The organism is Actinomadura kijaniata (assembly GCF_014138665.1).
Classification (GTDB): Bacteria; Actinomycetota; Actinomycetes; order Streptosporangiales; family Streptosporangiaceae; genus Spirillospora; species Spirillospora kijaniata.
Genome location: NZ_JACJIA010000010.1, coordinates 280,448 through 332,650, shown reverse-complemented (window position 1 = coordinate 332,650; position 52,203 = coordinate 280,448). Strand labels below are relative to the sequence as shown.

At 73.4% G+C, this 52,203-nt stretch carries 62 protein-coding genes and 2 pseudogenes (2 of these 64 only partly in view); 25 read left to right on the top strand and 39 right to left on the bottom strand.

Annotation, left to right across the window (positions count from 1 at the left end; all coding sequences use genetic code 11):
* Positions 1–26: the 3' end of an ABC transporter ATP-binding protein gene (locus HNR61_RS33050; RefSeq protein ID WP_182847061.1), read on the top strand. It extends 1,741 nt beyond the left edge of the window; the window shows 26 of its 1,767 coding nt (coding positions 1,742–1,767); the start codon falls outside the window, past its left edge; its stop codon occupies positions 24–26.
* Here the strand turns inward: HNR61_RS33050 and fahA are convergent.
* Genes fahA through HNR61_RS33025 form a run of 5 tightly spaced genes read right to left on the bottom strand, consistent with a single transcriptional unit; the run spans position 23 to position 5,828 of the window.
* A complete protein-coding gene (gene fahA / locus HNR61_RS33045; RefSeq protein ID WP_182847060.1) occupies positions 23–1,222 on the bottom strand; it encodes a fumarylacetoacetase in 1,200 nt (399 codons plus the stop codon). The two genes, HNR61_RS33050 and fahA, sit on opposite strands and share 4 nt — an antisense overlap.
* Positions 1,219–2,043, bottom strand: coding sequence for a hypothetical protein (locus HNR61_RS33040; protein ID WP_312898215.1), 825 nt, complete (start codon positions 2,041–2,043; stop codon positions 1,219–1,221). Before HNR61_RS33040 ends, fahA begins: the two co-directional genes overlap by 4 nt.
* Positions 2,040–3,236: a homogentisate 1,2-dioxygenase gene (locus tag HNR61_RS33035; RefSeq protein WP_182847059.1), complete on the bottom strand. Its 1,197-nt coding sequence runs from the start codon at positions 3,234–3,236 to the stop codon at positions 2,040–2,042. The genes HNR61_RS33040 and HNR61_RS33035 overlap by 4 nt, the downstream gene beginning before the upstream one ends.
* A complete protein-coding gene (locus tag HNR61_RS33030; RefSeq protein ID WP_182847058.1) occupies positions 3,211–4,854 on the bottom strand; it encodes an FAD-dependent monooxygenase in 1,644 nt (547 codons plus the stop codon). Before HNR61_RS33030 ends, HNR61_RS33035 begins: the two co-directional genes overlap by 26 nt.
* 14 nt (positions 4,855–4,868) lie before the next feature.
* Positions 4,869–5,828 (bottom strand): MBL fold metallo-hydrolase, encoded by a 960-nt coding sequence (locus HNR61_RS33025; RefSeq protein WP_182847057.1) that lies wholly within the window; start codon positions 5,826–5,828, stop codon positions 4,869–4,871.
* Between the two features lie 92 nt (positions 5,829–5,920).
* Here HNR61_RS33025 and HNR61_RS33020 point away from each other — a divergent pair, with 92 nt between their 5' ends.
* Positions 5,921–6,451 carry a MarR family winged helix-turn-helix transcriptional regulator gene (locus tag HNR61_RS33020; protein WP_067811940.1) on the top strand — a complete coding sequence of 177 codons (531 nt, stop codon included), beginning with the start codon at positions 5,921–5,923 and terminating at the stop codon, positions 6,449–6,451.
* A gap of 30 nt (positions 6,452–6,481) precedes the next feature.
* Here HNR61_RS33020 and HNR61_RS33015 read toward each other — a convergent pair whose 3' ends face one another.
* From HNR61_RS33015 to HNR61_RS33005, 3 genes are all read right to left on the bottom strand, one after another.
* Positions 6,482–8,302, bottom strand: a complete 1,821-nt coding sequence (locus HNR61_RS33015; RefSeq protein ID WP_182847056.1) for a hypothetical protein — start codon at positions 8,300–8,302, stop codon at positions 6,482–6,484.
* A 181-nt stretch (positions 8,303–8,483) separates the two neighbouring features.
* Entirely contained in the window at positions 8,484–8,966 is a 483-nt protein-coding gene (locus HNR61_RS33010; protein ID WP_182847055.1) for a hypothetical protein, read from the bottom strand.
* 176 nt (positions 8,967–9,142) lie between these two features.
* Positions 9,143–9,649, bottom strand: coding sequence for a MarR family winged helix-turn-helix transcriptional regulator (locus HNR61_RS33005; protein ID WP_182847054.1), 507 nt, complete (start codon positions 9,647–9,649; stop codon positions 9,143–9,145).
* Positions 9,650–9,712: 63 nt separating this feature from the next.
* Here HNR61_RS33005 and HNR61_RS33000 point away from each other — a divergent pair, with 63 nt between their 5' ends.
* On the top strand, positions 9,713–10,093 hold the full coding sequence (locus HNR61_RS33000) for a tautomerase family protein (RefSeq protein WP_182847053.1): 381 nt from the start codon (positions 9,713–9,715) through the stop codon (positions 10,091–10,093).
* A 17-nt stretch (positions 10,094–10,110) separates the two neighbouring features.
* Here HNR61_RS33000 and HNR61_RS32995 read toward each other — a convergent pair whose 3' ends face one another.
* The 4 genes from HNR61_RS32995 to HNR61_RS32980 are packed head-to-tail and all read right to left on the bottom strand — an operon-like array spanning position 10,111 to position 12,105.
* The gene (locus HNR61_RS32995) at positions 10,111–10,668 is read right to left on the bottom strand and encodes a helix-turn-helix domain-containing protein (protein WP_182847149.1); all 558 of its coding nucleotides are present in this window, start codon (positions 10,666–10,668) and stop codon (positions 10,111–10,113) included.
* Positions 10,665–11,378, bottom strand: coding sequence for an alanyl-tRNA editing protein (locus HNR61_RS50165; protein WP_220510062.1), 714 nt, complete (start codon positions 11,376–11,378; stop codon positions 10,665–10,667). The genes HNR61_RS32995 and HNR61_RS50165 overlap by 4 nt, the downstream gene beginning before the upstream one ends.
* A 24-nt stretch (positions 11,379–11,402) precedes the next feature.
* Positions 11,403–11,744, bottom strand: coding sequence for a hypothetical protein (locus HNR61_RS32985; protein ID WP_182847052.1), 342 nt, complete (start codon positions 11,742–11,744; stop codon positions 11,403–11,405).
* A gap of 10 nt (positions 11,745–11,754) precedes the next feature.
* A complete protein-coding gene (locus HNR61_RS32980) occupies positions 11,755–12,105 on the bottom strand; it encodes a hypothetical protein (RefSeq protein WP_182847051.1) in 351 nt (116 codons plus the stop codon).
* Between the two features lie 123 nt (positions 12,106–12,228).
* On the opposite strand from HNR61_RS32980, the gene HNR61_RS32975 reads away from it, so the two are divergent.
* The 3 genes from HNR61_RS32975 to HNR61_RS32965 all read left to right on the top strand — a co-directional run bounded on the left by HNR61_RS32975 (position 12,229) and on the right by HNR61_RS32965 (position 13,989).
* Positions 12,229–13,050: a helix-turn-helix domain-containing protein gene (locus tag HNR61_RS32975; RefSeq protein ID WP_182847050.1), complete on the top strand. Its 822-nt coding sequence runs from the start codon at positions 12,229–12,231 to the stop codon at positions 13,048–13,050.
* Positions 13,047–13,238: a DUF397 domain-containing protein gene (locus HNR61_RS32970; RefSeq protein WP_182847049.1), complete on the top strand. Its 192-nt coding sequence runs from the start codon at positions 13,047–13,049 to the stop codon at positions 13,236–13,238. The genes HNR61_RS32975 and HNR61_RS32970 overlap by 4 nt, the downstream gene beginning before the upstream one ends.
* 145 nt (positions 13,239–13,383) lie before the next feature.
* Positions 13,384–13,989: a DUF4097 family beta strand repeat-containing protein gene (locus HNR61_RS32965; RefSeq protein ID WP_182847048.1), complete on the top strand. Its 606-nt coding sequence runs from the start codon at positions 13,384–13,386 to the stop codon at positions 13,987–13,989.
* Between the two features lie 137 nt (positions 13,990–14,126).
* Here the strand turns inward: HNR61_RS32965 and HNR61_RS32960 are convergent, their stop codons facing one another.
* Positions 14,127–14,603, bottom strand: a complete 477-nt coding sequence (locus HNR61_RS32960; protein ID WP_182847047.1) for a MarR family winged helix-turn-helix transcriptional regulator — start codon at positions 14,601–14,603, stop codon at positions 14,127–14,129.
* Positions 14,604–14,746: 143 nt separating this feature from the next.
* Between HNR61_RS32960 and HNR61_RS32955 the strand changes: the two genes are divergently transcribed.
* Together HNR61_RS32955 and HNR61_RS32950 are read left to right on the top strand one after the other, a co-directional pair.
* Positions 14,747–15,091, top strand: coding sequence for a hypothetical protein (locus HNR61_RS32955; RefSeq protein ID WP_182847046.1), 345 nt, complete (start codon positions 14,747–14,749; stop codon positions 15,089–15,091).
* A gap of 83 nt (positions 15,092–15,174) precedes the next feature.
* On the top strand, positions 15,175–15,657 hold the full coding sequence (locus HNR61_RS32950) for a septum formation family protein (RefSeq protein WP_182847045.1): 483 nt from the start codon (positions 15,175–15,177) through the stop codon (positions 15,655–15,657).
* A 265-nt stretch (positions 15,658–15,922) separates the two neighbouring features.
* On the opposite strand, the gene HNR61_RS32945 is transcribed toward HNR61_RS32950, so the two are convergent.
* Positions 15,923–16,576, bottom strand: a complete 654-nt coding sequence (locus HNR61_RS32945; protein WP_246444289.1) for a Type 1 glutamine amidotransferase-like domain-containing protein — start codon at positions 16,574–16,576, stop codon at positions 15,923–15,925.
* Between the two features lie 259 nt (positions 16,577–16,835).
* Positions 16,836–17,447, bottom strand: coding sequence for a TetR/AcrR family transcriptional regulator (locus HNR61_RS32940; RefSeq protein ID WP_182847043.1), 612 nt, complete (start codon positions 17,445–17,447; stop codon positions 16,836–16,838).
* A gap of 634 nt (positions 17,448–18,081) precedes the next feature.
* Here HNR61_RS32940 and HNR61_RS32935 point away from each other — a divergent pair.
* Positions 18,082–19,167: a glycosyltransferase gene (locus HNR61_RS32935; protein ID WP_182847042.1), complete on the top strand. Its 1,086-nt coding sequence runs from the start codon at positions 18,082–18,084 to the stop codon at positions 19,165–19,167.
* A gap of 6 nt (positions 19,168–19,173) precedes the next feature.
* Here the strand turns inward: HNR61_RS32935 and HNR61_RS32930 are convergent.
* A pseudogene (locus tag HNR61_RS32930) lies at positions 19,174–19,824 on the bottom strand (elongation factor 1-alpha C-terminal domain-related protein); the annotation flags it as partial.
* Positions 19,825–20,181: 357 nt separating this feature from the next.
* Here HNR61_RS32930 and HNR61_RS32925 point away from each other — a divergent pair.
* From HNR61_RS32925 to HNR61_RS32915, 3 genes are all read left to right on the top strand, one after another.
* Positions 20,182–20,457, top strand: coding sequence for a hypothetical protein (locus tag HNR61_RS32925; RefSeq protein ID WP_182847041.1), 276 nt, complete (start codon positions 20,182–20,184; stop codon positions 20,455–20,457).
* A gap of 72 nt (positions 20,458–20,529) precedes the next feature.
* Positions 20,530–20,703 (top strand): hypothetical protein, encoded by a 174-nt coding sequence (locus HNR61_RS32920; RefSeq protein ID WP_182847040.1) that lies wholly within the window; start codon positions 20,530–20,532, stop codon positions 20,701–20,703.
* A 30-nt stretch (positions 20,704–20,733) separates the two neighbouring features.
* Entirely contained in the window at positions 20,734–21,276 is a 543-nt protein-coding gene (locus tag HNR61_RS32915) for an SMI1/KNR4 family protein (RefSeq protein WP_312898214.1), read from the top strand.
* 61 nt (positions 21,277–21,337) lie between these two features.
* Here HNR61_RS32915 and HNR61_RS32910 read toward each other — a convergent pair whose 3' ends face one another.
* The 4 genes from HNR61_RS32910 to HNR61_RS32895 all read right to left on the bottom strand — a co-directional run bounded on the left by HNR61_RS32910 (position 21,338) and on the right by HNR61_RS32895 (position 25,229).
* Entirely contained in the window at positions 21,338–22,858 is a 1,521-nt protein-coding gene (locus HNR61_RS32910; protein ID WP_182847039.1) for a serine hydrolase domain-containing protein, read from the bottom strand.
* Positions 22,859–22,992: 134 nt separating this feature from the next.
* Positions 22,993–23,301 carry a GNAT family N-acetyltransferase gene (locus HNR61_RS32905; RefSeq protein WP_376770287.1) on the bottom strand — a complete coding sequence of 103 codons (309 nt, stop codon included), beginning with the start codon at positions 23,299–23,301 and terminating at the stop codon, positions 22,993–22,995.
* Between the two features lie 109 nt (positions 23,302–23,410).
* Positions 23,411–24,046: a hypothetical protein gene (locus HNR61_RS32900; protein WP_182847038.1), complete on the bottom strand. Its 636-nt coding sequence runs from the start codon at positions 24,044–24,046 to the stop codon at positions 23,411–23,413.
* A 151-nt stretch (positions 24,047–24,197) separates the two neighbouring features.
* Positions 24,198–25,229 carry a hypothetical protein gene (locus HNR61_RS32895; RefSeq protein WP_182847037.1) on the bottom strand — a complete coding sequence of 344 codons (1,032 nt, stop codon included), beginning with the start codon at positions 25,227–25,229 and terminating at the stop codon, positions 24,198–24,200.
* Positions 25,230–25,533: 304 nt separating this feature from the next.
* Between HNR61_RS32895 and HNR61_RS32890 the strand changes: the two genes are divergently transcribed.
* Positions 25,534–26,130 (top strand): hypothetical protein, encoded by a 597-nt coding sequence (locus HNR61_RS32890; RefSeq protein ID WP_182847036.1) that lies wholly within the window; start codon positions 25,534–25,536, stop codon positions 26,128–26,130.
* Positions 26,131–26,208: 78 nt separating this feature from the next.
* Positions 26,209–26,895 (top strand): maleylpyruvate isomerase family mycothiol-dependent enzyme, encoded by a 687-nt coding sequence (locus tag HNR61_RS32885; RefSeq protein ID WP_182847035.1) that lies wholly within the window; start codon positions 26,209–26,211, stop codon positions 26,893–26,895.
* A gap of 194 nt (positions 26,896–27,089) precedes the next feature.
* On the opposite strand, the gene HNR61_RS32880 is transcribed toward HNR61_RS32885, so the two are convergent.
* Positions 27,090–27,674, bottom strand: a complete 585-nt coding sequence (locus HNR61_RS32880; RefSeq protein ID WP_182847034.1) for a TetR/AcrR family transcriptional regulator — start codon at positions 27,672–27,674, stop codon at positions 27,090–27,092.
* Positions 27,675–27,771: 97 nt separating this feature from the next.
* On the opposite strand from HNR61_RS32880, the gene HNR61_RS32875 reads away from it, so the two are divergent.
* Positions 27,772–28,974 (top strand): MFS transporter, encoded by a 1,203-nt coding sequence (locus HNR61_RS32875; protein WP_312898213.1) that lies wholly within the window; start codon positions 27,772–27,774, stop codon positions 28,972–28,974.
* Positions 28,975–28,977: 3 nt separating this feature from the next.
* Here HNR61_RS32875 and HNR61_RS32870 read toward each other — a convergent pair whose 3' ends face one another.
* On the bottom strand, positions 28,978–29,973 hold the full coding sequence (locus HNR61_RS32870) for an AraC family transcriptional regulator (RefSeq protein ID WP_182847032.1): 996 nt from the start codon (positions 29,971–29,973) through the stop codon (positions 28,978–28,980).
* A gap of 109 nt (positions 29,974–30,082) precedes the next feature.
* Between HNR61_RS32870 and HNR61_RS32865 the strand changes: the two genes are divergently transcribed.
* Entirely contained in the window at positions 30,083–30,925 is an 843-nt protein-coding gene (locus HNR61_RS32865) for an NmrA family NAD(P)-binding protein (protein WP_182847031.1), read from the top strand.
* Here HNR61_RS32865 and HNR61_RS32860 read toward each other — a convergent pair.
* Positions 30,922–31,650, bottom strand: coding sequence for a GntR family transcriptional regulator (locus HNR61_RS32860; protein ID WP_182847030.1), 729 nt, complete (start codon positions 31,648–31,650; stop codon positions 30,922–30,924). The genes HNR61_RS32865 and HNR61_RS32860 overlap by 4 nt on opposite strands.
* A 133-nt stretch (positions 31,651–31,783) precedes the next feature.
* Between HNR61_RS32860 and deoC the strand changes: the two genes are divergently transcribed.
* Complete coding sequence (gene deoC, locus HNR61_RS32855) at positions 31,784–32,545, top strand: deoxyribose-phosphate aldolase (RefSeq protein WP_182847029.1); 762 nt, start codon at positions 31,784–31,786, stop codon at positions 32,543–32,545.
* Positions 32,546–32,597: 52 nt separating this feature from the next.
* On the top strand, positions 32,598–33,212 hold the full coding sequence (locus tag HNR61_RS32850) for a class I SAM-dependent methyltransferase (protein WP_182847028.1): 615 nt from the start codon (positions 32,598–32,600) through the stop codon (positions 33,210–33,212).
* Positions 33,213–33,216: 4 nt separating this feature from the next.
* Here HNR61_RS32850 and HNR61_RS32845 read toward each other — a convergent pair whose 3' ends face one another.
* The 3 genes from HNR61_RS32845 to HNR61_RS32835 all read right to left on the bottom strand — a co-directional run bounded on the left by HNR61_RS32845 (position 33,217) and on the right by HNR61_RS32835 (position 35,476).
* Complete coding sequence (locus HNR61_RS32845) at positions 33,217–33,771, bottom strand: GNAT family N-acetyltransferase (protein ID WP_182847027.1); 555 nt, start codon at positions 33,769–33,771, stop codon at positions 33,217–33,219.
* A gap of 52 nt (positions 33,772–33,823) precedes the next feature.
* Entirely contained in the window at positions 33,824–34,498 is a 675-nt protein-coding gene (locus HNR61_RS32840) for a cellulose binding domain-containing protein (protein ID WP_182847026.1), read from the bottom strand.
* A 90-nt stretch (positions 34,499–34,588) separates the two neighbouring features.
* Entirely contained in the window at positions 34,589–35,476 is an 888-nt protein-coding gene (locus HNR61_RS32835; protein WP_182847025.1) for a hypothetical protein, read from the bottom strand.
* 502 nt (positions 35,477–35,978) lie between these two features.
* On the opposite strand from HNR61_RS32835, the gene HNR61_RS32825 reads away from it, so the two are divergent.
* From HNR61_RS32825 to HNR61_RS32810, 4 genes are all read left to right on the top strand, one after another.
* Positions 35,979–36,443: a guanyl-specific ribonuclease gene (locus HNR61_RS32825; RefSeq protein WP_182847024.1), complete on the top strand. Its 465-nt coding sequence runs from the start codon at positions 35,979–35,981 to the stop codon at positions 36,441–36,443.
* A gap of 93 nt (positions 36,444–36,536) precedes the next feature.
* Positions 36,537–37,055, top strand: a complete 519-nt coding sequence (locus tag HNR61_RS32820) for a DinB family protein (protein WP_182847023.1) — start codon at positions 36,537–36,539, stop codon at positions 37,053–37,055.
* 58 nt (positions 37,056–37,113) lie between these two features.
* Positions 37,114–37,722, top strand: coding sequence for a maleylpyruvate isomerase family mycothiol-dependent enzyme (locus HNR61_RS32815; RefSeq protein WP_182847022.1), 609 nt, complete (start codon positions 37,114–37,116; stop codon positions 37,720–37,722).
* Positions 37,723–38,470: 748 nt separating this feature from the next.
* Positions 38,471–38,713 carry a hypothetical protein gene (locus tag HNR61_RS32810; protein ID WP_182847021.1) on the top strand — a complete coding sequence of 81 codons (243 nt, stop codon included), beginning with the start codon at positions 38,471–38,473 and terminating at the stop codon, positions 38,711–38,713.
* A 33-nt stretch (positions 38,714–38,746) separates the two neighbouring features.
* On the opposite strand, the gene HNR61_RS32805 is transcribed toward HNR61_RS32810, so the two are convergent.
* The 10 genes and pseudogenes from HNR61_RS32805 to HNR61_RS32765 all read right to left on the bottom strand — a co-directional run bounded on the left by HNR61_RS32805 (position 38,747) and on the right by HNR61_RS32765 (position 47,239).
* A complete protein-coding gene (locus HNR61_RS32805; RefSeq protein WP_182847020.1) occupies positions 38,747–39,205 on the bottom strand; it encodes a HEAT repeat domain-containing protein in 459 nt (152 codons plus the stop codon).
* 9 nt (positions 39,206–39,214) lie between these two features.
* Positions 39,215–40,078 (bottom strand): hemopexin repeat-containing protein, encoded by an 864-nt coding sequence (locus HNR61_RS32800; RefSeq protein WP_312898212.1) that lies wholly within the window; start codon positions 40,076–40,078, stop codon positions 39,215–39,217.
* A 27-nt stretch (positions 40,079–40,105) separates the two neighbouring features.
* Positions 40,106–40,393: pseudogene (locus HNR61_RS50550) on the bottom strand (hemopexin repeat-containing protein); the annotation flags it as partial.
* Positions 40,394–40,504: 111 nt separating this feature from the next.
* Entirely contained in the window at positions 40,505–41,287 is a 783-nt protein-coding gene (locus HNR61_RS32795; RefSeq protein WP_182847018.1) for an SDR family NAD(P)-dependent oxidoreductase, read from the bottom strand.
* Positions 41,284–42,210: a fumarylacetoacetate hydrolase family protein gene (locus HNR61_RS32790; protein WP_182847017.1), complete on the bottom strand. Its 927-nt coding sequence runs from the start codon at positions 42,208–42,210 to the stop codon at positions 41,284–41,286. The genes HNR61_RS32795 and HNR61_RS32790 overlap by 4 nt, the downstream gene beginning before the upstream one ends.
* A 6-nt stretch (positions 42,211–42,216) precedes the next feature.
* Positions 42,217–43,152, bottom strand: coding sequence for a VOC family protein (locus tag HNR61_RS32785; protein ID WP_182847016.1), 936 nt, complete (start codon positions 43,150–43,152; stop codon positions 42,217–42,219).
* A 5-nt stretch (positions 43,153–43,157) separates the two neighbouring features.
* Positions 43,158–44,150 (bottom strand): amidohydrolase family protein, encoded by a 993-nt coding sequence (locus tag HNR61_RS32780; protein ID WP_182847015.1) that lies wholly within the window; start codon positions 44,148–44,150, stop codon positions 43,158–43,160.
* The gene (locus HNR61_RS32775; protein WP_182847014.1) at positions 44,147–45,274 is read right to left on the bottom strand and encodes an FAD-dependent oxidoreductase; all 1,128 of its coding nucleotides are present in this window, start codon (positions 45,272–45,274) and stop codon (positions 44,147–44,149) included. Before HNR61_RS32775 ends, HNR61_RS32780 begins: the two co-directional genes overlap by 4 nt.
* Before the next feature lie 7 nt (positions 45,275–45,281).
* On the bottom strand, positions 45,282–46,256 hold the full coding sequence (locus HNR61_RS32770) for a cyclase family protein (RefSeq protein ID WP_182847013.1): 975 nt from the start codon (positions 46,254–46,256) through the stop codon (positions 45,282–45,284).
* Complete coding sequence (locus HNR61_RS32765; RefSeq protein WP_312898211.1) at positions 46,253–47,239, bottom strand: fumarylacetoacetate hydrolase family protein; 987 nt, start codon at positions 47,237–47,239, stop codon at positions 46,253–46,255. The genes HNR61_RS32770 and HNR61_RS32765 overlap by 4 nt, the downstream gene beginning before the upstream one ends.
* Positions 47,240–47,354: 115 nt before the next feature.
* On the opposite strand from HNR61_RS32765, the gene HNR61_RS32760 reads away from it, so the two are divergent.
* Entirely contained in the window at positions 47,355–48,272 is a 918-nt protein-coding gene (locus HNR61_RS32760; RefSeq protein WP_182847011.1) for a LysR family transcriptional regulator, read from the top strand.
* Between the two features lie 12 nt (positions 48,273–48,284).
* Here the strand turns inward: HNR61_RS32760 and HNR61_RS32755 are convergent, their stop codons facing one another.
* Together HNR61_RS32755 and HNR61_RS32750 are read right to left on the bottom strand one after the other, a co-directional pair.
* Entirely contained in the window at positions 48,285–48,902 is a 618-nt protein-coding gene (locus tag HNR61_RS32755) for an FMN reductase (RefSeq protein ID WP_182847010.1), read from the bottom strand.
* The gene (locus HNR61_RS32750; RefSeq protein ID WP_182847009.1) at positions 48,899–49,999 is read right to left on the bottom strand and encodes an LLM class flavin-dependent oxidoreductase; all 1,101 of its coding nucleotides are present in this window, start codon (positions 49,997–49,999) and stop codon (positions 48,899–48,901) included. Before HNR61_RS32750 ends, HNR61_RS32755 begins: the two co-directional genes overlap by 4 nt.
* 122 nt (positions 50,000–50,121) lie before the next feature.
* Between HNR61_RS32750 and HNR61_RS32745 the strand changes: the two genes are divergently transcribed.
* Positions 50,122–50,895, top strand: a complete 774-nt coding sequence (locus tag HNR61_RS32745; protein ID WP_182847008.1) for a DUF4184 family protein — start codon at positions 50,122–50,124, stop codon at positions 50,893–50,895.
* Here HNR61_RS32745 and HNR61_RS32740 read toward each other — a convergent pair.
* Positions 50,852–51,415 carry a hemerythrin domain-containing protein gene (locus HNR61_RS32740; protein WP_182847007.1) on the bottom strand — a complete coding sequence of 188 codons (564 nt, stop codon included), beginning with the start codon at positions 51,413–51,415 and terminating at the stop codon, positions 50,852–50,854. The two genes, HNR61_RS32745 and HNR61_RS32740, sit on opposite strands and share 44 nt — an antisense overlap.
* A gap of 205 nt (positions 51,416–51,620) precedes the next feature.
* Here HNR61_RS32740 and HNR61_RS32735 point away from each other — a divergent pair, with 205 nt between their 5' ends.
* Positions 51,621–52,203: the start of a hypothetical protein gene (locus tag HNR61_RS32735; protein WP_182847006.1), read on the top strand. It continues 632 nt past the right edge of the window; the window shows 583 of its 1,215 coding nt (coding positions 1–583); it begins with the start codon at positions 51,621–51,623; the stop codon falls past the right edge of the window.

Sequence of the window (52,203 nt, the reverse complement as noted above, 5' to 3'; positions counted from 1 at the left end):
TCCAGGCCACCGGCTACCGCGACTAGCGGGCGGGCAGGACCGTGCCGGTGACCTCGCCGAAGCCGAGGCGGGTGCCGTTCGCGCCCGGCGCCACGGCGGTGATGGTCACCTCGTCGCCGTCCTCCAGGAACGTCCGGACCGAGCCGTCGTCCAGCTTCAGCGGCTCCCTGCCGCCCCAGCTCAGCTCCATCAGGCAGCCGCGCTGGTCCCTCTCGGGGCCGGAGACCGTGCCGGAGGCGTACAGGTCGCCGGTGCGGACCGACGCGCCGTTCACCGTCATGTGGGCGAGCATCTGCGCCGGGGTCCAGTACATGGTCGAGAACGGCGGGCGGGAGACGACCTGGTCGTTCACGCGGACCTCCAGGGACAGGTCCAGCGCCCAGTTGTCGGTGTCGGACAGGTAGGGCAGCAGGGTGTGGTCGCGCGGCGGCGGGGCGATGCGGGCCGCCTCCAGGGCCTCCAGCGGCACGATCCACGGGGAGACCGAGGTGGCGAACGACTTGCCGAGGAACGGCCCCAGCGGCACGTACTCCCAGGCCTGGAGGTCGCGCGAGGACCAGTCGTTGACCAGGCAGACGCCGAAGACGTGGTCGGGGAAGGCGTCGATGGAGACCGGCTCGCCCAGCGCGGAGGGCGTGCCGACGACGAAGCCGACCTCGGCCTCGATGTCGAGGCGGCGGGACGGGCCGAACGTCGGGAACGTCTCGTCGGGGGCCTTGCGCTGGCCCCGCGGCCGGACGATCGGGGTGCCGGACGGGACGACGGTGCCGGAGCGGCCGTGGTAGCCGATCGGCAGGTGCTTCCAGTTGGGGGTGAGGGGGTCGGTGTTCGGGCGGAACATCCGGCCGATGTTGGAGGCGTGGTGCTCGCTGGCGTAGAAGTCCACGTAGTCGCCGACCTCGAACGGCAGGTGCGGCCGCACCTCGGCGAGGGGGCGCAGGTGCGGTTCGACGGCGGCGCGGTGGGCCTCGTCGGTGAGCAGCTCCACCAGGCGGGCGCGGACGGCGCTCCAGCGGTCGCGGCCCTGCGCCATGAACGCGTTGAGGGTCGGCGCGGCGAACGCCTCCGCGGCCGGGTCGGGGGCCAGGGCGGCGGCGAGGTCGAGCACGTGGTCGCCGATCCGCACGCCGCAGCGCGGGGCCTCCGAGCCGTGGGAGTACACGCCGTACGGCAGGTTGGTGATGCCGAACAGGGTGTCGGCGGGCAGGTCGAGCCAGGTCATCGGGTTCCGTTTCTCGTGATCAGGCCGAGGGCCAGCAGGTCGTCCACCGGGTCGGCGACGCTGCACGTGCCGAACGAGGCGAACGCGCCGCGCGCGGCGGCCAGGCGTTCGCCGGTCAGGTCGAACGCCGGGGAGCGGTCGGCGAGGATCGCGGCCAGGGCGGCGGGGGACGCGCCGTCCAGGGCGGCGCCGGTGGCCAGCAGCACGTTGAGGAAGCCGTGCTGCTCCAGGGATCCGTCGGTGCGCCGGACGGCGTGGTGGAGCCCGGCGGTGCACTTGAACGGCACGCCCCGCGCGACGGCGGCGTGGATGCTCCCGGCCAGCTCCTGTTCGGAGGGGTGGGCGTCGGGCACCAGGCCGCCGGTGCGGAACTTGGCGCGGTGGCGGGTGCCCGCCAGGGCGTCCAGGACGGTTTCGCGGCGGTCGTCGCGCGGCACCTCGACGTAGCCGAGGACCTGGTCGGTGAGGTGCTCGTCCAGGACGGCGAGCAGGTCCGCCAGCTCGGTGCCGGGCGGCACGGTGATCTCCACGGCGGCCAGCGACGCGTGCGGCAGGTCCGCGACGGCCTTCAGCGCCGGGGCGAGCGCGGCCGGTCCCTGCGGGACGGTGACGCTCAGCGCGATCGGGCGGCCGTCAAGGACGTCCGGCAGCTCGTGCAGGCGCGGCGCGGGGAACACCAGCGGGCCGACCAGCTCGGCGTACCAGGCGGCGTGGTGCCGGTGGTGCGCGGGCACGGCGTCGGGCAGCGGCATGTCGCCGGGCGGGAACAGCGCGGCGTCGTCCAGCAGCCCGGCCAGGGCCGGCAGGGGCAGCGGGCTCACCGGGGTCCCCGTCCCGCCCAGGTCCAGGCGTAGCGGTCGTCCTCGGCGGCCTGGCCGCCCTCGCCGATCTCCAGCGGCCGGAACGTGTCGACCATGACGGCCAGCTCGTCGAAGAAGTCGACGCCGATGCTGCGCTCGTAGGCGCCCGGCTGCGGGCCGTGGGCGTGGCCGCCCGGGTGCAGGGAGATGGAGCCCTGGCCGATGCCCGACCCCTTGCGGGCCTCGTAGTTCCCGCCGCAGTAGAACATGACCTCGTCGGAGTCCACGTTCGAGTGGTAGTAGGGCACCGGGATCGACAGCGGGTGGTAGTCCACCTTGCGCGGCACGAAGTTGCAGACGACGAAGTTGTGGCCCTCGAACACCTGGTGGACGGGCGGCGGCTGGTGGACCCGGCCGGTGATCGGCTCGAAGTTCGCGATGTTGAAGGTGTAGGGGTACAGGCAGCCGTCCCAGCCGACCACGTCGAACGGATGGTGCGGGTACACGTACCGGGTGCCGACGATGCCGCCGCGGCCGCGGTGCTTGACGAGGACCTCGACGTCCTCGCCGTCGGCCAGCAGCGGCTCGGCGGGGCCGGTCAGGTCGCGTTCGCAGTAGGGCGCGTGCTCCAGGAACTGCCCGTACTTGGACAGGTAGCGCTTGGGCGGCGCGATGTGCGACTCGGCCTCGATGATGTAGACGCGCAGCGGCCGGTCGCCCTGCGGCACCCAGCGGTGGGTGGTGGCGCGCGGCAGGATCACGTAGTCGCCCTGCCCGACCCGCAGCTCGCCGAACACGGTCTCCACGACGCCCTCGCCGGACTCCACGTAGGCGCACTCGTCGCCGATGCCGTTGCGGTACAGCGGGGAGGCCTCCCCGGCGGCGACGTAGGAGATGCGCACGTCGGAGTTGCCGAGCAGCAGGCGGCGGCCGGTGACCGCGTCGCCGGCCTTCCACTCCTGCTCGGCGAACAGGTCGTGGGTCTTCAGGTGCCGGGGCTTCAGCGGGTGGTTGGGCACGGTGGCCAGGTCCGGCAGCTCCCACGGGGTCGCGTCCACGATCGCCGAGGGGATGTGCCGGTGGTACAGCAGCGAGGAGTCGCTGGAGAAGCCCTCCTCCCCCATCAGCTCCTCGAAGTACAGGCCGCCCTCGGGGGTGCGGTGCTGGGTGTGGCGCTTGGGCGGGACGTCACCGACGCGCTGGTAGAACGCCATCGTCGTCTCCCTTCCTGGCGGGTTCGGTCGGTTCGGGGTCACCGAGTGCGCGGCGCAGGGCCCGCACCAGTCGCGTGCGGTCCGGGTTCGGCAGGACCGCGGCGATGTGGGCGTCCGGACGGACCATCCAGATCTCCCCGGATCGTACGGCGAGGGTCGCGGCGAGCTCCCCGGTGGCGTCGATCTCGGAGATCCGGTGGGTCCGGACGGGAACGCCGCCGCTGTCGGCGGCCGTGACCGGGACGGGATCGCCGTCCCCGGCCACGAGCAGGAGGAACCCGTCGCGGGCGAGCTCGCGGAGCCGGGTCGCGCCGCCCGCCCGCACCGGGACGTCGGGCAGCAGGACGCCGGGGCCGGGCGGGGGCGTCGCGCCGCGCGGCGGGCGGCCCGCGAACGGGCGGTCCGGGTCGGGGGTGGTCAGCGGCGAGTCGGCGTACCAGAACGGCTCGTACAGCCGTCCCGAGTCGACCAGCGCGCGGGCGTCCGGGTCGTCGGCGGCGCGGGCGAGCACGTCGCGGCGGTGCCGCCGCTGCTCGTCGGTGTGCGGCACCAGGAAGTCCATGGTGGCGGTGGTGACGGCGAGGTTCTCCAGGGCGGCGGCGTGGCGTTCGGCGTGGTAGGACTCCAGCAGCCCCTCCCCCGCCCGGCCGTCGAGGACGAACGCGAGCTTCCAGGCGGCGTTCTCGGCGTCGGCGACGCCGGAGTTGAGGCCGCGCGCCCCGAAGGGGGCCATCAGGTGCGCGCAGTCGCCCGCCAGCAGCACCCGCCCGACGCGCATCCGGGACGCCACCCGCGACTGGAACCGGTACACCGACCGCCACACCACCTCGTGGGGGCGGTCGCCGACGATGGCGCGGACGCGGGCGTCGAGCGCGCCGCTCGCCTCCTCGGCGGCCAGGTCGAAGTCGGCGGGGACCTGCCAGTCGACGCGGTAGGTGCCGTCCGGGCAGGGATGGATGAGGACCTGGCGGCCGGGGTTCCAGGCGGGGTCGAAGTAGAAGCGGCGCTCGGTGGCCCAGCCCGGCAGGTCGGCGCGGATGTCGCAGATGAGGAAGCGGTCGTCGAAGGAGTGCCCGGTGAACTCCACGCCGAGCGCCTCCCGCAGCGGCCCGCCGTGCGCCCCGGCGCAGAGGACGGCGTAGGGGGCGCGCAGGGAGCGGCCGCCGTCGCAGGTGACGGTGACGCCGTCGGCGTCCTGGTCGAGGCCGGTGACCCGGTGGTCCCAGCGGACGTCGATCAGGGGCGAGGCGGCGACGCGCTCGTCGAGGATCTGCTCGGTGCGCGCCTGCGACAGGTTCACGAACGGCGGGAACGCCGAGCGGCCCCGCCCGCCGAGGGTGAGGGCGAACAGCTCGCGGTCGCGGTGGAAGGTGCGGGCGGTCGTCCAGGTGACGCCCTCGGCGGCGATCCGGCGGCCCGCGCCGACGCTGTCCCACACGTCCAGCACGTCGCGCTGCTGGCAGATGGACCGGGAGCCGGTCAGGTCGCGGGCGGGGCGGGCGTCCAGCAGCGCGACCGGGACGCCCCGGCGGGCGAGCAGCAGCGCGGTGGTCTGCCCGACCGGCCCGTTGCCGATCACCACGACGCCGACGCCGCCGGCGGCCCCGTCCACGGGCATGGCCTGCGCTCCCCTCACCCCTGCAGCCGCTCCCAGACCTCGCGGTCGCGCGCGGCGGTCCAGATGACCGGGCGTTCGCTCCCCGACAGCTCGTCCCACAGGCGCGCCACGTCGAACGGCAGGCAGTGCTCGAAGATCGGCCACCGGCCGTAGCGGTCGGCGAGGGCGGCGTGGGCGCGGTCGAACGCCTCCTTGAGCGTCCCCCCGGCGGTGTGGACGGCGCCGACCTCGCGCAGCAGCGTGTCCAGGAAGTGGCGGGTCTGGGCGATGGCGGCGTCCACCGCGTCCCGGCCGCGCGCGACCGCGCCGCGCCCGCCGACCAGGGTCTCGGCCCCGAGGGCCGCGACCGCGTCCAGCGTGGTGGTCGCCCACCGCCGGTGGTGGGCGTCGCCGGTGTAGAGCGCGGCCTGCGACTCCACCAGGTCCCCGGCGAACATGATCCGGTGCCGGGGCAGCCAGGCCACGATGTCGCCCTCGGTGTGCCCGGGGCCGCAGTACTTCAGCACCAGGTCGCCCCGGTCGCCGCCGAGGGGGATGGTGGCGGTGTCGCCGAACGTCAGCGTCGGCCAGGTGAGCCCGGGGATGGAGTCCGGGTCCTTGAACAGGCGCGGCATCCGCCCGTACTCGCTCTCCCAGTCCTGCCTCCCGCGCTCGGCGATCAGGGCGCGGGTGTTGTCGTGCGCGATGATCACCTGGGCGTCGAAGGCGCTCGCGCCCAGCACCCGCACCGCGTGGTAGTGCGACAGGACCAGGTAGCGGACGGGCTTGTCGGTGTGCTCGCGCAGCCGCTCCAGCCAGGCGCGGGCGGCGGTCGGCGTGGCCATGGCCTCGAAGCAGACGAGGAAGTCCTCGCCCTCGATCGCGCCGACGTTGGGGTCGCCCTCGGCGGTGAGCGCGTAGACGCCGTCGGCGAGCACCTCCAGGGTCTGCCGCTTGTCGGCGAGATCCGCCGACGAGGCGAACGCCTTCCCCATGGACTCCCCCTCGCCGTTTGATAAAAGCTTTGATTATCTGGTGGGATCACTGTAACCCAGGCCACAGCAGAACGGAAGGGTAGGGTGCGGTCATGCCCGACGATCCCGGCGAACTGGACTTCCTGTCGTTCGTCGACTTCGCGGTCGCCCGGACGACCGCCGAACTGCCCTCCGTGGACGCCGACGCGATGCGGCTCAGCCTGACGCTCAGCCGCCTGGCCAGCGCGCTGGTCTACGACTGGGAGTCCACGGTGCACCGGCCGCGCGGGCTGAGCTGGAGCGGGTTCCGGGTGCTGTTCGTGCTGTGGCTGGCCGGGCCGCTGGAGGCCAAGCGGGCGGCGGTGCTGACGGGCATGAGCCGGGCGGCGGTGTCGGCGCTGGTCAACACCCTGGAACGGGCCGGCCTGGTGACGCGGCGGCCCGCCGACCACGACGGGCGCGCGGTGACGCTGGAGCTCACCGACGCCGGGCACGACGCGATCACCGGCGCGTTCCAGGAGCACAACCGGCGCGAACGGGTCCTGGCCGACTCCCTCAGCAAGCAGGAGCGGACCCAGTTGATCGGATTGCTGGAGAAGCTGATGACGAGCCCGGCCGCCGCCGAGATGAAGCGGCGTTCCTGAGGCCCGCCACCGCCCCTCCCCTCCTCCTCCCTACTTGCGCCGGCCCTTGACCTGCCAGTTGTCGATCGTCTGGGCCATGGCCTGCCACAGCCGTTCCCGGTCGGTCTTGGACAGCCCCTCCTCGGGCCCGTCGTAGTCGCGGCCCATCCGCAGCTTGACCTCGGCCTTGCCGATGGACTGCGCGGCGCGGAGCCCGGCGAAGGCGGCGTACCGGAAGTCGTTCCACGACCCGCCCAGCGCCTTCCTCAGGTCCGCGGCCTTGAGCAGGGACCCGACCTCCCGGCACAGGTCGGTGAAGCACTGCGCGACCTCGGGCGGCTCGAACCGGTGGTCGGCCGGGACGACGCCGCGGCAGGCGATCTTCTGCACGAGGGCCTTCAGGTCGGCCTTGGGCAGCCTCAGCAGGCCCGCCAGGTACCCGGCCGCGGTGTCGAGCTCCCGCTCGCCGCGTTTCACGCCGACCTCCAGCAGCCCCTTCAGGATCCGCTTGCCGGACGCGGTCGGGACGTGGCCGAGCTCGATGCGCGTGTAGCCGGGCACCCGGCCCTGCCACTGCTCCATGCGCCCCTCCTGGAGGTTGTACCTCTCCTCCAGGTAGACGGTCCGGGCGCCCAGCAGCGCCGGTCCCTCCAGCGCGCCGCTGCGCATCCCGACGTTCATGAAGTTCGTCTTCCGCTCGACCAGGTAGGCGAACAGCGCCAGCTGGGCGCGGCGGTCGCCGCCGACGAACGGCGAGCCCTGCTCGGTCCAGTACTCGGTGAGGTCGATGTCGACGTCGGGGTGGGCCAGCCCGTGCCCGGAGTCGCCGATCATGACGACGGTGGCGTTCTGGATGAGCCTGCCCTCCCGCAGCACCCCGATGAGGTCGCGGATGGCCACCACGCTGGTGTCCAGCTCCTGGTGCGCGCCGCCCTTGGCGCCGCTGCGGCGGAACCACACGAAGCAGTACGCCCGGTCCCCCTGGCCGAACTTCTCCGTCACCCACTGGGCGATCGTCTTGCCGCCGCCGGGCGCGGTCACCTGGCCGGTCCGCCATCCGGCGGGCAGCCACTCCCGGGCGAGCGCGTCGCGGGCCCGGGCGGCCGTCTCGGCGGTGGTCCCGAACGCCTCGGCGACGGCGGCGGTGCCCCGGCCGATCGCCACGCACCGCTGGACGTTCGCCAGGATCGGCGGCCGCCCGAGGGGGAAGACGCGGGCCGGGAAGTTGCCGTCCTGGGCGAGCCGGTAGGCCGCCTCGCAGTCGGTGGTGGGGACCAGGGCGACCCGGGGGTGCGGCGCGCCGCCCGCACCGTCGTAGAACCGCAGCAGGTGCGCGCGCACGTCGCGGTCGGCGTTGGCGGCCGGGTCGTAGAACAGCGCCAGGCCCATGCCGGGGTTGAGCGTCAGGGCGGCCGAGACGCCGAACATGTCGCCGCTCATGTAGGCGGCCTGCGCCAGGACGGTGTCCAGGCCGTCCGGCGGGACGTCGCGCCGGGCCAGCGCGTTGAAGCCCGCCCCGTGGTGCTTCCAGTCGATCGCCGCGACCATCACGTCCCGCGCCGGGCCGAGGTAGGTGTGGTAGAGCCGGGCGAGGTCGCGGGCGTTCCCGTCCTGGCCGCCGATGTGCGGGTGGAGCCGCTCCAGCAGGTCCCCGACGAGCTTGTAGGTCTGGTCGTAGGCCCCGACCCGCTCCTCGTCGGTGGGGTCGGCGGCGATGGTGCGCGCGTGGCGCAGGAGCCGGCGCAGGAGCTTCTCGTACTCGTCGGCCTCCTGGACCGTGGGCCGGCCCAGGACCGCCCCCGTCAGGGGGACCACCTGCCCCCGGATGTCCAGGAAGTCGTCGATCAGCCATTGCGGGAAGGGGGTGGTCATGGGGGACGCCTTCCGTCCGGGCCGCCGCGCTGCGGCCTGCCCCGCCACCGCATCCCCGCCGTGACGGTTTGTCAATGGATGATCGCGCAGAGTGGATCTCGCCGGAGGCGTTCCCGCAGGCAGCGCGTCCGCCCGGACGGGCGGCTGGCCCGACATGGCCAGGCGGCCGCCCGGCGCGGGGTCAGGTCAGCAGGATCCGCGGGGCGTCCTGCCTGATGTGGGCGGCGGCCCAGCTCCTCTGGCGCAGCGTCTCGGGGTGGCAGCGCCGGACGGCGGCCAGCAGGTCCTCGTCACCGGCCGCCTCGGCGGTCCGGTCGAGCATCTCCCACTCGACGGAGATCTCGGCGGCGCGGGTGTGGACGCGGCGCAGGTCGTGCAGCAGCGCCAGGCCGGAGGCCGGGTGCAGTCCGGCCAGTTCGGCCCCCTTGTCGCGGAGCCGCTCGACCAGGCCGGGCTCGACGGGCGGGTCGGGGTCCAGGTCGGCGCCGAGGCGGCGGGCCTCCTCGGCGATGGCGGCCAGATGGCCGCGCGACAGCTCCGCCAGGTCCCGGGCCGCCTGGTGGACCTCGTGCTCGGCCTTGTGGACGTCGGAGACGTGCAGCAGGTCGCGGGCCATGTCGTGTTCGTGGTGGTACAGGTCGCGCAGGACGCTGGCGACGGTCATCGGCGGCCTCCATGAGGGGCGGTGCGGGGCGGTGCGGATCGGCGCGCGGGGGCCGGGGCCCACCGGGGCCGCCGGGGCGCGGTCGCCCGAGGGATCGGCGATGCGGCCGTCGGATACCAGGGTGGCCTCCCGTGCGGAACGTGCTGCACGTGGTCACCTGCCTCCGCGCGCCGCTTTCAAACGTCGCCGGGGCGGGGCGGGCCGTCCGCGTCCCGGTGCCGGCCGGCGCCCTGTTCGAGGGCGGCCTCGTAGGCGCGCAGGGCGTTGACCACCGTCGCGCGTCCGGCGGGGTCGAGGCCGCGCATGACGCTTTCCCAGGCGGAGGCGCTGCCCGACAGCCACTCGCTGATCGGCGCGGTGTAGGCGGGGGCGATCGCGATGATGCGGCGGCGGCGGTCGGCGGGGTCGGCGGTGCGCTCCAGGACGCCCGGCCGCGCCAGCTCGCTCACCATGAGGCTGACGGTCGTCGGGGCGACCTCCAGCCGGGCGGCGAGCTCGTTGACGCTGGCGGGGCCGTCGTACTCCAGGTGGGCCAGCAGCGCCAGATGGCGCGGCGCCAGGTCCAGGCCCCGCAGCGCCGGGGGGATGGGCAGGCGCTTGGCGCGGCCGACCAGGCGCGGCATGAGCAGCAGCAGGGTGCGGACGGCCTCGTCGACGGCCGGACCGTCCGATGCGGTGGACATCGGCGACCTCCTCACTTACCTTTGAATACAAAGCCTTTAGGAACAAAGGAAACGAGGCCCACTGTGCCGCATCTGACCGTCCACCTTCCAGAGAACAGGCTGGCGGGCCGGGAACCCGAGCTCGTCGCCGCCCTGACCGAGGCGATCGTCGGCGTCTACGGCGCATGGGCCCGCGACCTCGTGAACATCCGGCTGGCCGGGGTGCCCGCGGGCCGCTTCGCGCAGGGCGGCGCGGCCGTGGACACCATCGCCTCGGTGGCCCTGGGCATCCGCGCCGGGGTCTTCGACCGCCCCGACGCCGCCCAGATCACCGAACGCCTCGGCACCGCCCTCACCGACGCGATCACCCTGGTCCTCGGCGAGGAGCTCCGCGCCGGGACCACGGTCGAGCTCGTGGCGTCCCCGCGGGAGCGGACGTTCGTCGGCGGCGCCCTCGCGGTGTGACGGGGCCGGTCCGCCGGTCATGAGGTGATGGGCGAGGCGATGACCACGGTGACGTCCGCCGCGTCGTCGCCGGTGCGGTAGGCGTGGGGGGCGTCCCCGGCGAAGGCCAGCAGGTCGCCGGGGCGCAGCAGGCGGGGGTCGTCGACGGGGCCCGCGGTGAGGGTCCCGGCGGCGACCAGGAGGTGTTCGATCGTTCCGGGGGCGTGCGGGACGCCGTCGAACGCGGTGTGCGGCGGCATCCGCAGCCGCCACAGCTCCAGGCCGTGGCCGCCGCTGACCCGGCGCAGCAGCTCGCGGGTCGGGCCGTCGGCGAAGACCTCGGTCGCCGTGACGTGCACGGTGCCGGGGTCGGTCGCGCGGGTGAGCAGGTCGGTGAGCGGGATGCTGAGCGCGACGGCGATGGCGTCCAGGGTGTCGATGGTGGGGTTGCCGTTCCCCGCTTCGAGCTGGGACAGCGTCGCCTTGCTCAGGCCGGTGCGGCGGGCCAGCTCCGCCTGGGTCATGCCGCGCTGCCGGCGGCGGCGCCGGATCTGGGCTCCGGCCGCCGCCGCGGCGCTGCTGGGGCGGGCGTTCACCCGGCCGTCCGGTGGGAGGCGGAGTAGGAGGCGCGCAGGCGCCCCTTCCTCAGCTTCACCGCGGTGATCGCGACGTCGGCCAGATCGGCGAGGCCGCGCACGTGGGTGCCGCCGCACGGCGCGGTGTGCAGGCCGCCGATGCTGACCAGGCGCAGCCCGTCGGGGCCGGGGGCGGCGGTGACGGGCAGGCCGTCCGCGACGGCGGCGGCCACGAACGCGCGCAGCCGGTCGGCGGCCTCCTCGCGCCGCCCCGCGTCCGACAGCGGGCCGGGGTCGTCGGGGGTGAACTCGATGCGGGCCTGGCCCGGGAAGTGGTTGCTGCCGGTGTAGGTCCAGTCCTGGGCACGTCCGGCGGCCTCGACCAGATGCCCGGCGGTGTGCAGGGCGGCGTGCAGCAGGCGCAGGTCGGCGTCGACGCGGGCCTTCGCCTCGTCGCCCGCGGCCAGGCCGTCGAGGTCCCGGACGTCGGCGTCCGCGGCGCGCAGCACCACCAGCCCGGTGGCGGCGTCGCGGACCGGGACGACCTCGCACCCGTCCAGCCAGCCACGGTCGGCGGGCTGCCCGCCGCCCTGCGGGTGGAACAGGTTGTCCCGGACCGCCACCCACGCGGCCCCGTCGTCCTGACGGCCCGCCGCGACCACGCGGGTGACGATCTCGGTGAGGTGGGTGTCGTCGAGATAGGAGGGGGTTTGTTCAGTTTGATGAACCACACGTTCAATTTACCAAACGAGTGATCACCGTTCGCCCGGCTTCCTCCCTTCGCGCCCGGTGAGGGCGGCGACGACCCAGGGGGTCAGCAGCAGGCCGACGCGTTCGGCCGCGAACCCGGCGTGCGCGCAGGGCCCGAGCAGCACGCCGGTCCCCGAGCGGAACCACCAGCCGTCCAGGTGCCGCACGGCCAGGACGCTGTCCCCGATGGCGGGGACCTCGCGCGCGTACACCCGCAGCAGGGGCGGGAGGTCGGCGTAACGGGGCTCGGCCACCCAGCCCCGGGCCCGGAGCGCGCGGGCCAGCCGGTCGAGCCGGCGGCGGGCCCGCCAGGCGTCGAGGACCGGGGAGGCGGGGAGCGTTCTCACCGCGCCGACCTCACCGCGCCAACGCGGCCGCGACCGCGCGGGCCGCCTCCAGCGCGTCGTCGGGGCCGGTGACGTCCTCCGCGTCGGCGATGAGCCGTTCCCCGGGTTCGCGGCGGAACCGCCAGCGCGGCTCCGCGCCGGTCGACCGCTCGCACGTCACCGAGATCGTCCGGCCCATCTCGGCGGGGTTCCAGCAGCGCAGGACGGTCGGGCGGAGGGTGTACTCGACGATGCGGGCGCGCAACCCCAGATCGTCCAGGGCCGCCGCCAGGGCCAGAAGTTTGTTCCTCCTGGTGATGCGGGCTTTCTCGCGCGGCGAATCGGGGATACGGTCGCACACGCGAGGCGCGTCGAAGCTCATCACCGGCCTCCCGGAGTAGTGGGTTCAGAACTTTCTGTGATCCGCCCACCACTCTGGCCGGGCCGCCCTACGGTCCGGAAGTGGGTGAAGTGATACGCGGTCCCCTGTATCGCAGGAGCGAACATGCCTCGTCAGAACGCCGAACGGCGCGACATCGATCCTCGGTCCAGCGCATGGGCTCTCTACGCCTACAAGCTGCGCAAGTACCGCGAACGTGCGGGACTCAGCCGAACAGAGGTAGGCGAGGCGTGCGTCGTCTCGCCCAAGCTCATCGCGGCCATCGAGAACCTGCACCGCCTGCCGGGTGAGCAGCTCAGCGCAAGCCTGGACAAACTCCTCGATGCGGATTTCTTTGAGGATCAGCACCACCAGATCCTCCGGGAGGCCGCCATCCCTCCCGGCTTCTTCAAGTACATCCAATTCGAGGGGGACGTCGCTTCACTGCGCATCTACGAACCGATGCACATCCCGGGCCTCTTCCAGACCGAGGCAAGCGCACGCCACATCCTGGGGCAAGGACAGCGCAACCAGTACCTGGAGGAGGTGGTGGCTCTACGGCTCGGCCGTCAGGACATCCTCAACCGCGAACCACCACCACTCATCATTGCCCTGATCAAGGAAGGCGTGTTGCATGACACCATCGGCACCCCTGAAGTCATGCGCGAGCAGCTTGCCCACCTCATCGAACTCGGCCACCGCCTGGACATCCACATCGAAATCCTGCCGTTCGGCTCTCCCGTCTACCCTTCCGGAGCTTTCAACATCCTGGGCTTCGGCGAAGGCGACGACATGGCCTTCATCGAAGGCGCAGGGAGTCGGGGTCACCTACTCACCCCCTCCCCCGAGGTCAAAGCCCTAAGAGAGACATTTGACCGCGCTCGTGGACATGCTCTGCGGGGAGCCGAATCCGAGCAGTTGATCAGATCCATCATGGAGGATCTATGAACAACGCGTCTCCCCAGTGGCGCAAGTCCAGTTACTCGACCGCGGAAATCGACAGCACCTGCGTCGAGGCGGCCATACTCCTCACGGAGGTCGGGTTGCGCGACTCCACGGATCCCGAGGGGCCGCACCTTCGTGTCGCCCGTGGTGCGTTCGCCGAGCTGGTCGGGCGTTTGAAGGAACGCCGGTAACCGCCGCCGTCCGGCGGAGTGCGCCTACATCCTTCGAAGGATCTCGAAAGTCGTGCCGCAGGAGGGCGACCGTCGTACGCCGGGGTTCGTAACGTTCAAGGACCGCTGAGACGGGGCGGTGACCTTACGTTCCCCGGGAGATCCCATGCGTCGGTTCGGAGTCGTCGTGTTGTTCGCGCTCGGTGCGAGTGCGGTCGGCGCGTGCGGGCTGGTCCCCGACCGGTCGTTCGAGGACGACCCCGCGCTGACCGGGCGGATCACCTCGGTCCGGCTGGAGAACCGTTCCGGTGATGTCACGGTGCGCGGCACCGACGACGGCACGGTCTCGTTGCACCGCAGGGTCGCGTACACGACCTCGCCTCCGGACGGTCCGACGCATCGGGTGGAGAACGGCGTGCTGGTCCTCGGCGACTGCGGCGTCAACTGCGAGGTGGACTACACCGTCGTTCTTCCGGAGGGCACGCCCGTCAGCGGCTCGACCTCCCACGGCGAGATCGCCCTGACCGCCGTGGGGACGGTGGACGTCGTCACCGGCAGCGGCGACGTCACCGTCACGACCGCCGTCCCGCAGGACGTCCGGGTCAGGACCTCCAACGGCGAGATCGCGTTGACGGTCCCGCGCGGCTCCTACCAGGTGCGGGCCCAGAGCAAGAACGGCGACCGGAACCTCCGGGTCCCGCACACGCCCGGCGCGGGCCGCCGGATCGACCTCACCACCGGCAACGGAGACATCACCCTTTCCCCCGCCTGAGTCATTCACGTCGCGGCGTTGGCAGACCTCGGGGTCGAAGACCGGTGGCCGTCCACCACGACGGCGAACAGGGGCAGCTCGTTCCGGGTGACGCGTCCGGCCGGACCGCTCGGAGGACCGGCGGTCGGGCGAGGTGGCTACTGGGTGCGCAAGGCGGTGGTGTGCGCTCGGAGGTGCTCGGTCATCTGCTGTAGATAGTCGTTCAGCAGCGCCAGTTCCCGGTCGTCGTAGCGGGCGTACATGGCCTGGAGCTGCCGGGCGAGCGGCTGGAACGCCTCCTCGATCTCGGCCGACCGCAGCGGGACGAGGATGACCTTGCGGCGGTCGTGCGGGTCGGGCTCGCGGCGCAGGAGGCCGCGGCGTTCCAGCCGGTCGACCACACCCGTGACCGAGCTGGGGGTCAGACCGGCCAGCTCCGCCAGGCGGCCCACGCTCATCGGGCCGGTCTGGTTCAGCAGCCCGGCGCACTGCTGGTCGATCACCTGCAACCCGAACCGGGAGGCCGCGGCGGTCGACAGCCCCATCATCGCCAGGTGCAGCAACCGGCCCTGCACCGCCAGCCGGGTGAGCGCCTCGTCCCTGTCGAACCGCCCCTGGAAGTCACCAGACGTCATGGAAGCGAATCCTATCGGCTTCGAATATCACGACTTCCGTGTATTACGAGGATCGTGATATCAATGATCTTGGTTCGACCGGCCCCTCTCCCATGCGGCACGTCGGAAGGACCAAGACCTCCCGAAGCGACGAAAGGCTTCCCATGCGTTCACCCAAGCCGGCCCGCGCGATGCTGACGATCCTGGCCGCCAGTGCGGCGGCCGGCGGTCTGCTGACTCTGACGGCGCCGGCCGCCAGCGCCCACGGTGGCTGCGGCAACCAGGGCTACGTCGTCATCAACGACGGCGGCGGCGCCGAGCCCCCCTCCAACGTCTACGGCCACAGCCACACCACCGGCGAGCACTACGTCCACCACGTGCGCCGCAACTCCGACGGCACCAAGACCCGCCACTGGTACGAGGACAACGACACCAAGCTGCTGCCCGACCGCGACAAGCCCGACACCCCCTACCGCACCGACAAGTGCGCCCTGAACGTCATCCCGTGATGCAACCTCCCGCGCCCGCCGCCCCGCGTGGCGGGCGCGGGAGCGCCCCACGCTCCCGCGCCCTGGTCGCGCGCTCTGGCGCCTTGACGCTGCCCGCCGTCGCGATGGTCGTGACCGCTCTGCTGTCCGGCTGTTCCTCCGCGCCTTCCCCGGATCGTTCCGGTGCCACGACCGGCCCCACGGCAACCACCGGCAGCGGTTCGCCCGCCGCCTCCGCCGCCGTCAAGCTCACCGAGCTGCCCAACGGGTCCTGCCTGGCCAACGACCGGTTCCTGCGCCCCGACGGCACCGTCCAGACCGTCGACTGCAAACGCCGGCACATGTACCGCACCTACGCCTCCACCGACCTGCCGCCGGAGATGCGCGACGGTCCCTTCCCCGGCTACCAGAAGGTCTACGACTTCACGCTGAAGTTCTGCGACGCCGAATTCGCCAAGCTCTACAAGGGACCCGCGGGCAAGGACGGACGACCGGTCGAGTACCTGATCGCGCCGATGGAGAAGGTGCAGTGGCGTCCCGAGGAGAAACGCGTGGTCTGCGCCACCATGGCCAACCCCAACGCCTGAGGCGCGGCTCCAGGCGCCCAGGGTCCGAACTGGACGGGGGCCACCGCGAACGGGCCGCACCCGGCGGTACATCGTGCGGTCGTTGAAGTCGCGGTGCTCCTTTTCGGCCCCGACGGCCCCTGATGAGCGTGTGCGGTCGGAAGGGCGTCCGGGTCGGTCTTCACACGCCGACCATGGGCGCCCTTCACCGCACCCCGTTCAGTGGTCTCCCATCGACGATCTGGGCGGAGCCCTCCGGCGTCCCGTCCAGGGGGCCGAGCGCGCCTCAGGTGCCGTTGCGGGTGCTGGGGGCCGGGCCGTTGACCACGATGGCCTGGCCGTCGCGCAGCGTTCGGTGGGCGGTGCCCCGCGAGCGGTAGAGGTCGGCGACGGTGCCGAGGATCTCGGTCTCGGGATGGCCAGGGGAGTCGATGTGCGGCACCACGACGAAGTCGAGGACGGCGAGGCCGTCGAAGCGGGCCGGGGCGCCATAGGCGGTGCGCACCGCACGGGGACCGTCGCACCGCTCCAGCCCGTTCAGGTCAGGGGCCAGGACACAGACGCCGGCGCTGTAACCGGCATAGACGACGGCGTCCTGCCGCAGCAGCTCGATGATCGCGCGGTCGGCGCCGCTCCTGGCCAGGGCGTGCCGTAGGACGAACACGTTTCCTCCCCTGACCCAGAGCAGCGGGAATTCGCGGAGCGCGGCCGCGACCCGGCCCGGGTCCTGGTCGAAGAACGCGCGCAGGTCGACTTCGACCGGCCGCAGGCCGAGGGCGGCGAGTGCCTGGATCTCGCGCTCGACCGCGGCCCGGCGCTCGGCGTCGGGCAGGGCGTCGACAGCGTTGGCGATCACAGCGGTGCGAGCCCCGGCGGGATCCTCCAGCAGGCCCAACATCTGTTCGGGATGGTCCCCGATCCGCCAGGAGGACAGATACATGCGCACCCGAGAACCCTAGGACACCGCCGCCCCGGCGACAGATCCCCGCCAGGCCCTTCGGGGATCACCGAAGGCGGGACCTAGGCCGTGTTTCAAAGCCCTGGCCCACGGTGCTCGCCTGGCGGCTCGCACCTCACCAGGGCTTGGCGAGCGCGACATCGCTTCGCGATCTGACCTGCGGGCCCTCGCCTCCGGCGTCGGGCCCGCAGGTCAGGTAACGCGCTCGCGTGCGCGGCTGAGGCCCACTTTGAAACAGGCCCTAGGCGGGGTCCTCCTGCGGCCCGTCCAGGACGCCGTTGACCATGTACCTGGCCAGGGCGTGCGCGGTGTCGGCGGCGGAGGGCCGCAGCGGCCCGGTCACGAGGGTGAACAGGGCTCCGCCGTACAGGGTCATCAGCGCCCGCACCTGCTCCGGGGAGGTCGCGAGGTCCAGCGCGCGGTGGTGGCCGACGACGGTCCGCAGCGTCGCGGCCCCGATCTCCGACAGCGTCTCGCCGAGGACGGGCCTGCGGTCGGCTTCCAGGTGGAGTTCGAACATGGCCCGGAACCGGGTGCGCCGCCGGGTCGCCGCCTGGTGCAGGGACCGGCCGATGAGGTCGGCGAGCCCCTCCCGGTCGAGCCCCCCGGGCGCGACGGGCACCGCCTCGACATCCTCCCGCATGTCCTCCAGGTGCAGGTCCACGACGCGGCGCGCGGCGGCCCGCAGCAGCTCGTCCCGGTTGCGGAAGTAGTTCGACGCGGTGCCGCCGGGCACGCCCGCCACCTCGTCGACGGCGCGGTGGCTGAGCTGGTGGATGCCCCGCGTGCCCAGGACCTCGATCGCGGCGTCGGCGAGGGCTCGGCGGCGGAGCAGGTTCTCTGGAGGCGTCACCCGTCCTGTCTTACCGGAATCCGGGAGCCCGAGCGGCCACCCGGGGGGCCGACACATGACACTACTACAATAGTACTACTTTAATAGTGACAAGGAACGGCCAACGGTGAGGGGACGCGCACATGGGCAACGAGCTGACGGCAACGGTGATGGGTGTGGCTCGTTCTCAGGAAGCCATCCGTCCAGCTCAGCGGAGTCCTTGTGGAAGAGCCGCACCCGTCGGCGAACGCGCGGGCGAAGCTCCGCTCGTACAGTTCCCGGCCGGTGTGCATCTCTCTGATGGCCCAGCTGCCGCTGCGCAATGCCGCCAGCGCGGTGCGCTCGGTCTCGGCGTCCAGGCGGGGCCAGGGCGTCCACGGCCGGGAGCGGACGGGCGCGCCGCCGTACACGGCGGGTTCCCGTTGGCCCGCCCTGCCGCGCAGCGCCTCAGCCATTCCCCATCCCTCGGAAGATCCGGTGGCCACTGCGACGTCCGCCATAGTGATCATCGGGGGTCCCCGGCGATATCCGCGATCGGCCGCCCGGAGGTGCGGACGATCGGGCGGGCCGAACTGCGCCCGACACCGGTATCCCGCCCGTTCCGGCCGCCGCTCTACGCTCCAGGTCCCAGCCGCGACGCGGAGGAGAGACGCGCATGCCGTTCCCGCAGACGCACGGTTTCCTTTTCGACGACGGGCCCCGGGGGCGTGTGCTCGACGTCCCCCGGTACGCGTTCGAGGTCGCTTTCGCCAAGGCCCGGCGGCGCAATCCGCCCTTCCCGCCGTGGTGGCGGAGGTACGTCGGCTCCTGGCAGACCTTCGCACCCGAGCGGGCCGGGCCGTCCGCGAACGACGCGCGGGAGCGGCCGCTGATCTTCGGTCTGTGCCAGGCGTGGAACGAGGACGACGTGATCTACGCGACCGTCCGCAACCTGTTCGGCCAGGGTGTCGACGAGGTCTTCGTCATCGACGACGGCTCCGACGACGACACCGCCGCCGAAGCCGCGGCGGCCGGGGCGACGGTCCTCCGGCAGCCGGCCGGCGGGGCCTTCAACGAGGTCCGCCGGACCGAGCGGATCGCGCGGGTGATCGACGAGCGGACGGCGTCCGCGGGCCGCCCGCTGTGGTGGATCATGGTGGACGCCGACGAGTTCCCCCGCGGTCCGGGCCGGAGCACGATCCGTGAGCTCGTCGGCACGCTCGCGCCCGAGGTGGACACCGTCGGAAGCCGCGTGCTGGAGCACTATCCGAGCCGGTCCTCCGCCCCGGAACCGCGCCATCACCCGATCGACGAGCTGCGCATGGCCCGCCCCTACCTCAACCCCGCCTGCCCCGCCGGGCACTGGAAGCACCAGCTGCTCCACGTCCGCGCGCCCGGCGACCTGCGGTTCAGGATGGGACGGCACACCATCGCTGCCCCGCCCGACCGCAGACCCGTCGTCGAGAGCCGGTCGTCGCTGCTGATGCACCACTTCCCGCTACGCGGCCGGGAGCGGACCGAGCGCCGGTTCCGGCAGGCCACCGCCCGGTCCGGCCGCTACGGCGCGGGCTCGGACAAGCTGGTCGGGCAGCGCACGGAGCTCAGGTTGCGCATGCTCGAACTGGCGTACGAGGAGAAGTACGAGCTGATGCCCGCCATGTTCCCCGGCCAGCGGAACATCGGGTTTCCCGTGCACGACTGGCGGGAGCTGGTCGAACCCGCCGAGCGGGAGCCGCACCATCGTCCCGGACTGCCCCTGTGACGCCGTTCACCGCACCCCGGTGATCATTCCGGCGCCGACGGTGGTGTGGGTGGCTTCGTCGATCAGGATGAACCCGCCGGTCAGCCGGTTGCGGCCGTAGTCGTCGACGAACAGCGGCTGGGTGACCCGCAACGAGATCCGGCCGATCTCGTTCAACCCCGGCCCGGTCGCGGTCTCATCGCGGTGCAGGGTGTTGACGTCCAGCCGGTAGTGCAGATCCTTCACCAACGCCCGAGCGGTCCGGGTGGTGTGCTTGATGATCAGCTTGGTGCGCGGGCCGAGCTGCCGGTCCGACGTCATCCAGCAGACCATCGCATCCAGATCCTGGGCCACCTCGGGCCGGTTGCCCGGCCGGGCGATCATGTCACCGCGGGAGATGTCGATATCGTCGGCCAGCCGCAACGTCACCGACATCGGCGCATAGGCCTCGGTGACCGGACCGCCGGGACCGTCGATATGAGTGATCGTGGTCGTCAGCCCCGACGGCAGGTGCACCACCTCATCGCCGGGCTTGAGCACCCCACCGGCGACCTGCCCGGCGTAACCCCGATAGTCGTGCAGGTCGGGGTCGGTGGAGGCGTGGGGGCGGATGACGTACTGCACCGGGAACCGCACATCGATCAGGTTGCGGTCGGAGGCGATGTGCACAGGGTGTAGCTCGAACGGAGGGACCGACTGAGCCGGGCGTTCGCGCCTGGGCTGTTTGAACGCGGGACTGCCTTCCACCGTTGGTTGAGGCCAGGTGGCGCATTGTCGAGCTGCGCGGGCAATCGGGCGAGGTGCGGTCGTGTGGGGCCGTGGAAGATCGGTTGTCCTGGTTGGAGATCGCCTGGGAAACGGTGTCGGACGCGTGGGCGTGAGGTGACGCGACAGTTGCCGCAGGCCCATCTGGATCTGTGGCGGCGTGCGAGGAACAGCGCCCGACCGCCGGTCGTCCGGCCGGATGATCGGGAAAGGCCTTCACTTTCTGCCGGCCACGGTGGTCGGCACTCGCACGGACTGACCAAGCTCGCCATGACCGAGGCGGTGCGCGGGTCGCGCGGCACCACCCACGCTGCGGTCATTGCTCGCCGCGGTGTGGCTGTCCACATCTTCTGCGACCTGGTCCACGTGCTGGAGTATTGCTGGCACCCTGTGCACCGCCGACGGCCCACGGCCCAACAACATGTCGCCGCTTGGGCGCTCAGCCTCTTGGCCGGGAACATCGACCAGTTCATCGGCGACATGACCACCCGGGCTGCCACTCTGCCCACCCACCATCGCGACGGGCTGAAGGCCGCCGTCCGCTAGCTGGCCCCCGCGCTGGCCGCCTACGACCGGGCCCGCCGCCCCCGGTGCCGGAGGATCGACCGTCAGGCGGGCATGATCGGGCGCTTCGGCGTCCGCCTGGGAGACGGCCGGCGGCGCCCCGTTCGCGACACCCTCCTGCGGCTCACACCGGCCAGGCTGCTCGTCAACGACGCCTTCCTCAAGGAGCTGGTCGGGTGGACGCCCCCGCCCGCGCCGGTTCGGCAGGCGGGACCGCCGGCGCGCTGACGGCGGCAGAAGATCCTTTAACCTTGGCGGGTGACGGACACCCCCGAGAACCTCGCGCTCCCCACCGCGCTCGCCGAAGTCGCCGAGATCGGCTTCACCTGGGAATGGGACGAGGAGACCGACGAAGTCCGCGGCTGCGACTTCGAGCTCTACGACCACCTTGAGGACCCCGCCCGGACCGCGTGGTGGTTCCGGCTGTGGACCGGCAATCCCGATGTCGACGGCAGCCAGTTCCGTTTCTTCGGCACGACCGGCTCCGGTGACTACACGGGCTTCTGGCTCGCCCGCCCCACGGCCCGGCTCACCGACCAGCCCATCGTCTACATCGGCTCCGAAGGGGAGCACGAGGTGCTGGCGAGCGACCTCGGCGACCTGCTCTGGCTGTTCGCCGCGGGCCTCGGACCGGCCGAAGCCTCCACCGAGCCGGAGCCCAACGCCGAACCCGACCCCGCCTTCCGCGCCATCGCCGAACGCCACGCCCCCGGCCGCCAGCGTCCGCCCGAACAGATCGTCGCGGCGGCACAGGCCGAGTTCCCCCACTTCCAGGACCACATCGCCGCCCTCATCCGCTGACCTCGCCGACACCGGGGAAGGCCACGGTGATGGTCCAGATCGTGCTGCGCGATCCAGCCTGTCAGCGCTGCGGTGAAGCCGCCTGGACCTGGAGGGGCCTGTCTCCAGCATCCCCGCCACCCGTTCGCCTGAAGAACCGGGCCAGTGCCCACAGCCGGAGCGCCACCGCGACCAGCCCGGCGAGCGCCGCGGCGGCCAGGGCGATCGTCAACGGGGCCGCGAAGTAGGTGAGCTGCGCCCAGGTGACCGCACGGCCTCCGATGATCAGCGACACCAGCTGCGGATAGGCGGCGAACACCGCGACCGGCAGCAGCGCCGGGACCAGCCGCGGCGCAATCCGCCACCGGGGCGCCGCCGCGCGTCGCCGGGCCCATCGGCGGGCGCGGAACCCGGCCAGCACCCCCAGCCCGACGGACACGAGCACGATCAGGCCGAGGGCCAGCTCCGTCAGGTGCCCGCCGCGCCCCGGCGCGGGCGGGGTACGCCCGTCGATCAGCGTCAGCAGGCCCTCCAGCGTCGACCAGCTCACGTCGGTCAGCCCGGCGCCGTTGACCATGACGGCGACGCCGTATCCGGTGGACGGCACGATCGCCTGGGCGGCGTTGTAGGTGAAGATGTTCCCCGAGTGCACCAGCCGCGCCGGGCCGGTGCCGCCCTCTTCCCCGGCCCAGCCCATGCCGTACCGGTGGTCGCCGGTGGCCGGGCCGGGCGCGTGCATGGTGCGCAGCGCGGCGCGGTTCAGCGTGCGCGGCGCTTGCCCGGACTGGGCGATCAGCCACCGTCCCATGTCATGGGCGTTGGTGATCACGCCGCCCGAGCCGCTGCCGTCCAGGAAGCCGGGCGCTTCCGAGCGCGCGATCCACAGGCCGAACAGGGAGTGGTGGCCGTCGGCCGGGCGCACGTCCCGGTCGCTGACGGCGCTGCCGTTCATGCCGAGCGGGGCGAACACGCGGCGCCGCAGGTAGTCACCGAACGGCCGGCCGCCGGCGACCTCGACGAGCCGGGCGGCCAGGTTGTAGTTGACGTTGCAGTACGCCCAGCGGGTGCCCGGGTCGGTGGTCAACCGCGCGGTGCGCAGCCGCGCCACGTACTCGCGCAGCGACCCGGCGTCCTGCGTCGCGCCGATGTCGACGGTGCGGTCGGACAGGCCGGAGGTCTGGTTGAGCAACTGCCGTACGGTGATGCGCGCGGCGCGCGGGTCGGCGGTCCGGAACTCCGGCATCTGCGCGGCGACCGGCCGGTCCAGCGCGATCCGTCCCTCGTCGACGAGGGTCATCACCGCGGCGGCGGTGAACGACTTGCTGAGCGAGGCCACCCGCATCGGTGTGCGGGCGGTGACCGGGCGTCCGGTGGAGTCGTGGCCGTATCCCGCGGCGTGGACGACGCGGCGGCCGTGGGTCACCACCAGCGACATTCCCGGCATGCCGGACGCCTTCCTCACCCGGTGGGCGTACGCGTCGATCGTCTCCGGCCTGACCTGGGCCTCCGCCGGGGACCCGGTCACGGCGTGGGCCGGGGGCGCCGGGGTCATCGCCACGGCGAGCCCGATCGCGATGATCGCCGCCGAGAGCCTGGTTCTCATTCCGTCTCCTTCGCGCGGATCGGAAGAGAATCTAGAAACCGGGGTCACCTCAGGGCATCGGACGATCGTCCACCGCCGACCCCGACTTTCGTCAGAGGTCCCCACGGGGGTCCGGGACGTCGGCGACCATGCGGTCAGCGCGCGAAGCCCAGCCCGGTGTGGAAGCGGTGCGCGTCCTCGCGCCGTTTGTCGCTGGTCAGCTGGACGAGCGCGCAGCCGCGCGCGCGTGCCCGTTCGATCGCGTGCTCCATCAGGATCCGGCCGAGCCCGCCGCGACGGTCCGCGCGGATCCGCACCGCCTCGATCAGGGCCCGTTCGGCGCCGCCCTTGCCGAGCCCCGGGATGCACGTCGCTTGCGGGCAGCCCACCACCGCGCCGCCCTCGCCCCGGTCGTCGACCTCTTCGAGCAGGACCGGCATCTCGTTCCGCGGGTCGGCGTCGATCGCCGCGAAGGCGCGCTCGTGGGCCTGCGTGACCGTGACCGCCGCCGGGAGATCGGCGCGGGTCGCGGGACGCAGCGTGAAAGCGGGTACCGGCTCGGGCCGCCGGGCGCTATCCGATCCGGCCGGGTCCCGCGGGGGCCGGAGAGGGGCCGCCCAGCGCCCGTTCGGCCCGGACCAGGAGGCGGTAGGCGCCGGCGGCGGCGAGCATCGCGACGGCGTCGCCGCCCGCGATCAGCCACTGCTTGCCCAGCAGGCTGAAGGCGAGGATGGCGCCCACGACGAACACGATGTGGAAGGTGTGCATCGCGCTGGCCACGCCGTAGACCTGGTACTTCGCCATCCTCACCGCCGCCGTCAGCAGGCTCACGCTCATCATGGCGGGGAGGAGCGCGACGATGAGGAGCCACTCCAGGCCGCCGCTTCCGGCGGCGGACATCGCGAGCAGCAGGGTCAGGACGGCCACGCACGCGCCGAACGCGCCGGAGGCCGGCGCGGCGTCGCGTGCCGCGCTCCGCACACGGGGGTCGGCGGCGTAAGGCGAGGCGGCGGTCCCGCCCATCTCCTCCCGCCACCTCCGCCGCGCCGCGACGGCCGAGACGACCATGTGCCCGAGCGCGGCCGCCGCCACCAGCGCGCCCAGCACGCCCAGCGGCACCTGACCCTTCTGGAAGAAGACCACGGCGGACATCGCGCCGCCGAGGACCAGCGTGCCCATGATCCGCGCGTAGGGGCTCTGTCCGTCCATCGGGTCCTGCCGGCACCGGCCGTCGATGATCGTCGCAGGGCCACCCTAGAAGCAAACAGACATTGTTGTCTTTATGGCTTGGAGGTCAGCGGTGACCGGCCGTGGCCACCGCCCCGGGGGACGGCGGCCCGGCCGGACCGTGGGGGTGGTGTCAGATCAGGCGGCTGACGACGATGTCGTCCACGTAGTAGGCGGCGTTGACGCCCGCGGTGAGGCGGGTGTCGTCGAGCTTGATGCCGGTCGCCTGGTTCCGGGTCGACACGAAGATCGCGAGCTGGTGCCCGGCCTGGTACGTCTTGAACGACGGGATCCGCGCGTGCAGGAGCTTCCACGCGGGCACGGCGGTGTAGTCCTGCCAGTTCTCCGGATTCGAGGTGCCGGTGACGGCGATGTGCTCGACCCGGGTCTCCACCGGGACCGCGTCCGCCCACGAGTGGTAGAACTCGATCTGCACCGACTGGGTCAGCGACACGTCGCAGGCCGAGGAGCCCGGCTCGTTGTCGGTGTCGATGAAGAACCTGCTGATCTGGCAGGCCAGGTCGATGTCGACGACGACGCCGCCCGACACGCTCGGCGTGTACAGCACCATGTAGCCGTTCCGCCAGCTCATCGAGCAGGTGGTCTTGTCGCCGGTCTCCCGCTGCCGGTAGCGGATGTGGCTGCCCGTCCGGTTGGTGACGGTGTCGAAGTAGGTGTCGGCGTTCCAGATCGCGAAGTCGCCGGGCCGGCTCGACGACCACGAGTACCCCGGGTCCCACCAGCCGTCGTAGTTGCGCTTGGCCGAGGTCCGCTCGGCGTCCTCCGCCTCCCCCTTCCACGTCAGCTCGACGCCGCCGGTGCGCCCGAGTTCGTTGAGGGCCCTGGCCCGCGTCGCGAAGTCCGCGCGCATCCGGTCCAGGGCGACCAGGTCCACGCCGAGCTCCGTGGCGTAGGCGCGCATGGCCGCCGCCCGCCGGTTCTTGGCGTCGAGGCCGGCGTTCTCGGGCAACCGCAGCTCGCTGCCGCGCCGCCGGAGCCTCTCCTGCGCCTCCGGCGTCACGATCTTGCGCTGCTCGGCCGCGAACCGGGCGGCGACCTGCTCGCCCTCCGCCACGAAGCGCTCGTTCTGCGCGGCGTCCCGCGCGGCCTGGACCGCCCGCAGGTGCTCGATCGCCTCCGCCGGAATCCCCGTATCGGTCGTCATCATTCCCGTTCCCCTGGTTCTCTGCGTCCCGCGTCTTTCGCGGACACACCTCACTTTCCGTCTCCGTCGCCCTTCCGACATCGGTGACCGCTACCGACTTTCCGCGCCCACCCGTTACCGAGCCGCTCGCACGGCGCGCCGGGAGGCATCGTCGGTGGTGGGGCCGGTGACGGTCGCGTGGCCGGGGTGCGGCGCGCGCGGTCGTCCGGCAGGGCGGGCTCGGCGCCAGGCTTGTGATCGCGGGGCGTACGGCTACCCTGGCGAAGAGTGATCGTGGACCCCCGGACGATCAAGGACGCTGCGCATGGCCGAGCGGAAGTCCAGAAAGCCTGGTGATTACACCTTCGTCAACGGCAGGTGGATCCCGAAACCCACCTCCGACGAACCCGAGACCACGCCCCCTTCCGTCACGCCCCCCGGAAGTGCCTCTCCCTTCGACCGGCGGCCCGGCGGTCGAGGGACCGACGCACGGCTCACCGCCGCCAGACTCGACGAGCTGCTGAGCAACCTGCCGGAGAAGGACGCGCTGCGCCTGGCACAACTCATCCAGCAGAACGCGGAACGCCGGACGTTCAGGCCGGTACCCGTCGTCCTCCCGCCTCCGCGCCTCTCCTCCTCCATCCCCCTGTGGGTCTACGCGGGGCTCGCCCTCGGTGGCATCGGCGGCTTGATCGCCTACCTGGCGACCAGCGGGCCCGGGGACCGCGTCCTCGATTCCGTGGCGAGGTTCGGCGCCACCTTCGCCATGATCACCATCCCGTTCTTCCTGATCTTCGGCACGGTCGTGCTGGCGCAGTTCCTCATGCGGCGGCCCGAGGACGACGATCCAGACGAGGAACGCGTCCACCTGACCGACCCGAAGACGGACGAGAACCCCGACAGATACTGGTCACCGGACTGACGCGGGCGACGACCGCGTTCAGGCCGCGCGCCTTCGCGCGGCGAGTCCCGCGTGGTCGGTGAGCTGTATCTTGGCGCTGTGGATTACCTGGTCGCACTTCGGCGTGAACTGGACGCGTTCGGCGCCGTGCTGGACGGTGACCTGTCGGCTCCGGTCGAGCACTGCGGCGGCTGGAGGCTCGTGGATCTGGCCGCGCACCTGGGGGCGGGGAACCTGTGGGTCGTCGCGGCGGTGCGGGAGGGGCACGGCGACAGCTATGACGAGGGTGCCGCACCCCGTGAGCAGGCCGCCCTCAAGGCCTGGTACGCCGGGACGGCCGACGCGCTCGTACAGGCCCTGTCGGTCGATCCCTCGACCGAGGCATGGACGTTCTTCCCGCCTCACACGGTCGGATTCTGGCGCCGGCGCCGCAGCCAGGAGACGCTGATACACCGGTGGGACGGCGAGCACGCGCTCGGTCCGACGACGCCGATGGATCCGGCGCTCGCCGCCGACGGCGTCGCCGAGGTCTTCGACACCATGGCGCCCCGCATGATCGCCAGGGGGGCCGCCACCCACCCCGAGCGGGCCGTGCGGATCACCGCCACCGACACCGGCCGCTGCTGGACGTACGGGACCGGTGAGCCGGTCGCGGAGGTCTCGGGCACCGCCGAGGACCTGCTGCTCATGCTGTGGGGACGCAAGTCCTGGGATGCCGGATCGGTGACCTGGGACGGGAGCCGCGAGGCGGGGCTGGGCGTGCTGGCCGGGCCACTGGTCCCCTGACGCGGCACCGGGAGTCCTGGCCGTCAGCCCTGGCGGCTCCCCGGCACGAACGCGACCGAGGTCGCCCCGAGCCTCCGGGAGTGGCCGCGGGCCGACGGTGAGAACCGCGACGCCGGGGCCGCGCGCCCATCCGCTGGCGCGTGCGCCGGGGCCGTTCGTCGCGGTGGGCGTGGTGTCGCCCCTGGTCGGCGGGCTCACGCGAGGGTGCGGAGCGCGGCGTCGATCGCGGTGGCCAGGCGGGCGGGGTCGTGGCCGGCGCGTTCCCGCACCCGCAGGCCGAGGACGGTGGTGAACAGCAGTTCCACGGCGGCGTCGAGGTCGAGGTCGGACGGCAGTTCGCCGTCGCGGCGGCCCCGGTCCAGCAGGGACCGGACGGCCTGCCGGGTCACCTCGAAGGCGGCCTCGGTCCGCCGGCGGACCTGGTCGTCGGCGGTGCCGAGTTCGGTGGCGGTGTTGACCACGAAGCAGCCCCGGCCGGGCTCCCCGCCGGACGGGCAGGAGACCAGCCACAGCATCCAGTCCCGCAGGACCTGGCGGACCGGACGGCCCGCGGCGTCCAGCCGCCGTTCGGCCTCGGCGGAGTCGGTGGCCCGGTAGTGGTCGAGCGCGCGGAGGAACAGCGTGTGCTTGTCGGTGAACGTCCGGTACAGGCTGCTGGGGGTGAGCTCGAGCTCGGCGCCCAGGTCGCGCACCGAGGTGGCGTTGTAGCCGCGGCGCCAGAACAGGTCGGTCGCCCTGACGACCGCGTCCTGCTCGTCGAACTGTCGGGGTCGGGCCATGCCCCTCACCCTATCCCACTTGTGGAGCGATCGTTCCCATACTAGGGTCCACCGACATATGGGAGCGATCGCTCCCAAACGAGTGAGGAGATATCCGGTGACGTCCACCGAACAGACCGCGGTCCCGGAGACCGGATCCCGGGACCCGCGACGGAGTCGCTGGCCGGCGGTCACCGCCGTGGCCCTGGGAACGTTCCTGCTGGTGACCGCCGAGCAACTGCCGATCGGGCTGCTGACCACCGTCGGGTCGTCGCTGTCGGTCTCCGAGGGGACGGCCGGGCTGATGGTGACGGTGCCCAGCCTGGTCGCCGCGGTCGCGGCGCCGCTGGTCCCGGCGCTCGTCGGCGCGCTGGACCGGCGCCTGCTGCTGCTCGGCCTGATGGGGGTGATGACGCTCGCCAACGTGGTCTCGGCCCTGGCGCCGGACTTCGCCGTCCTGGTGGCCTCCCGGGTGCTGGTCGGGGTGGCGGTCGGAGGTTTCTGGGCCGTCGCCGGCGGCCTGGCCGTCCGGCTCGTGGCGCCCGCGGACGTGCCGCGGGCCACCGCGGTCATCTTCGGCGGGGTCGGGGCCGCGAACGTGTTCGGCGTCCCGCTCGGCACGCTGCTCGGCGGGTTCACCGGCTGGCGCGTCGCCTTCGCGACGCTGAGCGCCCTCGCGCTGCTGGTGCTGCTCGCCCTGCTGGCCGTGCTGCCGCCGCTGGCCGCCTCCCAGGCCGTCCGGCCGCGGCTGCTGGCCGCGCAGCTGCGCAACAGGGGCGTGCGCGTCGGCATCCTGGCGACGTTCCTCATCGTGACCGGCCACTTCTCGGCCTACACCTTCGTGAGCCCGGCGCTCCAGGAACTGTCGGGGATCGACGAACGGCTCGTCGGTCCGCTGCTGTTCGGGTTCGGCCTGGCGGGCATGGTCGGCAACTTCGCCGCCGGAGCCGCGCTGGCGCGCGCCCCGCACCGGACCGTGCTGGCGATCGCCGTGGTCCTGGCGGCCGCGATGCCGCTCTACCCGCTGCTGGGCCGGGGGCCGGTCGGCGGGGCCGTCCTGCTGGTCGTCTGGGGTCTGGCCTTCGGCGGCGTGTCGGTCGGGCTGCAGACCTGGATGATCAGGACCGCGCCGCACGCCGTGGAGGCGGCCTCCTCCCTGTGGGTGGCGGTGTTCAACCTGTCGATCGGCCTCGGCGCGCTGACCGGTGGTGTCATCGTCGACTCGCTCGCCCTGCAAGGTGTCCTGTGGCTCGGCGGGGCCTGCGCCCTGGCGGCCGCGCTGGCGGTGTGGAGCGCGCGCGCCGAAGAGACCCTGCGGTGACCGTCATCGCGCCGCGGCGTCGGCGAACGGCCCGGGGGGCAGCGCGGCGGGACGGTCCCCGGCGCGGCCGCCGTCGTCGCGGTGCTCGGTCGGGGTCACGCCCCGCAGGCGTTTGAACGCGACGCTCAGCGCGAACGCGTTGGCGTAGCCGACGCGGCGGGCGATCGCCCCGACCGTGGCGTCGGTGCCCCGGAGCAGCTCGGCCGCCAGGGTGATGCGCCAGTCGGTCAGGTAGCCCATCGGGGGTTCGCCGACCATGGCGGTGAAGCGGCGGGCCAGCGCGGCGCGCGACACCCCGCACCCGGCCGCCAGCGACGCCACCGTCCAGGAACGGGCCGGGTCGTCGTGCATCAGCCGCAGCGCCCGGCCCACGACCGGGTCGCTCATCGCCGCGTACCAGGCGGGCGGCCGGGCGTCGGGGCGGTCGAACCAGTGCCGCAGGGTCGAGATGAGCACCAGGTCGAGCAGCCGGTCCAGCACCACCTGCTGGCCCGGCGCGTCCCTGGCGATCTCCTCGGCCACCAGGTCCATCGCCGAGGAGCGGTACTCGGCCGCCGGGACGCGCAGCACCTCCGGGAGCGCGGCCAGCAGGCGGCGGCTGACCTCGGACCCGACCTCGTACATCCCGCTCAGCAGCAGGTCCGTCTCGTTCCGGCCCATGCCGCACAGGCGGGGGCCGATCCGGATCTCGTCGCGGAGCTCCGAGCCGTCGGGCATGGTGCAGGTCTCGGCGTCGTGGACGACGAAGCACGGCGGCGTGCCGGGCCGGTCGGCGACGGTGAACGGCCGGGGCCCCCGGACGATCGCGACGTCGCCGGTCTCGAGGCGGACCGGCTCCCCGGCGTCCGGCACGACCCAGCCCGTCCCGCGGAGCGTCGCGACCAGGTGGAGCGGGGCGCGGGTCGCGAACCGCAGCCCCCACGGGGGGTCGAACAGGGTCTGGCTGAACAGGGCACCCCGTGCCCGAACGCCGTCGAGGAGGTCGGTGAGCGCGTCCATGATCCCGAGCGTAGACGCACGGACATGCGGGTGAGCCTCTCAGCCATGGCCCGTCTCGGCCGTGCCCGGTTGACTTCCTCACATGACGACGACGAACCGTGAGGTGACCATGGATGACAGGCCCATCGCCGTGCTCGGCGCGACCGGCAAGACCGGGCGGCGCGTGGTGCGGCGGCTGCGGGAGGCGGGGCGGCCGGTGCGCGCCCTGTCGCGTTCCGCCGAGACGCGTTTCGACTGGACCGACGAGTCCACCTGGGACGCCGCCGTGCGGGGCGCGGGCGCCCTCTACCTGGTGTGCCCGACGGATCCGGCGCCGGTCGCGGCGTTCGTGCGGCGCGCGGCGGACGCGGGCGTGGAACGGTTCGTGGCGCTGTCGGCGCGCGGGTCGGAGCACTTCGGCGTGGACGGGGTGTCGTTCGGCACGGACATGGTGGCCGGTGAGGCGGCGGTGCGCGACAGCGGCGCGTCCTGGGCGGTGGTCCGGCCCAACAACTTCTCCCAGAACTTCAGCGAGGACCTCTTCCACGCGCCCCTGGTGGCGGGGCGGCTGGCGCTGCCGTTCGACGACACGCCCGAGCCGTTCGTGGACGTGGAGGACGTCGCCGCGGTCGCGGTGGCGCTGCTGACCGATCCGGAGCGCGACGGGGAGGTCGTCGACGTGACCGGGCCGCGCGGGATCACGTTCCGGGAGGCCGTGGCGGCCATCGCGGAGGCGGCCGGGCGGGAGATCCGGTACGTCGAGCTGAGCCGGGAGGGGTACGTCAGGGAACTCGTCGGCGAGGGCTGGGACGAGGCGGACGCCGAGACGTTCACGCAGATGTTCGACCTGATGCGCCGCGGCGCCCTCACCGGGACGACCGACGGCGTCGAGCGGGTCCTCGGCCGCCCCGCCGCCGACTTCGGGTCCTATGTGGCCCGGACCGCCCCCACCGGCGTCTGGGCGGGCGCCTAGGTCGTCGACGGGGTGACGACGGAGAAGTCGACCTTGAGCGCGTAGCGGTCGGCCACGTAGGAGCTCACGGAGTACTCCAGGGGCCGGCCGTCCTGGTCGAGGACGGACCGGGTCTCCACGAGCATCGGCGTGGTGGGGTCGACGCCGAGGTGGGCGGCGTCGTCGTCGGCCGTGCGCGCGCCGAGGACCGAGGAGCCGAGCGTGGGATGGAGCCCGAGCCGGCGCAGCGCGTGGTGCAGCGAGCCGGTCTCCAGGTCGGCGGTGAGCAGCGCGTCGAGGGCCGCGGGGAACCTGGCGTGCTCGATGGCCACGGGCAGGTCGTCGAAGAACCGGACGCGGTTGATGGCGATCACGGAGGCGGCCCCCGGCGCCCCGCCGGGGTACAGGGCGGCGGCCTCGTCGGGGGAGGCGGGGCGCACGCCGGCCTCCAGGACGCGCGAACGCGGCGTCCTGCCCATGGCGAGGGCCTGGTCGTAGAAGCTCAGCAGGGTGCCGACGGGCCGGGTGGCCGCGGTCTTGCGCACGAAACTGCCCCGGCCGGGGACGCGCTCCAGCAGGCCGTCGCGCTGCAACCCGGCCAGGGCGGCGCGCACCGTCATGCGGGCGACGCCGAACTCCTGCGCCAGCTGCGTCTCCGAGGGGAACGGGTCGCCGTCGGCGGCGGCGTCGAGGCGTCGGCGCAACTGCTCGGCGATGCGGGCGTGCAGCGGTCGAGGTGCGGCCATGGGGCGGTTCCTTCGCGGTGGTCGGACGGTCGGCCTCCAGTGTGACGGCGGTCGACACCGGTCCTCTATTTGTATAGGTTGTCTAGACAGCTCACCGCGTCGCCGGTTCCGTCCACCCGAAGGGAAGCCCGCCATGTCCGTCGCCCCCACCGAGGTCCTCCGCTGGGACGGCCCCCTGCCCTCCCGCGACGAGGTCGCCGGGATGATCGACCACTCGCTGCTGCGCCCCGAACTGACCCGGGACGAGGTCGAGGCCGGCCTGGCGGTCGCGCGGGAGTACGGCACCGCCTCGGTGTGCGTGCGCCCCTCCGACGTCACCGCGGCCGTCGCGGCGCTGCGCGGCACCCGGGTCGCCGTCGGCACGGTCGTCGGCTTCCCGCACGGCGGTTGCACCACCCGGACCAAGGTCGCGGAGACCGCCGAGCTGGCCGGCCTGGGCGCCCAGGAGATCGACATGGTGATCGACATCGGCCGGCTCCGCGCCGGTGACGCCGCGTTCGTCCAGCACGAGATCGCCGCCGTGGTCCAGGCCGCCCAGGGACGCCCCGTGAAGGTGATCCTGGAGAACCACTTCCTGACCGACGACCAGAAGGTCGCCGGCTGCCGGGCGGCCGAGGCCGCGGGCGCGGCCTTCGTCAAGACCAGCACCGGATTCGCCGCCGGCGGGGCCACCCTCGCCGACATCGCCCTGATGCGCCAGGCGGTCTCGCCCGCCGTGCAGGTCAAGGCCGCCGGGGGCGTCCGCGCCCTGGACGCGCTGCTGCGCTTCCACCGGCTCGGCGCCACGCGGTTCGGGGCGACGGCCACCGCCGCGATCCTCGGTGAACTGGAGCGGCGCCACAACGGCGAGGCGCCCCTCGACGGGACGGCGGATTCCGACCCGGCGGGCTACTGAGCCCCGTGGCCCGCCGCGTCCGGGAGATCCGGTGAACGCCTACGATGATCAAATGCACGGGACCGCCCCGAACCCCTACTGGAACACCAATGTCGCCCGGCATCCGGGCATCCTGCGCGCCGTCCCCGAGGGCTGCGGCGACGCGCTGGACGTCGGCTGCGGGGACGGCCTGCTCGCGCGGAGGCTGACCGGGCGGGCCGAGCGCGTCACCGGCGTCGACAGCTCGCCGGAGATGGTCGCCCGCGCCCGCGGGCTCGCCGCCGGCCACCCGGATCTCACCTTCGTCGAAGGCGACTTCCTCACCATCGACCTGCCCGCCGGGGGCTACGACTTCGTCTGCTCGGTGTCCACGATCCACCACATGGACTTCGAGGCCGCCCTCACCCGCATGCGCGACCTGCTGCGCCCCGGCGGGAGGCTGGTGGTGGTCGGTCTCGCCCGCTCGGCGACCCCGGCGGAACGGGCGGCGACGGTCGCGGCGGCCCCGGTCGTCCGGATCACCAAGGTGCTGCGCCGCGCGACCGGCCCCGGAGGGATGCCGACCGCCGACCCGCGGATGGGCTACGGGCAGGTGCGCTCGGCGGCCCGGCGGCTGCTGCCCGGCGTCCGCTACCACCGGCACGTTCTCTGCCGGTACTCGCTGACCTGGGAGAAACCCGCCCGCTGACCGGCTAGGGGCGGTCGACGCGGTAGACGTAGTGGAGGCGGTCGTCGATCGGGTTGTCCGGTTCCAGGTCGCCTTCCGCGACGCGGCGCAGGCCCGCCTTCTCCAGGGCCCGCCAGGAGGCCCGGTTGGCCGCCACGACCGGGATGATGACGCAGCCGGCCTCGGGATCGTCGGTCCAGGTGCGCTCCACCAGGGCGCGGATCATCGCCGGGCCCAGGCCCCGGCCGACGCTGCCGGGGTCGCCGATCAGGTAGTCCAGGCTGACGGCGTTCTCGGGGACCTCGGTGAGGGGGGCCAGCTCCTCGCGGTACTCGGGGTAGTCGCGGTAGCGGGAGCGCTGGACCAGGCCGAGCGGGCGGCCGTCCAGGAACACCAGCAGGTCCTCGTTCGGCTCCTCGCCGCGCGCGCTGGGGCCGAAGTCGCGCCGGACCGCCTCCGGCGAGGTCTCGTGGTTCCACCAGCGGGCCACGTGCGGCTGCTCCAGCCAGGCCCGCAGCAGGGGGAAGTCCTCCTCGGTGACCCGCCGCCAGGTGAACGACGGGGCCGTGTCCGTTGTCATGCCGTCGAACGTAACAACCCCGCTCCCCCGCCGCCACGGAGTTCACGGCCGGTCAGCCGGAGCAGGGGCGGCCGTTCAGGGAGCAGGAGGAGGGGGCGGCGGCGCCGCCGTCGGCCTGGAAGCCGATCTGGATGCTCTGGCCGGGCCCCAGCGAACGGCCCGTGGTCGCCAGGCGGTCGCCCGAGTGGCTGGCGCTGGTCGAGCCGCTGTTGGTCCATGCCGACAGGATGGTCCGGCCGGAGAACACCGCCGAAAGCTGCCAGGACGAGATGGCGGTGGTGCCCCGGTTGACGACGGTGACGGTGCCGATGAAGCCCGAGCCCCAGCTGTTGGAGGTGGTGTAGGAGGCGGCCAGGCCGCCGACCGGCGCCGAGGGGCGGGACGGGGCCCCGCCCGGGGACGGGGAGGCCGACGCCGACGGCGAGGCCGGCGGAGACGCCGAGGCCGACCGCGAGGGCTTGGTGGTGACGGCGGCCGACGCGCTCGACTTCGGCGGCACGTCCTCGCCGAAGGTCTCCTCCGGGGCGGGGCCGCCCTCCGGCGTCGGCGCGGCGGGCGGGGCCGCCAGGGTGCGGCGGGGCCCGTCGTCCCCGGCGGCGGCGGTCAGGGCGAACGCCGCCGTCCCGCAGACCACCAGACCGGCCGCGCCCGCCAGGACCGGCCTTCCGAGCAGGCGTCCGGACGCGGCCCGGTGCCTGCCCGGACCGCGGTCGGCCTTCTCGCTCAACGTTCCCCCCAGTTCATCCCGCAAAGCTCGAGGACGCAGGCGTCACCTGCCCTGTCATGGGAGCGTCGTGAATGTACCAGGAGAAGATCGTCAAAGGCGCCCGTTCCGGCGCAGGAGGTCCACGGCGCGGACCGTGGCGTGGCCGCGCCAGTCCAGGGCGCCCGCCGGGGAGATCCGCGCGTAGTCGACGGACCACCCGCCGTCGTCGTGCTGGCCCGCCTCCAGCCGGTCCAGGTCGGCGTCGATCACCTCGGGGGCGAACAGCGCGCGGGCCGGGCGGCCGGGGAACGGCGCGAAGTCCAGCGGGGTCAGGTACTCGTCGTCGGTGCCGCCCTCGACGTGGACGCGCCCGTCGGCGGGCACGTGCTTGCCGAGGCGGCGCAGCAGGTCGGCGGCCTCGGGGCGGCTGTCGTGGACGGCGTCCAGGAACCGCACCGCGAACGCCAGCACGTACGCGAACGGGGCCTCGTCGAGCGCGTCGATGGCCGCCAGGCAGTAGCGCGTGGTGCGGTCCAGCCAGGGGTGGGCGGCGACGGCCGGGTCGTGGGCGGCGACCTGGTGGGCGACGGCGGCGGTCACAGCGGTGATCTGGAGCGCGGACGCGTCCGGGTCGGCCCCCTGCCACCACGGGGCGGTCGCGGCGGTGACGGTCAGCGGCAGCGCGAACGGCAGTCCGCCGTCGGGCAGCGTCACCGACTCCAGCCAGTCGCACAGCTCGACGGCGCGCGGGGTGGTGGCCGGGGCCACGTCCACCAGGGCCTCGAAGGCGTGCAGGGCGGCGCCGGGCTGGCTCTCCGGGGAGCGCAGGTCGGCCTCCAGGCCCCAGCCGTAGCCGCCGTCGGCGTTGCGGTAGCCGTCCAGCGCGGCCAGCACGGCGGCGGGGTCGGTGCGTTCGGTCAGCAGTTCGAAGCGGCGGCGGTCCAGGACGCGGGCGTGCCCGGCCATGAACGCGGCGGCCGCGGAGAGGTCAGCGGTCATGGGACCAGCCTCCCCCTCCGGGGACGGTCCCGTCTTGCAGGAAACGGCCATGTCGGAGACCGAACAGCGGTCCGGCTGCGACCGGCCCACGACCGGCCCCGGCGGAGATCCGCGGCGAGGCGGCGGCCGGGCTCCTGGAGCTGGACGAGCCGGTGTCGGTGATGTCCATGGGGGTGCTCGGCCACGAGCCCGACCTCGGCAAGGCGCGGCCGTCGTGGAGGGCGGCGCGAAGCCGGTGGAGAGCGGCGGCGCCCCGTACGCGCCGCGGGCCCCGGGCGAGCTGCTTCGCGGGGCTGGAGATGGTGGAACCGGGGCTGGTCCCGATCACGCGGTGGCGGGCGGACGGCGCGCCGGTCGACGCCGACGGGGCCGTGGCGCGCGCAACCGCGAGCCGGGGCCGGGACGGGTGTGCCGAACGCGGAGTGACATGATCATCAATTTTCGCTGAACCGCCCGGCGGGACATTGACCCGGATGGGGGTGCTATGTCCACACTCTGCGTCATGAACACCCCCCGCCTTTCCCGTCTGCGCCGCGCGCTGCTGGTGGTGCCGCTGCTGGCCGCCGGGCTGGTCGCCCCCACCGTGTCCGCCGTCGCCGCGCCGGTCCCCGTTCCCGGTGTCGCCGTCGCCGTCAGCGCCACGTCCGCCCACGCCCCCGTGACCACGGCCGCGGCGATCCGGCCGATCTGCGAGTCGAAGCTCCCCTCGCAGGCCCACGACACCATCGAACTGATCGAGAAGGGTGGGCCGTTCCCCTATCCGAAGGACGGAACGGTCTTCCAGAACCGCGAGGGCATCCTGCCCCAGAAGCCGCGCGGCCACTACCACGAGTACACGGTGAAGACGCCCGGCTCCTCCACCCGCGGGGCCCGCCGGATCGTGACCGCCGGGCACGAGGGCGACGACGGCATGTACTACACCGCCGACCACTACCGCAGCTTCTCCCACATCGACTTCACCTGCTGACCCCCGCCGCCGGGCGGCCCGCGTGCGGCCGCCCGGCGGCACGGCCCGGAAATACGCTCGCCCCGCGACGGCGCCGGTGCCACACTCCCCCGGGTGACCACCACCCGAACCGAACTGCTGCTCCGTCAGCTCGACATCGCCTGGGCGCTGTTCGAGTACCACCTGACGGACCTCGACGACGCCGCGTTCCTGTGGGAACCGGCCCCGCACTGCTGGACCGTCCGCCGCGCCGGGGACCGCTGGGTCGCCGACTGGGCCGACACCGAGCCCGACCCCGTCCCCGCCGTCACGATCGCGTGGGTGACCTGGCACATCGGCTACTGGTGGACGACGACGCTCGGCCACTGCTTCGGGTCCGGCGCGCCGGACCGCGAGGAGATCGTCTGGCCGGGCTCGGCCGCCGCCACGGCCGGGTGGCTGCGCGGGCTGAAGGACGAGTGGCGCTCCCGTCTGACGGGCCTGTCCGACGCCGAACTGGACGCCCCCGCCGCGCTGCCCTGGGCCACGGACCAGAGCCTGGCCGACGTGGCGGGCTGGGTGACCGTCGAGCTCACCAAGAACGTCGCCGAGGTCGGCCTGCTCCACAACCTCCACGGCGCGCGGAAGGCCTGAGCCCGAGAAATCCCGGGCGGGGCTGTCGATCCGGGCGGGGGCCGTTCGTCGTCATCACATGACGGACACGATTCTCTCCCGGCTCCGCGCCGAACGGCTCGACTTCGCCGACCTCCTGGACGACCTCGGCCCGCGCGAGTGGGACGTCCCGTCCCTGTGCCCCGGCTGGACGGTGCGCGACGTGGCCGCGCACCTGACGCTGTCCACGCGCACCACGCTGCCGCTCGTGCTGTGGCGCGCGGTCCGGGCGCGGGGCGACTGGAACCGCATGACCGCCGACCTGGCCCGCGAGCGCGCCGCCGCGTTCCCGCCCGCCGCGCTCGTCGCGCAGATCCGCGAGACGGCGGGCTCGGCGCGGCGCGCACCCGACGCGGGACCGCTGGACCCGCTGGTCGACGTGCTCGTGCACGGGCAGGACATCGCCCGGCCGCTCGGCCGCGTCCGGGAGATGCCCGTCGAGCCCGCGATCGCCGGGCTGGAGCACGTCCTGCCGAGCCGGTTCTACGGGGCCCGGCAGCGCATGCGCGGCACGCGGCTGGTGGCCACCGACGCCGACTGGTCGGCCGGGGAGGGGCCCGCCGAGATGCGGGCCCCGGCGGGCGACCTGCTGCTGTGGGCGACCGGCCGCGCGACCACCCCGCCCGCGGGGCCGCCGGCAGCGCCGTGACCTCGGCATCGGCGGCCCGGACCGGCTCGCCGCCCCTGCCGACCTCCTCCGCGTCCGGCCCCACACCGCGCCGTGGGGGGAGCCGGATCCGTCGACGTTGGCGATGGTCGCGCCCGGCGGGGCTGCGGTTGAACGACGGGGCGTGCGGTCCGGGCTGACCGTGCCGAACGGCCCCGGCTGGGGTCCCGCCGGGCGGACGACGTACGTGACCGAGACGGCGCGGGTCCGTCTCCCGGCTCGGGGACACAAGAGAGCGGGGGATCTTGTCAGTGATCGGTGGAGAAATCGGTGGCGCGCGGGGGTCATGATGCGCGCATGCGGATCTTTCGGCTCGGCTGTGTCGCGGGGGCCCTCCTGCTGACGTCCCCTCCGGTGCTCGCGGCGGAGGCCGGGGCGTGGCGGGCCGTGCCGTTGCCGTTCCTGTGGCGGGACAGCGGGCTGCGCGCCGTCGCCGCGACCGGGCCGGGGGACGTCCGGGTCGCCGGGTACCAGGGGTACAAGGTCCTCCCCCATCCCGTGAACGTCGTCAGCCATGGCAGTCCCGTGGTGCGCAGGTGGGACGGCGCGGCGTGGCGCGGGTACCCGCTGAACGGGTGGGACGGGCCCGGGTGGGCTCCGCGTCTCGCCGCCGGGTCGTCCCGGGGTCTGGATCAGCACCGGGTGGTGGGACGGGCAGCGCGACTACCTGGCGCGGTTCGACGGGACGGCGTTCCAACCCGTCGCGCCGCCGCCGGGCAGGGAGCCGGAGGTGCTCGACGCGGGCCCGGCCGGGGTCTGGCTGAAGAACGGCAGGCCCGGCGCCGTGCACGGCGAGTGGGCGCTGTACCGGCGCGCCGGTGACGCCTGGCGGGAGGCGCCGTTGCCGCCGGGCACGAGCCCGGACGCCGTGGCGGCGGTTCCGGGCTCGTCCGCGGTGTGGGCCGTGGGCGCCAGGCCCGACCCGGCCGACCACGGTCACCCCAACAGCGCGACCGCCGTCACCGGGGACTGAGGCCAGGGCTTCCCGCCGCGGTCGTCGCGGGGGTCAGTCCGCGGTGAAGGAGCTCGACCTCCGTCCGGCCACGTCGCGGATGCGCGGGTCGTCGTCGGAGGACGCCAGGTCGGCGACCCGCCGCCGGAGCGACGAGGCGTTGCGGTCGGTGACCGACCGCACGGCGACCTTGCGGACGGCGGGGCGCCGGTCGTCCAGCAGCCGCGCCAGCACCTCGTCGGCCTCGCGGCCGGGGAGCCGCGCGGCGCAGGAGGCGGCCGCGGCCGCGACCTCCAGCCGGGGGCTCTCGGCGGCGGACCGGACGGCCCGCCGGGCGGACCCGTCGTCGACGCGGCTCAGGGCGTGCACGGCGCGCGCCGCCAGCCACCCCTCCTCGTCGTGCATGAGGGCGGTGAGCGCCTCGACGTCCTCGGGCCCGATCCCGGCGTAGGTGTGCTCGTCGGGCTCGATGTCGCTGAGCTGCGCGCGGAGCTCGGCCTGGGATTTCGCCATGGTGGGCTCCTAGAACGGGTCGGGCCGGGTCAGGGCGCTGTCGAGCATCTTCGTCGTCTCGGCGGTGCTCACGTCCGGCGGGACGTTGGTCCAGCCGGTGTTCGGCCACATGAGGAAGTCGCTGTTGGTGGTGGGCGTGCGGGGCACGTGCCGCAGGGACAGGACATGGCCCACCTCGTGGGCCAGCAGCCACCGCGAGCTCGTGACGACGACCGCCGCGCCGGGCTTGCCGGACGGGTGGGTGGCGCAGCCGACGAGGTTGCCGCTGCCCCCCACCAGCGTCTGGACGATGTAGATGACCAGGTCGGTGTCGGCGGCGCCGTCGCGGTGGGCGAACAGCTCCTCGTGCTCCTCGGTGGGCCGGCCGAGCAGGCACGCGCCCACGTCCAGGGCGAGCAGGGAGTCCAGGTCGCTGTCGCCGCTCAGGTCCTCGGTGGAGCCGCGGCGCACGTCGACGCGGGACCGGGTGAACAGGTCGCGCATCGCGCCGAACTGGTCGTCGATGAAGTCCTGGACGGCCGAGTCGACCTTCAGCAGGGACTTGAAGTGGACGACGATGAACTCGCGGTCCCAGCCCCAGTTGGAGATCGGCGCGGGGTAGCCGGGGTCCACGGTGCCGGGACCGGTCTCGCCGCGGGTGACCCGGATGTACCGGTCGCCCTTGAAGAAGTAGGTCTTGGAGCCGGAGTTGAGGGCGGCGTCGATGCCGTTCGCGCCGAATCCCGACGGCCAACCCCAGTTCGAGATCGGCGCGGGATAACCGGGATCGACCGTTCCCGGACCGGTGTCGCCCCGGCTGACCCGGATGTACCGGTCGCCCTTGAAGAAGTAGGTCTTCGACCCCGAATACAGGGCGGCGTCAATACCGTTCACCCCGAAACCCGACGGCCAACCCCAATTGGAGATCGGCGCGGGATAACCAGGATCCACCGTTCCGGAACCGGTCTCACCCCGGGTGACCCGGATGTACCGGTTCCCCTTGAAGAAGTAGGCCTTCGACCCCGAATACAAGGCCGCGTCGATGCCGCTCGCCCCGAACCCCGACGGCCAACCCCAGTTCGAGATCGGCGCGGGGTAGCCGGGGTCCACGGTGCCGGGGCCGGTCTCGCCGCGGGTGACCCGGACATACCGGGCCCCTTTGAAGAAATAGCATTTGGGGCCGGAGAAAAGCGCAGCGTCGATCCCCATTCAGCCCTCCCCCGGGCCGGATTCCGCGATGCGGCGGAATGTGTTCCGTCATCGTCGTCCCGCTCCCGGAGGGGGTCAAGGTCGAAAAGGACTCCGCGCAATTCTGTCCCACTATGGCCAGGGCCGCTCCGGAACGGGCGGGTCGGACGGGGCGCGAAGGGCGTCGGAGAGGGGTTTGGCGCCGCCGTGGGCGGTGTAGCCGCCGTCCACCGGGATCTCCGCGCCGGTGATGTAGGAGGACTCGTCGGAGACCAGGAAGACGACCAGCGGGGAGACCTCCTCGGCCGTGCCGGGGCGGCCCAGCGGCGTCTGGGCGTCGCTCGCCTCGCGGAACGCCGCCGGGGCCGAGGCCGTCATCTCCGTCTCGATGAAGCCGGGGTGCACGGTGTTGACGCGGATGCCGAGGCGTCCCAGCTCGGTGCAGGCCGCCCGGGACACCCCGCGCAGCGCCCACTTGCTGGCGGTGTAGGCGACCGGGTAGTGGCCGGTCAGGGCCGCCGCCGAGCCGATGTTGACGATCGAGGAGCCGGGCGGCATCAGCGGCGCCAGGTGCTGGATGCCGAGCAGGGCCCCGGTGACGTTGACGCGGTGGACGCGTTCCAGGTCGGCGACGGCGGTGTCGCCGACGCGGGTGCGGTGGGTGATCCCGGCGTTGTTGACCAGGCCGTCCACCCGGCCGTGCGTGGCGCGCAGCCAGGCCGCCAGGTCGCTCCAGTCGTGTTCGGAGGTGACGTCGAGGCGGCGGTGGGTCACCCCGGGCGGCGCGGGGGCGGCGGTGGCGAGGTCGGTGGCGACGACGGTCGCGCCCGCGCGGGCCAGGGCGGCGGCGTGCGCCGCGCCCTGGCCGCGGGCCGCGCCGGTGACCACCACGATCTTTCCGGCGGCGCGGGTCATGGCCGGGTGCGGGGCCGCCGGCGGGCGGGCGGGACCGGCAGCGGGTCCGGGCCCGGAACGACCGTGTTGGCGACCGTGCCGACGCCCTCGACGGTGAGGGTGACGGTGTCGCCCGGCCGCAGGGGCGGCGGGGTCCGCTCCCCGTTGCGTCCCCACAGCTCGGCCAGGCAGCCGCCGTTGCCGCAGGTGCCCGAGCCGAGCACGTCGCCGGGGCGGACCTCGGTGCCGCGCGAGGCGTAGGCGACCAGGTCCTCGAACGGCCAGCCCATGTTGGACAGCAGGTCCCGGCCCACCACCGCGCCGTTCACCTCGGCGGTGAGGGCCAGGCGCAGGAACCCGTCGGCGTCGCGGTACGGCTCCAGCTCGTCGGCGGTGACCAGCCACGGCCCGAGGGTGGTGGCGAAGTCCTTGCCCTTGCAGGGGCCGAGGCCGACCCTCATCTCGCGGGACTGGAGGTCGCGGGCCGACCAGTCGTTGAAGACGGTGTAGCCGAGGATGTGGTCGCGGGCCCGTTCGGGCGTCAGGTCGCGTCCGGCGCGGCCGATGACGGCCGCGACCTCCAGTTCGAAGTCCAGCGCGTGGCAGCCCGGCGGCACCGGCACGTCGTCGTGCGCGCCGACGAGGGCGTGCGGGTTGGTGAAGTAGAACGTCGGGGCCTCGTACCAGGCGTCGGGCACCCCGGACGCGCCGTCCACCGCCGCGCGCACCCCCTCGACGTGCTCCTCGAAGGCGACGAAGTCGCGGACGCTCGGCGGCTGGACGGGCGGCAGCAGGCGGACCTCCGCCAGCGGGACGGGCTCCCCGGTCGGGGTGTCGCCGGTGGCCGTCAGCGCCGTGACGCCGCCGGGGAACGGGTGGATCCCGTCGTCCTCCACCCGGCCGGTGCGGTGCTCACCGTGGTGCTCGTAGCGGGCGATGCGCATGGCGGATCACACCGGAGGGGCGACGAACACGCCGCGGTCGGGGTCGTTGAAGGACTCCCTGGCGACCAACTCGTTCATGGGGTTGGCGGTGCCCCACTGGTCGGTGACCTCCGGCCGGGAGAAGTCGTGGACGCTGGGGTGCCAGGTGTCCTCGTCGAGCAGTTCCAGCTCGGTGGTGTACTCGACGGTGTTGCCGTGCGGGTCCAGGAAGTAGGAGAAGGTGTTGTCCCCGGCCAGGTGGCGGCCCGGGCCCCAGATCATGCGGACGCCCGCGCGCAGCAGGCGGCCGGTGCCGTACATGTACTCGTCCAGGCCGCGCATCTCGAACGAGATGTGGTGCAGCGAGGTGTGCGGGCCCTTGGCGAGGGCGACGCTGTGGTGCTGCGGGTTGCAGCGCATGAAGTGCATGACCTCGCCCATGCGCGGGGAGGACAGGGTGTCGCTGAGCGCGAAGTCCAGGTGCCGTTCGTACCAGCGGCGGGTGGCGTCCAGGTCCGGGGAGTTGAGGACGACGTGGGACAGGCGGACCGGGACCGCCTCCTTGGCCTCCAGCCGGCGGTGCCCGCGGACCGCGACGTCGGCGGACACCTCGATGGTGCGGCCGTCGATGTCGAAGAACCGGAAGCCGTAGCCGCCGCCGGGGGTGTCCACCGCGCCGGGCTGGGAGATCAGCCGGACGCCGGCCCGCCCGAGGCGTTCGGCGAGGGCGTCCACCTCGGCGGGGCTGTCGGCGCCGAACGCCACCAGGTCCAGGCGCTTGTCGTCGGCGCGGCGCAGCCGGACGACGTACTGCTCGGGCGAGCCCTCGGCGGCCAGGAACGACAGGCCGGAGTCGGTGGCGACCTCGGTCAGGCCCCACACGCCCGCGTAGAACTCGCGCTGCCGGTCGTAGTCGGGCACCGCCAGGTCCACGTGGCGGAGATGGGTGATCAGTCGGGTCATGTCCTTCAGTCCTTGAGGTCGAAGAGGGCCGCGGCGTTGCCGCCGGTCACCGCGTCGCGGTCGGGGCCCGGCGGGAGCACGTCGCGGATCAGGTCCAGGGGGTGGTCGTCGCCCATGTCGAACGGGTGGTCCGAGCCGAGCACGACCCGGCCGGTCCCGGCCGCGCCGAGCAGGGCGCGCAGCGCGGCGGCGTCGTGGACGAGGGAGTCGAACCACAGCCGCCGCACGTAGGAACTGGGCGGTTCGGCGCAGCCGCGCGCCTCGGGCCGGACCCGCCAGCCGTGGTCGGCGCGGCCCAGGTGGGCGGGCAGGTAGCCGCCGCCGTGCGCCGCGACGACCTTCAGCGCGGGGTGCCGGTCCAGCACCCCGGAGAAGATGAGGTGGGACAGGGCGACGGCGTTCTCGACGGGCTGGCCGACGATGTTGGACAGGTACCAGCGGTCGAGGCGCTCGTCGAGGGTGCAGCCGAACGGGTGCACGAACACGACCGCGCCGTGGGACTCGGCCCGCGTCCAGAACGGCTCCAGATCCGGGTCGGACAGCTCGCGGCCGGGGGCGTGCGAGGAGATCTCCACGCCCTTCAGGCCGCAGGCCATGGCGTGGTCCAGGGCCTCCACCGCCAGGTCGGGGTGCTGGAGCGGGACCAGGCCGAGGCCGTGCAGGCGGTCGGGGGCCTGCGCGCAGTGCGCGGCGGTGCCCTCGTTGGCCAGGGTCCACACGGTGCGGGCCAGGTCGCGGTCGGCCCAGTAGTGGTAGTGCGACGGGGACGGGCTGACGATCTGCGCGTCGATCCCGGCGGCGTCCATGTCGGCCAGCCGCGCGGGCACCCGGGTCAGGCGGGGGATGCGCTCCCCCACCATCCGCCCGCTGACCTCCAGGGACTCGGGGCCGTTGCGGAGGGCGTCCAGCTCCCGGTGCCCGGCGTGGCCGGGCATGCCCGCGACGGCCCGCTCGATCTCGGGGAGCAGGACGTGGGCGTGCACGTCGACGGTCTTCACGGCCGCTCCGTCACCAGGGCGGCGACGCGCCCCATCAGGCCGGGCACGTCGGCGTCCGGGGCGGGCTCCATCTGCCAGCCGGCCAGGCGCAGCGAGGCCTCGACGACGGCCCTGGCGCGGTCGTGGCGGCGGTCCATGAACTCCTCGAACAGCCCCTGGTCGAGGCGGTCGCGGCCCAGCAGCAGTTCGGCCAGGACGGCGGCGTCCTCCAGGCACTGCGCCGCGCCCTGGGCGAGGGTCGGCGGGCAGGCGTGCGCCGCGTCCCCGATCAGAACGGTCCGGCCCCGGTTCCACGGGCGGTCCACCAGCAGCGACTCGAACCACGTGTAGTTGATGCGATCGGGGTCGGTGATGTCGTGGCGGATCTCGTCCCAGACGCCGCCGTACCCCTCGGCGAGGGCGCGCATGTGGGCGGGCTTGTCGGCCTCGGCGACCGACTCGCGGGGCCGGGCCCTCTCCACCAGGTAGGCGTACATGGTGTCCGGGCCGGTCGGGCAGTACCCGGCGATGAAGCACGGGCCGCCGTAGACCAGGTCGGTGCGGTCGACCCCCTGGGGGCGGCGGGTGTGGATCCGCCAGATGCCCATCCCGGTCGGGCGGGGGCCGAGGTCGATCCCCATCAGCCCGCGCACCCGGGAACGGATGCCGTCGGCGCCCACGACCAGGTCGTAGGTCGCGGTCGTGCCGTCGGACAGGTCCACGCGCACGCCGTCTCCGGTGTCGGCGAGGGCGTCCACCGTCAGGCCCAGCCCGACCCGCGCGCCCGCCTCGCGGACGGCGCCGGCGAGGATCGCGGCGAGCTCGGGGCGGTTCATGCCCAGGGTGGCGGGCAGGTCGGGGCCGCCGGTGCGGGCGTCGGGGATCTCCGCCAGCAGGGTCCCGTCCGGGGCGCGCAGCCCCAGGCTGTCGAAGGCGTGGCCGGCGGCGCGGACCCGGTCCCACACGCCGAGGTCGCGCAGGACGCGCAGCGCGTTGCCCTGGAGGGTGATGCCCGAGCCCAGCGCGCCGAGGTCGGGTTTGATCTCGGCGATGTCGACGGTGACGCCGCCGCGCGCCAGCAGGATCGCCAGGGCGGACCCGGCGGTGCCGCCGCCGACGATGAGCGCGTCGCCTACTGCTGCCATGGGGGCCTCACTTGAGGGCGATGGGGTTGACGGGGGCGCCGACCGCGCCGGTGACCGGCAGCGGGGCGGCGGTGAGCAGGAACTCGTACACGCCGTCGGCGGCGCAGTCGGCGGCCAGCTCGTCCAGGTCCCACATCTCGCCGACGAGCAGGCCCAGGTGGGGGATGACGACCTGGTGCAGGGGCTGGAACGCGCCGTCGAACTCGTTGGGTCGCACCTCGAAGCCCCAGGTGTCGGTGGCGATCGCGGCGATCTCGGTGCGGTGCAGCCAGCCGGCGGTGGTGAACGACAGGCCCGGCGCGGGACCGCCCGCGTAGTCGCCCCAGCCCTCGCCGCGCCGGACGCGGGCGAGCTGTCCGGTGCGGACGCAGACGATGTCGCCGCGCCCGACGGTGACGCCGTGCGCGTCGGCGGTGGCGGCCAGGTGCTCCTCGGTGACGGCGAAGCCGTCGGGCAGCTCGCCGTCCTCGCCGACCGCGCGCCCCACGTCCAGCAGCACGCCCCGGCCGGTGACCGGCGCGGCCAGGTGCTCGATGCCGGTGACCCGGTCGCCCTCGCTGGTCACCACGCGGGCGGCGTCGCGGCCGTTCCACGCCCGGCCGTGGTCGAAGATGTGGCCGAGGCCGTCCCACTGGGTCGCGCACTGCAACGGCATGAAGATCACGTCGTCGGCGCCGCCGAAGCCGTGCGGGAAGCCCTGGGTGCCGAGCGCGGCCTCGGTGCCGGTGTCGGTCATCGTGTGGACCGGGTTGACGCGCCGCCGCCAGCCCTTCTGCGGGCCGTCGTTCTGGAAGCGCATCGACAGCGAGAACGCCGCGCCCCGCCGCACCAGCGCGGCGGCCCGGACGCGGGCGGCCCCGTCGATGAGGTTGACGGTGCCGCGCACGTCGTCCTCGCCCCAGCGGCCCCAGTTGGAGTACTTCCGGGCGGCCTCGGCGATCGCGGCCTCGGGGTCGGCGCGGTCGATCCCCCCGGCGGTCATCGGGCGGCCTCCGCGCGGCAGACGTTGCGCTGGACGCCCAGGCCCTCGATCGCGCCCTCCATGACGTCGCCGTCGCGCAGGATCTCGCCCCACTTCTTGCCGTTGCCGGCCGGGCTGCCGGTCAGCACCAGGTCGCCGGGCAGCAGCGGGGTCGTCCGGGAGACATGGGACACCAGCCGCGCCACGTCGAAGATCATGTCCTTGGTGGTCTCGTCCTGGCGCACCGCTCCGTTGACGGTGAGGGTCAGGCGCAGGTCCTGCGGGTCGCCGACGAACGCGGCGGGCACCAGCCACGGGCCGAGCGGGGTGAACGTCGGGGCGTTCTTGGCGCGCAGCCAGTCGGTGCCGATCGCGGGCATGTCGGGGCGGAACACCATCTCGCGGGCGGTGAGGTCGTTGGCGATGGTGTAGGCGGCGACGTGGTCGAGGGCGTGCTCGCGGTCCACCCGGAAGGCGGGCCTGCCGATGACGGCGGCCAGCTCCAGCTCCCAGTCGGGCTCCGCGCACCAGGACGGCAGGACCACGTCGTCGTACGGGCCGGTGATGGCCGAGGGGAGGCCGAGGAACACGTACGGCTGGTCCTCGGCGGCGCGGCGGTCCATCATCGCGGCGGTCTCGGCGCGGACCCGCCCGGCCGTGCGCGGGTCGTCGGGGGCGCGGTGCGCGACGGCCAGGTCGATGACGTGGGTGCGGTAGTTGGCCCCCGACTGGAACACCTGGCGCGGCTCGACGGGTGCCAGCACCCGCAGGTCCCCGACCGGCGTCCCGTCGGTGGCGGCGCGGCCCGCGAGCCCTTCCAGCAGGGGGAACACCGTGTCCCAGCGTTCCAGCAGGGCGCGGGTGGTCAGCGGTCCGTCGACCGGGAGCGGGGCGGCGCGCAGGTCGAGCACGCGGCCGTCGCCCAGCAGGCCGGGGAAGGCGGGCCCGTCGCCGTCGGCGAAGGTGCCGAGGGCGAACGGTCCGGACAGTGAGGGGTGGGACACCACCGGAGTTCCTTTCGAGCGGTTTCCCACCAAGGTGACGGCGGACACTGGATCTGACAAATGGATAGTATGTATAGGAATGATCCGCCGGACGAATAGCACGAGGCAGGGTGGTATGCAGCTCGCCGGGCTCGACCTGAATCTCCTGGTGGCGCTGCGGGCGTTGCTGGCCGAACGCAACGTCACCCGCGCCGGGGCCGCCATCGGCCTCAGCCAGCCCGCCACCAGCGCCGCGCTGGCGCGGCTGCGCCGCCACTTCGGGGACGAGCTGCTGGTGCGGGTGCGGGGCGGCTACGAGCTGACGCCGCTGGCGGCGGCGCTGGTCGAGCCGGTGGAGACCGCCGCCGCGATGCTGGAGCGGGTGTTCACCGCCCAGCCCGGCTTCGACCCGCCGACCGCGCGGCGCGAGTTCACGCTCCGCAGCTCCGACTACGCCCTGGCGGTGCTCGCCGAGCCCCTGGCGCGGACGCTGCGCGCCGAGGCCCCGCACGTGCGGCTGCGGCTGCGGCAGTTCGGCCCCGCCGACGTGGAGGAGATCGACACCACGCTGCGGACCTGCGACGGGCTGCTGATGCCGCACGGGTTCCTCACCGACCACCCGGCGGTGGACCTGTTCACCGACACCTGGGTGTGCATGGTCGCCGCCGACCACCCCACGGTCGGCGACCGCCTCACCCTGGCCGAGCTGGCCGAGCTGCCCTGGGTGGACTACCTGAACCGCCCCACCGCCTTCACCCCGGCCTCCTGGCACCTGCGCACGCTCGGCATCGAGCCGCGCGTCGAGGTCGTCACCGAGAGCTTCCAGATCATCCCGTTCCTGGTCGCCGGGACCGACCGCGTGGCGCTGATCCAGGAGCGGCTCGCCGCCCGCTACGCGGGGCTGGCGGCGGTCCGCGTCCTGCCGTGCCCGTTCGACGTGGTGCCGCTGGTGGAGGCCATGTGGTGGCACCCGGTGCACACCCGCGACGCCGGGCACGCGTGGCTGCGGGAGGTCATGGCGCGGGTCGGCCGCATCATCGCCGACGCCGGATGAGACGGCGGGCGGTCAGCGTCCGGCCAGCAGGTCCTCGAACGGGACCACCGGCTCGTCGAACGGGTCCGCCGGGCGGGCCGGGGCGCGGCCGGCGATCGCGGCGGCCAGCTCCCGGCCCAGCCGGGCGGCCCGTTCGGTCAGCGCCGCGTCGCCCCCGGCGCCGCCCCAGTCCTCCGAGGCGGCGTACACGCCGGTCGGCATGGCGTTCGCGCGCAGGTAGGCGAACAGCGGGCGCATCGCGTAGTCGACGGCCAGCGAGTGCCGCCCGGTGCCGCCGGTCGCGCCCAGCGCCACCGGGACGCCCTCCAGCGCGCCCCGCTCCAGCACGTCGAAGAACATCTTGAACAGGCCGCTGTAGGAGGCGTTGAAGACCGGCGTCACCGCGACCAGCCCGTCGGCCGCCGCGACCGCCTCCAGCGCGGCGCGCAGGCCCCCGGCCGGGAACCCGGTGACCGTCGCGTCGGCCAGCGCGCGGGCGTGGTCGCGCAGGTCGACGGTGACGGTCTCCACCTGCTCGCCCGTCTCGCCCAGCGCGGCGGCGGTCGCCTCGGCGATCCTGTCGGCCAGCATCCGGGTCGTCGAGGGCTTGCCGAGCCCGGCGGAGACGACGGCGAGGGTGCGGGTGCTCATCGGGCGACCTCCGTGGTGTCCTTCTCGCGCTTGGCGGCCAGCAGGGACGCGTGGGTGGGGGCGTCCGGGACGCTCGCGGGGCGGCCGATCGCGAACTCCCTGCGCAGCACCGGCACGACCTCCTCGCCCAGGATCTCGATCTGCTCCAGCACGGTCTCCAGGGGCAGCCCGGCGTGGTCCACCAGGAACAGCTGCCGCTGGTAGTCACCGAAGTGGTCGCGGAACCTCAGCGTCCGCTCGATCACCTGCGCGGGGCTGCCGACGGTCAGCGGCGTCTCGGCCATGAACTCCTCCAGCGACGGGCCGCCGCCGTACACCGGGGCGTTGTCGAAGTAGGGCCGGAACTCGCGGACCGCGTCCTGGGAGTTGGCGCGCATGAACACCTGGCCGCCCAGCCCGACGATCGCCTGCTCGGCGGTGCCGTGGCCGTAGTGCTCGAAGCGGCGGCGGTACAGGCCGATCAGGCGCTGGAAGTGCTCCTTGGGCCAGAAGATGTTGTTGGCGAAGAACCCGTCGCCGTAGTAGGCGGCCTGCTCGGCGATCTCGGGGCTGCGGATCGAGCCGTGCCACACGAACGGCGGCACGCCGTCCAGCGGGCGCGGCGTCGAGGTGAACGACTGGAGCGGGGTGCGGAAGCGCCCCTCCCAGTCCACCACGTCCTCGCGCCACAGCCGGTGCAGCAGCTGGTAGTTCTCGACGGCGAGCGGGATGCCGTCGCGGATGTCCTTGCCGAACCACGGGTAGACCGGGCCGGTGTTGCCGCGTCCCAGCATCAGGTCGGCCCGGCCGTCGGCCAGGTGCTGGAGCATCGCGAAGTCCTCGGCGATCTTCACCGGGTCGTTGGTGGTGATCAGCGTGGTCGCGGTCGACAGGACCAGCCGCTCGGTCCGGGCCGCGATGTGGCCGAGCATCGTGGTCGGCGAGGACGGCACGAACGGCCTGTTGTGGTGCTCCCCGGAGGCGAACACGTCGAGCCCGACCTCCTCGGCCTTGCGCGCGATGGCGACCATGGCCTTGATCCGCTCGTGCTCGGTGGGGGTCCGGCCGGTCGTCGGGTCGGGCGTCACGTCCCCGACGCTGAAGATTCCGAACTGCATGCCCGACATGACCCGCCTCCGATTAATAGAAGATTCAACTATCCTACCGAACTCCGTCCCCGGAGACGATATTCCCCTCCCCGGTGATTTGATCATTTCCCACCGGGACCCTACAAAGGGGCATGCCGTCCACCCTGAGCCACCCCGCCGCGATCCTGCCGCTGGCCGGGGGGCCGCTGGTGCCGTCCGCGCTGGCGGTGGGGACCATGGCCCCCGACGTCCCTTACTTCCTCGGGCTGAGCGGCCTGCGCGGCGTCACCCACGAGCCGCTGGGCGTCGTCACGGTCGACCTCGGGCTCGGGCTGGCGGTGTCCGCCGCGTTCCACCTGGTCTGGAAGCGCCCCCTGCTGGCGCTGGCCCCGGATCCGGTCGCGCGGCGGCTGGCCCCGGATCCGGTCGCGCGGCGGCTGGCCCCGGTCGCCGGTCCGCTCCCCCGCCGGGCGCTGCCCTGGGTGCCGGTGTCGCTGCTGGCCGGGATCGTGACGCACGTGCTGTGGGACGCCTTCACCCACCGCCGCCACAGCTTCGCGGGCGCGCTGCCCTGGCTGGTCACCGTCTCGTTCGGCGGGCTGGCGGTCCTGGCATGGTGGCTGTGGCGGTGGTTCCGCGCCACGCCGCCCGCCGGGCCGGTCCCGGACGGGCTGTCCGGGCGGGCCGCGCTGGCGATGCTCGGCCTGCTGGCGGGCGGGGGCCTGGCGGGCGCGGCGCTCGGCGCGTTCCTCCAGCCGACCAACGCCGGGGACCCCCGCACCCTCCACACCACGGTGGCGGGCGCGGTCGTCGGCGCGGTCAGCGGCCCGCTGGTCGCGCTGACCCTCTACGCGCTGCTCTACTCCGCCCTGGCCCGGCGGGTCACTTCCGGGCGTCGCGGATCAGGTCGCGCGTCCGGTCCATGATGGCCGCGAACGGCCCCACCAGCATGTTCTTCGTCGCGCTCTCGGTGCCGGGGTGCGGATGGGTCGGCGCGGTGGCCTCGGCGGCCTTCACCGCGGCGGCCATCGCCTTGCGCTGCGCGTCGCTGAACTGGTCGCGCAGCCGCTCGAACTCGTAGCGCTCCTCCGCGCGGGCGTGGGTCAGCACCGCCAGCCGGAGCTGGTCCAGCTTGGCCAGGAAGTCGGGCGCCTCGGTGTCCATGCCGTCGAGTTCGGCGAGCAGCTCCTTGGCCGAGCGCTCCTCGGCCAGCCGGTCGTCGACGATGCCCCCGCCGCCCGGCAGCGAGCGGGCCATCGGATGGACGATCTCCTCCTCGGCCGTCTCGTGCACGGCCAGCAGCCGCACCAGGTCCTGGAACGCCGTGCGGCGCTCCTCGCCCTCGGACACCATCACCAGGCCGAACAGGTCGCGGATCTGGCCGTGCTGCTGGTACAGCAGGTCGATCACGTCGGTGACCGGACGTTCGGAGGTCGGGCTCTTCATGTGCTCCCCCTCAAGGGCTCGGCAGGTCGGCGGCTCACCTACCCCGGGCCCCGACCGCCATGCACAAACCAGGGAAAACCCCGGCCAAGGAGTGCCCTTGATTGTCCGTATCCCGTGAACGGGCAACCGGTGGGGGTAGGCGGGTGAGAGGGCCGCCGTTCTGGGTAGGGCGTGCTCCCCCGCCATCGTGAGGAGAGACGAACACATGTCCTTCAACCCGCTGGAGCACAAGGGCATCCCGCTGGAGCGGCAGGTCCGCAACTGGCGCGAACTCGACGTCACCCCGGTCGACCCGGACCGCTCCGACCCGTACACCAAGTGCCGCATCATCACGATGAACGGCATCGAGGTCGAAGCCGTCATGTTCAGCCACCACTTCAACCGGGTCTGTCCCGACCCCGAGGTCAAGCGGCAGCTCGCCGAGGTGCGCTTCACCGAACAGCAGCAGCAGAAGGTCGTCAACTGGCTGCTGCCGGGCCAGGCGTCGATCCTGGAGACCACCATCTCCTACGAGCAGGTCGCGGTGGACCTCACCGCCTGGGTCGCCCGCATGGAGCCCGACCCCTACCTCAAGCAGGCCTACGAGTTCGGCGTCCTGGAGGACTTCGACCACCTGTACCGGTACGCCAACCTGTACGAGATGATCGAGCACCGCCAGGCCGAGAAGATCGTCGACGGGCTCACCGAGGTGATGCCGGGCCGGCCCACGCTCGTGGAGCACCGGCACCCGGCCGACAACGTGCGCGACCCCTACGACCGCGCCAAGGCCGACCCGCTGTCCAAGCTGC

What these genes read in the sequence shown, in the direction of transcription:
- HNR61_RS32975 (WP_182847050.1), top strand. Translation starts at nt 12,229, where the DNA reads ATGCCTCGTCAGAACGCCGAACGGCGCGACATCGATCCTCGGTCCAGC.
- HNR61_RS32825 (WP_182847024.1), top strand. Translation starts at nt 35,979, where the DNA reads ATGAACACCCCCCGCCTTTCCCGTCTGCGCCGCGCGCTGCTGGTGGTG.
- HNR61_RS32895 (WP_182847037.1), bottom strand. Translation starts at nt 25,229, where the DNA reads ATGACGACCGATACGGGGATTCCGGCGGAGGCGATCGAGCACCTGCGG.
- HNR61_RS32750 (WP_182847009.1), bottom strand. Translation starts at nt 49,999, where the DNA reads ATGCAGTTCGGAATCTTCAGCGTCGGGGACGTGACGCCCGACCCGACG.
- HNR61_RS32960 (WP_182847047.1), bottom strand. Translation starts at nt 14,603, where the DNA reads ATGACGTCTGGTGACTTCCAGGGGCGGTTCGACAGGGACGAGGCGCTC.
- HNR61_RS32815 (WP_182847022.1), top strand. Translation starts at nt 37,114, where the DNA reads ATGACGGACACGATTCTCTCCCGGCTCCGCGCCGAACGGCTCGACTTC.
- HNR61_RS32850 (WP_182847028.1), top strand. Translation starts at nt 32,598, where the DNA reads ATGCACGGGACCGCCCCGAACCCCTACTGGAACACCAATGTCGCCCGG.
- HNR61_RS32795 (WP_182847018.1), bottom strand. Translation starts at nt 41,287, where the DNA reads ATGACCCGCGCCGCCGGAAAGATCGTGGTGGTCACCGGCGCGGCCCGC.
- HNR61_RS32745 (WP_182847008.1), top strand. Translation starts at nt 50,122, where the DNA reads ATGCCGTCCACCCTGAGCCACCCCGCCGCGATCCTGCCGCTGGCCGGG.
- HNR61_RS32760 (WP_182847011.1), top strand. Translation starts at nt 47,355, where the DNA reads ATGCAGCTCGCCGGGCTCGACCTGAATCTCCTGGTGGCGCTGCGGGCG.
- fahA (WP_182847060.1), bottom strand. Translation starts at nt 1,222, where the DNA reads ATGACCTGGCTCGACCTGCCCGCCGACACCCTGTTCGGCATCACCAAC.
- HNR61_RS32880 (WP_182847034.1), bottom strand. Translation starts at nt 27,674, where the DNA reads ATGGCCCGACCCCGACAGTTCGACGAGCAGGACGCGGTCGTCAGGGCG.
- HNR61_RS32920 (WP_182847040.1), top strand. Translation starts at nt 20,530, where the DNA reads ATGATCGGGCGCTTCGGCGTCCGCCTGGGAGACGGCCGGCGGCGCCCC.
- HNR61_RS32860 (WP_182847030.1), bottom strand. Translation starts at nt 31,650, where the DNA reads ATGGCCGCACCTCGACCGCTGCACGCCCGCATCGCCGAGCAGTTGCGC.
- HNR61_RS32845 (WP_182847027.1), bottom strand. Translation starts at nt 33,771, where the DNA reads ATGACAACGGACACGGCCCCGTCGTTCACCTGGCGGCGGGTCACCGAG.
- HNR61_RS32980 (WP_182847051.1), bottom strand. Translation starts at nt 12,105, where the DNA reads ATGAGCTTCGACGCGCCTCGCGTGTGCGACCGTATCCCCGATTCGCCG.
- HNR61_RS32910 (WP_182847039.1), bottom strand. Translation starts at nt 22,858, where the DNA reads ATGAGAACCAGGCTCTCGGCGGCGATCATCGCGATCGGGCTCGCCGTG.
- HNR61_RS33010 (WP_182847055.1), bottom strand. Translation starts at nt 8,966, where the DNA reads ATGACCGTCGCCAGCGTCCTGCGCGACCTGTACCACCACGAACACGAC.
- HNR61_RS33015 (WP_182847056.1), bottom strand. Translation starts at nt 8,302, where the DNA reads ATGACCACCCCCTTCCCGCAATGGCTGATCGACGACTTCCTGGACATC.
- HNR61_RS32955 (WP_182847046.1), top strand. Translation starts at nt 14,747, where the DNA reads ATGCGTTCACCCAAGCCGGCCCGCGCGATGCTGACGATCCTGGCCGCC.
- HNR61_RS33005 (WP_182847054.1), bottom strand. Translation starts at nt 9,649, where the DNA reads ATGTCCACCGCATCGGACGGTCCGGCCGTCGACGAGGCCGTCCGCACC.
- HNR61_RS32900 (WP_182847038.1), bottom strand. Translation starts at nt 24,046, where the DNA reads ATGGACGGACAGAGCCCCTACGCGCGGATCATGGGCACGCTGGTCCTC.
- HNR61_RS32935 (WP_182847042.1), top strand. Translation starts at nt 18,082, where the DNA reads ATGCCGTTCCCGCAGACGCACGGTTTCCTTTTCGACGACGGGCCCCGG.
- HNR61_RS32805 (WP_182847020.1), bottom strand. Translation starts at nt 39,205, where the DNA reads ATGGCGAAATCCCAGGCCGAGCTCCGCGCGCAGCTCAGCGACATCGAG.
- deoC (WP_182847029.1), top strand. Translation starts at nt 31,784, where the DNA reads ATGTCCGTCGCCCCCACCGAGGTCCTCCGCTGGGACGGCCCCCTGCCC.
- HNR61_RS32925 (WP_182847041.1), top strand. Translation starts at nt 20,182, where the DNA reads ATGACCGAGGCGGTGCGCGGGTCGCGCGGCACCACCCACGCTGCGGTC.
- HNR61_RS32775 (WP_182847014.1), bottom strand. Translation starts at nt 45,274, where the DNA reads ATGGCAGCAGTAGGCGACGCGCTCATCGTCGGCGGCGGCACCGCCGGG.
- HNR61_RS32970 (WP_182847049.1), top strand. Translation starts at nt 13,047, where the DNA reads ATGAACAACGCGTCTCCCCAGTGGCGCAAGTCCAGTTACTCGACCGCG.
- HNR61_RS32870 (WP_182847032.1), bottom strand. Translation starts at nt 29,973, where the DNA reads ATGGACGCGCTCACCGACCTCCTCGACGGCGTTCGGGCACGGGGTGCC.
- HNR61_RS33020 (WP_067811940.1), top strand. Translation starts at nt 5,921, where the DNA reads ATGCCCGACGATCCCGGCGAACTGGACTTCCTGTCGTTCGTCGACTTC.
- HNR61_RS32785 (WP_182847016.1), bottom strand. Translation starts at nt 43,152, where the DNA reads ATGACCCGACTGATCACCCATCTCCGCCACGTGGACCTGGCGGTGCCC.
- HNR61_RS32945 (WP_246444289.1), bottom strand. Translation starts at nt 16,576, where the DNA reads ATGTATCTGTCCTCCTGGCGGATCGGGGACCATCCCGAACAGATGTTG.
- HNR61_RS33025 (WP_182847057.1), bottom strand. Translation starts at nt 5,828, where the DNA reads ATGGGGAAGGCGTTCGCCTCGTCGGCGGATCTCGCCGACAAGCGGCAG.
- HNR61_RS32790 (WP_182847017.1), bottom strand. Translation starts at nt 42,210, where the DNA reads ATGCGCATCGCCCGCTACGAGCACCACGGTGAGCACCGCACCGGCCGG.
- HNR61_RS32740 (WP_182847007.1), bottom strand. Translation starts at nt 51,415, where the DNA reads ATGAAGAGCCCGACCTCCGAACGTCCGGTCACCGACGTGATCGACCTG.
- HNR61_RS32835 (WP_182847025.1), bottom strand. Translation starts at nt 35,476, where the DNA reads ATGACCGCTGACCTCTCCGCGGCCGCCGCGTTCATGGCCGGGCACGCC.
- HNR61_RS32865 (WP_182847031.1), top strand. Translation starts at nt 30,083, where the DNA reads ATGGATGACAGGCCCATCGCCGTGCTCGGCGCGACCGGCAAGACCGGG.
- HNR61_RS32890 (WP_182847036.1), top strand. Translation starts at nt 25,534, where the DNA reads ATGGCCGAGCGGAAGTCCAGAAAGCCTGGTGATTACACCTTCGTCAAC.
- HNR61_RS33035 (WP_182847059.1), bottom strand. Translation starts at nt 3,236, where the DNA reads ATGGCGTTCTACCAGCGCGTCGGTGACGTCCCGCCCAAGCGCCACACC.
- HNR61_RS32770 (WP_182847013.1), bottom strand. Translation starts at nt 46,256, where the DNA reads ATGACCGCCGGGGGGATCGACCGCGCCGACCCCGAGGCCGCGATCGCC.
- HNR61_RS32965 (WP_182847048.1), top strand. Translation starts at nt 13,384, where the DNA reads ATGCGTCGGTTCGGAGTCGTCGTGTTGTTCGCGCTCGGTGCGAGTGCG.
- HNR61_RS33030 (WP_182847058.1), bottom strand. Translation starts at nt 4,854, where the DNA reads ATGCCCGTGGACGGGGCCGCCGGCGGCGTCGGCGTCGTGGTGATCGGC.
- HNR61_RS32755 (WP_182847010.1), bottom strand. Translation starts at nt 48,902, where the DNA reads ATGAGCACCCGCACCCTCGCCGTCGTCTCCGCCGGGCTCGGCAAGCCC.